Here is a 57,671-nt window from a genome sequence, read left to right as displayed (position 1 = left end):
AACACCCCTCAGTTCATTTAATCGTAAAGATTGAATTGAAGCGCATCATGGCGCCTTGCAAAAAGAACATTGACTTACGTGGTCGAGTTAAAGGGATATGCCATCAATACGAATTAAATGGTTACACTCATTGGCTAGATGATGTTGCCATAAATACCTACCATAAAACCATCGAGCGTTACGGTAGCTACACTGAAGGTGTATGGGCCGCACTAACCAATACAAGAAATAACTTTCGTGTTCTACATAAAAACAAAGAACTTATTGCTGCTGTTGATGAAAACAATGACACCAACCTATTTAAAGCAAGATTAGTTCGCTTTGGCCACTATTTAACTCGTAGCGAAAATCGTTTACGTATGTCCACTCAAGTCTCCGTTTTATTACCCAACGGTAACCATATTCATGGCACAAGTAGTGATCTATCCTCTTCTGGTGCTCGCATTAAAGTACCCACCGCGTTTGAGTATGGTTTAGGGCAAATTATCCAGGTAAGTTTCCCTTGCCTTGCTAAAGATACTGGCATAAAAGACCTTAATGGCGACTTCCCTTATCGTATTCTCGGCATTCACGACAGTAAAGAGAATGATAGCTATCGCTGGTTACGTTTAAAGATGGAAGCGAATCATGATGTCATCGCCGCAGCCATTGATGAAAAATTAAATAAAAACAAACGCAGAACTCAACATGATCAAAAAGATCAAATCGTAAGAGCTCGCACTCAAGGCTATGAACATTGCTTCTTAAAACATACCACAAATATCCCATTATTCTTTTCTGGTGAAAACCTAAAGTACGCTGTGATTACTGAGCACAATGAACCTCTTTGGAAGCATTGGCATGATGAGAAAAATCAACCCGTCATTAATCATCTTTTTAAAAAAGAACGGATGCAGTTTTTAACTAAACCAGGACTAAAAGTCAGTCGCACGCATTTTTATAGTTTTAAGCACGATCATGAAGATAGAGAGCTTTTCTATTCAATGATGTCATCAGAAGCCACTCAAAAAGAACGTCAGTTGTTTTGGCACATTGGTGCAAAAAGAAAAAGTTGGAAAGTGATCCGTCTTTCACTATTTGAATTAGAAAAAGCGGATAAAGAAAGATTGTTAACCGTGGCCCCTGAAATGGAAGAAGTATTGTCCACGTTGACACACATGGGAATTTTAACGGAAATCAATCTCCCAGAAACACAAAAAGATTACCTATTAACGGATAAGCCAAGCCTTGAGCCAAAAGCCCTAAACCCATATCGCCACCCTGTGACGCCACTTTGTCAGGCACATGCATTATATTTTGATTCAGCCCCGCGCCGAGCAGAGCCAAGATTCAATTATCAAACATTAATTACGTTATCTCACCCTAGCTTAGGGGAAATAACAGGAAGAACACTGGATATTTCAACTAATGGTTTATCTATTCGTTTAGATAAACCGGCACTATTAACTAAAAAATCAGACGTAAAAATAACGTTCAATGATTTACAAAATCTAGACAAGAACACCCCATTAAGTCGCATTGGTTATCACGTATTAAAAGTGGCATCAGATGGCCTTAATATCCAACTACATATTGAAGACAATTTACAAACACAAAAGAGTAAGGCGTTCTTAGGTCGTTTAATCCAACATAATATTGAGCGATTACCAATGGATTATGAGCAACTTCCATCAATGGATATGCTTAGAATAATGCATCAATTATTGTTAACTAAGCTGACTACAACCCCATTTTTTATCGAACGAGATAATCACAAAATTAAAACTCGATGTATTGGTGTTAATTTCCCGCTCAATAGATTGAATAAAATTTGGCAGCACTTAGGCGATGAACAAAGCTTAAATCTTGAACCTATTTTTAAATCAAGAGTGCAAAAATTACTGATTGATCCATTAAAAACACCTGCAAACCAACGATCTCACCACCATGAGATTTATCTTGCAGTCATAATTAAAGAAGGGGAAATAAAATCAGTATTCACACGCATGCTACAAGAGTTTTCATCTTATAATGACCGTTTAATCTTCATAAAAAAAGCGAAAGAACACGGTGAATTTTTAGCGATAAGGGTCACAACAACTGCAGTTAAAAATCCATTATCGACGACATCTGAAATAGAATTAAGTCAATTAGCTCAATATGCGATCCACTACGCTAGGGCCTTGGAAGATGAACTTTCAAGCATTGTGGGTTGTGGAGAAATAGCAGATATCACAGATGAAGTGCTTATACGCTTAGAGCTAGGGTAAGTAAACGTTGGTTCATTTTTAATAAAGTTAATTAGTATCTGTCCGATCAAACAAGGTGAATAATATTCAACCAAATTGCGTCCATTTAATGACGTAGCCTATGACATGAATGTACATTTTATTCAGACTCCATTCAGAATGAAATGTAATTAACAAATTTAAAAGGATATATAAAAAAGGGTTCACTAGCAGTGAACCCTTTTTCTTTTATATTAAGTCTTACTTTACCAACTCAGTTTCTTATTAAGTAGAAGAGACGCAGATAGAATACAGGCAACCCCTCCTAAATCAGCATGACGAATGGCTGCTTGAGCTTGTTGCTGAACCTTAGGCTTCGCATGATAGGCAATACCTAACCCTGCGGCCTCCATCATAACCAGATCATTAGCCCCATCACCAACGGCGACGGTATTACTAATTTCAATATCGTATTTATCGGCTAATTCAATCAATATATCAGCTTTGGTCTCTGCACTTACGATATCACCAATAACGTTACCGGTAAGCTTTCCATCAATAATTTCAAGTTGATTTGATTGAGAATGAATTAGGTTCAATTCATCTTTTAGATAATCTGAGAAATAAGTAAAACCACCTGAAGCGATCGCTGGTTTCCAACCATACTTATGCATGGTTGCAACTAACTCTTTAATTTCAGGCATAAAAGGAAGGTCTGACTTTACTTTAGCCAGTATAGATTCATCAGCTCCTGCTAATGTTCCTACCCGCTTGATTAAACTCTCTTTAAAATCAAGTTCACCTTGCATTGCTCGCTCTGTCACTTCTGAAACTTGTTTTCCCACACCTGCAAGTTTTGCGATTTCATCAATACATTCAATTTCTATTGCCGTAGAGTCCATATCAAATAAGATAACACCCGGTTTTGATAAATCAGGGATATCTTTTACTTCCGCATAATCAAGTTCTAAAGCATCTAGTATTGTTTTGTGCTCAGGCGTTATGGTGCCTGCTATGGCTGCGACTTCGTAATGACCCACTTTCCACGTAGCTATAATTTTTGAATTATCACCCACAAAGAAGTCGATATCTTGAAAATGTTCTGGGGATAAATGGTATCCATATACTATCCAACCTATCTGCTTAATATCAAGTTGGCTTATTTCTAGCGTCGATGAAAAACGCGTTAACAGAGGTATGTTTTTCTTAATTAAAAATGGGGCTATCTTATCCATGATTCGTATCCTTACTAATCCTTTATCAAAAATACCGATTGCTAAGCAGATGAGCAAGAGTCAAACGACATAAACTGCTATTTTTCTTTAATTTGGGTATAATTCCGACATTCTAATTTCTCTGGTGCTAATAATGCTGTCTCAAAATTTTGTCTTTAAAGGTCTGATGCTGCTTTCTCTTATGGCCTTCAGTTACTTTATTTTAATCAACAGTACCGTGATCAGTGACAGCAACCAAGTCATTCAAAATAAACAACTACAAGACTTGAGCCGGACAATGACTCGCCAAGCCGCCCTTTTCTCTGTCGATAATATTAAACAAGATAATCATGAAGGACTGTTATTACTTACGAATAACTTAGCTAAAGAATCATTAGTTTTTGATGCGACTATTTATGATGCTGAAGGTGGGATTTTAGCCAAAAGTGATAATGCACTTACGGCATCTCAAATTACAGGATTAAATACACCACTGTCAATTGATGGGATCGGAAGACAGCAGTTAATAGAACCCATTGTTAAAAATGGTCATTTATTAGGTTTTTTAAGAATTACGTTTGAGAAATCAACACTAACTGGATTTGCGAATCACCATTACCGTAAGAGTGATCGCTTAATGTTTAGTATGCTAGCCATAAGCCTTATTTCTGGTATGTTAATTATGGCTCTACTCCGAAAGCGAAAAAACTCTAGTGAACCTATCACTACCTTATTCGGTGGGAAATCATAAAAAAGAAAGGCGATGAAGTTACCCTCATCGCCTTTTTTATGTCTACACGTTTTCTTTAGCGGTATTATTTGTCGCCAAGCAATACTGAATCTAGTGCAATTAGCATCATTTCATCAAACGTCGTTGCACGCTCATCTGATGTTGTTTGCTCACCGGTCTTAATGTGATCCGATACTGTACAAATTGCTAATGCTTTTGCACCGTATTCAGCAGCCACACCGTACATGCCTGCGGCTTCCATCTCTACGCCTACAATGCCGTATTTATCCATTAGATCAAACATGCTTGGATCTGGTGTGTAGAACAACTCAGCAGAGAAAAGGTTACCTACTTTTACATCGATACCACGTGCTTGAGCTGCTAACTCTGCGTTACGAACCATTTCATAATCAGCAATCGCTGCAAAGTCATGATCTTTAAAACGGATGCGGTTCACTTTTGAATCAGTACATGCGCCCATACCGATAACAACATCACGCAGTTTTATCCCATCGTTTACGGCACCACAGCTGCCTACACGGATCACTTTTTTTACGCCAAAATCTTTAACTAATTCAGTCATGTAAATAGAGCACGATGGGATCCCCATACCATGCCCCATAACCGAAATCTTACGACCTTTATAGGTTCCAGTGTAGCCAAACATATTACGAACGTCACACACTTGAACTACATCATCAAGAAAAGTCTCTGCAATGTATTTCGCACGGATTGGGTCTCCTGGCATTAGAACAACGTCAGCAAAATCACCCATTTCAGCATTAATATGTGGAGTAGCCATAATTTGTATTCCTTTCTTTAACTTTTAAATAGAAAAAAAGCAGTAGAGCTAACTCTACTGCTTATTATTTTTTACAGAAATGATTTTCCATATTCCATATCAGAGGTTTCAAAATACTCTGCTAAAGTTTGACCAATATCGGCAAACGTATCACGGCGTCCTAATGAACCCGCAGGAACCTTGTGACCATAAACAATAACAGGGATATGTTCACGTGTATGATCAGAACCAGGCCATGTTGGATCACAACCGTGATCTGCCGTTAGAATAAGAATGTCATCTTCTTTTAGCATGTTCATGATCTCTGGAAGACGACCATCAAAATATTCAAGCGCAGCAGCATAACCAGCAACGTCACGACGATGGCCATACGCTGAATCGAAATCGACAAAGTTAGTAAATACGATGGTGTTATCACCCGCCGTTTCGATAGCGTCTTTCGTCGCATCAAATAGCGCAGGAATGCCTGTTGCTTTGGTTTTTTTAGTAATACCACAGCCAGCATAAATATCAGAGATCTTGCCAATTGAATGAACTTGACCGTTTTTCTCTTCAACTAATTTTTGCAGAACCGTTATTGCTGGTGGCTCTAGTGATAAATCACGACGATTACCTGTACGCTCAAATTTACCTTTGCCTTCACCAACAAATGGACGCGCAATGACACGGCCAATGTTGTAATCAGCAAGTTCTTCACGAGCAATCTGACAAAGCGTTAGCAAATTATCTAAACCAAATGTCTCTTCATGACAGGCAATTTGGAATACTGAATCAGCAGAGGTATAAAAAATAGGCATGCCTGTTTTCATGTGCTCTTCACCCAAATCATCAAGTACTTGAGTTCCTGATGCATGGCAGTTACCTAGGTAACCAGAAATATTTGCACGCGCAAGAATGCGATCAGTCAGCTCTTTAGGGAAGCTGTTTGTTTTATCAGAAAAGTAACCCCAATCAAACAACACTGGAACACCGGCGATTTCCCAGTGACCTGAAGGCGTATCTTTACCTGAAGACAATTCAGCCGCATGACCGTAAGCACCAATGATCTCTGCGTTCGCGTCTAAACCAGCGGCAAATTGACCTGTTGATTCTTTACCCGCCATCGCTAAACCAAGTTTAGAAAGGTTTGGAAGAGTTAAAGGTCCTTTTCGGTTGCTGTTGTCAGCTAGCCCTTTATCACACTGCTCAGCAATATGACCCATGGTGTCTGAACCGACATCGCCAAATTTTTCAGCGTCGCCTGCGGCACCGATACCAAATGAATCTAGTACTAAAATTATTGCACGTTTCATGTTTTCTTCCTTACACATCTTCAGGGCGAATTTTGCGATAAACTTCCGGAGTCATTTCTGGTTGTTCATCACTAATCACGATTGCTGCTTTTACAGCATCCGCGGCTTGCTGCCATTGTTCTTCATTACGCGCGTGGATCATCGCTAATGGTTGTTCTGTATCTGCAGTTTGACCAAGACGGATCATATCACTTAAACCAACCGCATAATCAATAGTATCGGTTGCAACACGACGGCCACCGCCCATACCAACCACTGCCATACCCAAATCACGAGTATCCATCGCATTAACAAAACCGGCTTTATCTGCAAATACAGGTTTAATAATTTGTGCACTTTCTAAGTGGTTGTCATAATTTTCAATAATGTCACTTGGACCGCCAAGACCAAAGACCATTTTACCAAAACATTCTGCTGCTTTACCATTATCTAATACAGTTTGTAGCTTAATTCGTGCTTCTTTTTCATCTTTTGCTAAATTAGCAATCACTAGCATTTCAGAACACAACGCCATTGTTACTTCGTATAAGCGAGGGTTGCGGTATTCACCTGTTAAGAAACGAATCGCTTCACGCACTTCTAATGCGTTACCTGCAGTTGATGCCAATACTTGGTTCATATCAGTAAGCAATGCGGTTGTCTTGGTACCTGCACCATTTGCAACTGCTACGATAGATTTTGCTAACTCTTCAGACGCTTCGTAAGTTGGCATGAATGCACCAGAACCCACTTTAACATCCATCACTAACGAATCTAAACCTGCCGCTAATTTCTTAGATAAGATAGAGGCCGTGATCAATGAAATATTATCAACCGTTGCTGTTACATCACGAGTCGCATACACACGTTTATCAGCCGGTGCTAAATCACCTGTTTGACCAATAATCGCCACACCGGCTTCTTTGGTTACTTTTCCAAAAATCTCATTGCTTGGCATAATGTTGTAACCAGCTATAGATTCTAGTTTATCCAGTGTACCGCCTGTATGGCCTAAACCACGACCAGAGATCATTGGAACATAACCACCACACGCTGCCACCATAGGACCAAGCATTAATGAAGTCACATCACCAACGCCACCTGTTGAATGTTTATCAACAATAGGTCCGTCAAAGTTCATGTGGCTCCAATCAATCACCATGCCTGAATCACGCATTGCACACGTTAATGCGATACGTTCTGGCATTGTCATTTCATTAAAATAAACCGCCATTGCAAAAGCTGCAATTTGACCTTCAGATACGGTATTCTTTGCAACTCCTTGAATAAAGAAGTTAATTTCTTCTGTTGTTAGTACTTTATTGTCACGCTTTCTGCGAATAATCTCTTGTGGTAGATACATTAGTGCCTCCCCAATCTTGGTTGGGTAATTTATATAAGTAGGGTTGAGGTAGGTGAGACGGTAATGCCTCACCTAAGTCGATTTATTTTTTAGCTATAAATCAAGTAACGAGAAACTAGTAAGCTGATGGGTCAGCTGTTTCTTCTGTTACTTCTAATGTATTTAAAAGATTAGTTAGTAAGCTTGATGCACCAAAGCGGTAGTGCATGTTATCAGCCCAATCGCCACCTAAAATATCATCAGCCATTGCTAGGTATGCTTGTGCATCTTCAGCAGTACGAACGCCGCCAGCAGGCTTAAAGCCAACTGTTTTAGCTACGCCCATATCACGAATTACTTCTAGCATCATGCGTGCGTATTCTGGTGTTGCGTTAACTGGCACTTTACCAGTAGAGGTTTTAATAAAGTCAGCGCCAGCTTCAATACAGATTTGAGACGCTTTCTTAATAAGAGCTTCTTCTTTTAACTCACCAGTTTCAATAATAACTTTAAGCAGAATGTCGCCACACGCTTCTTTACATTGCTTAACCAGTTCAAAACCTACGGTTTCGTCACCAGCAATCAATGCACGGTATGGGAATACCACATCAACTTCATCAGCGCCGTAAGCGACAGCTGCTTTAGTTTCTGCAACAGCGATAGCAATATCGTCGTTACCATGTGGGAAGTTAGTTACTGTTGCAATGCGTACTTCTGGTGTGCCTTGCTCGCGCAGCGTTTTCTTAGCGATAGGAACGAAACGTGGGTAAATACAAACTGCTGCTGTATTACCTACTGCTGTTTTCGCGTTCTTACATAACGCAATCACAACTTCATCTGTGTCGTTATCGTTAAGAGTCGTTAAATCCATTAATTTTAATGCACGTAGTGCCGCTGCTTTTAAATCGCTCATTGTTATCTCCAAAATAGAATAAATTCTTTGATAGTTTTGCTGTTCATGTATTAAGTTCAACAGCAAATGAGCGGACTTGATTCCCTGAAGACTTGAGTGAAATTACACCCAATCAATATCCATTTTGCCGCCAGTACTTACTTCATACGATGAAAAAGTACCGCTATTCTGTTTGCCTCATATTTCATTATGAGACACCGTTGAAACATGCTTTATTTTACCAACACTTCTTCTGAGGCACTAGTGAAACCATGTTTCCATATAAAGACACTGGGATTATGAAAAGAAACGTTCAATAATCCATTGATAACCCACGGCTCCAAGATAAACACCGACGATCCCCATAACACCAGATAATACTGGAGGTGCTGGAATTGGTAATTTAATTGCTGAAAAAACAACACCAACAATCAAACCAGCTAAGACTGATAACAAAACTTCATTCAACATAATTCACTCTCAAGTTACTTATCGTGTATACATTAAATGTAGTTTAATTTTCAAAACCTAGTTGCCTTTCTCTTTGCTATGATTCGTATTGTATCAAGATTAATTCATCTCACTGTTTCTATCTGGTAACGCAATCGGTTTGCATCTCACTCTTTTTACATAAAAAATGGAAATAATTATTTATTCATCAAAACGTTATCTTTCTATAGACATAAAAAAACCCGCAATAAATGCGGGTTTTTTTAGCGTCTAATTTACTCTATAACGATTATAGAGATAAGAATAGACCTGCGATTGTTGCTGACATTAAGTTAGATAATGTACCAGCAGCAACGGCTTTCATACCCATCTTAGCGATGTCATGACGACGTTCAGGAGCAAGGCTACCTAAACCACCAAGTAGTATTGCTACAGAAGAAAGGTTAGCAAAACCACATAGTGCGAATGAAATGATTGCTTTCGTTTTATCAGAAAGAACAACTTCAGCGCCTTCAGCTAGGTATGGTGCAAAGTTTAAGTAAGCAACGAATTCGTTAACTACTAATTTTTGACCCAAGAAAGAACCTGCAATTGTCGCTTCTTCCCACGGCACACCGATTAGGAAAGCAACTGGAGCGAATACGTAACCAAGAATAAGCTCTAGCGTAATTTCTGGCATACCGAACCAACCACCAACACCACCTAAGATACCGTTGATTAGTGCGATTAGACCGATGAAAGCAAGAAGCATTGCACCTACGTTTAACGCAAGTTGCATACCTGTTGCAGCACCTGCAGCAGCAGCATCGATTACGTTAGCTGGTTTGTCATCGCCTTTGTTATCAAGTGCGTCAAATTGGTCAACTGGAGTTTCTGTTTCTGGTTTAAGAATTTTAGCAAATAAAAGACCACCAGGAGCTGCCATGAATGAAGCTGCGATTAGGTATTCTAGAGGCACGCCCATAGACGCATAACCCGCAAGTACACCACCAGCAACAGAAGCTAGACCACCACACATAACAGCAAACAATTCTGATTGAGTCATTTTTGGAATGAATGGACGAACAACTAGAGGTGCTTCTGTTTGACCAACGAAAATATTCGCTGTAGCAGAAAGAGATTCCGCACGAGAAGTACCAAGTGCTTTTTGAAGAGCACCACCTAAGAAGTTAATCACAATTTGCATGATACCAAGGTAATAAAGTACCGCAGTTAATGATGCAAAGAATACGATTACAGGAAGTACGCGCAGTGCGAATACGAAACCGCCACCACCAAATACTTCAAACATTTTATTCGAGACTAAGCCACCGAATAAGAATTCGATACCAGTGTTACCATAGTTGATTACATTCGCAACCGCTTCAGATGCACCTAAAAGTACATCACGACCCACAGGTACGTATAGTATAAATGCACCTAGAATAAATTGAATGGCAAAAGCGCCACCGACAGTACGTAGATTGATTGCTTTGCGGTTATCAGATAGAAGTACTGCAAAAGCAAGCAGTGCTACAATCCCAACCAAGCTCATTAACAGGCTCATAGTTAAAAGTTTCCCTAAAATTGATTGTTGGCGTGTTTCAAATTAGCGGGGGCGATTATACTCACTGAACCACTAATAAAGTAATGCCGTTGTCACATATTCTGTCAACGTACATCATACATTCATTCATTAGTGTGATCTTTATCACTAAGGGGTATCTAAAGATTCATCAATTACATCTAAAGAAATGACTGGCAACTCAAATACCGAACAAATGATTAGTATTTCTATAAACAGCATTTGCAATCGTTTTCCTTGACTCTTTTCTCAACAAAATCAAACATTCTAGAATATGTCGTACTTTATCTGGCGAGTTAGGTACCCCCTGAAAACCAGATAATGGCATGTCAGGAGCGTCTGTTTCTAATAATAAACGATCTAAAGAAAGCTCAGAAATTGTGCGTTTTGTTTTAATCGCTCGCTCATAGCTAATCACACCACCGACACCAATATAGAAGCCCAAATTAATAAATTGATTCGCTTGTTGTAAGCTGCCACTAAACCCATGGATAACCCCGCCTTTCTCTGGTTTTATTTCTCGCAGTACTTTTAAAACATGATCGTGACTTTTTCGGCTGTGTACAATTAAGGGAAGTTGGTGGGTTTTGGCTAATAAGCATTGCTCTCGAAATACATGTATTTGGATATCGCGATTACATTCAGGATCCCAAAAATCTAACCCGCACTCTCCAATAGCAATACGAGCCTGAGCTTGAACTTTAAATTTGTCTTTCAGGCGTTCAATTTCATGTTCATAATCAGAAGATATAAATAACGGGTGAATACCCAGCGCATAATACACCCCTTCATTTCTCTCAGCGAGTTCGCTTACCTTGTCCCAATTTAATTGATTAACACTGGGCACAATAAACTTGGTTACACCACTCTCCTGGGCTTTATTAAGATAATACGTTTCACTTTCTGAAAAAGGAGAAAAATCTAAGTGACAATGGGTATCTATCAATTTAAATGACATCACTCTTCTTCTTTCTTATATGGCACACAACTGCGTTTATTTTCAGGTGTTAAACCAAGAGACAAGCACCATACATCATACTTTTTAATCCATTGTTTAATTATCTTCCACATTAAAGCTTCCCCTATCACGGATATATCGAATTTAATAATCAGAACAAGTATAAACAATAGATACAAAAACGGAGTCCGTTAAGACTCCGTTTAGATTTATTAGCAATAGAACAAATTAATGCTCTCGTGTTGCTCTGAATTGAACTTCAGGGAAACGCTCTACTGCTAAATTCAAATTAACCATAGTAGGCGCGATATACGTTAAGTTATTGCCCCCATCTAATGCTAGGTTAGCTTGGCTCTTACGCTGGAAGTCATCCATGATTTTACCATCAGTACATTCAACCCAACGAGCGGTTGCAACACTGATACCTTCATAAATAGCTTCTACGTTATATTCTGATTTCAGACGAGAAACAACCACATCAAACTGAAGAACACCAACCGCACCAACGATAAGATCGTTATTTTGTAACGGACGGAAAACCTGAACCGCACCTTCTTCAGAAAGTTGGACAAGACCTTTCAATAGTTGTTTTTGCTTCAACGGATCTTTTAGACGAATACGACGGAATAATTCAGGTGCAAAGTTTGGAATACCTGAGAACTTCAAGTTTTCACCTTGCGTGAAGGTATCACCTATTTGAATCGTGCCGTGGTTATGCAAACCAATGATGTCACCCGCATAGGCTGTTTCAGCACGAGAACGATCACCCGCCATAAAGGTTACCGCATCAGAAATACTGACGTTTTTACCTGTACGAACATGGTTCATTTTCATACTTTGGGTATAAGTACCCGATACAATACGCATGAAGGCAATACGGTCACGGTGCTTAGGATCCATGTTTGCTTGGATCTTAAATACAAATCCTGAGAATTTTTCTTCAGTAGCTTCAACTGCACGTTCTACTGCTTCACGCGTTTGTGGTGCAGGAGCCCATTCAGTCAAACCTTCAAGCATATGGTCAACACCAAAGTTACCTAGTGCCGTACCAAAGTAGACTGGTGTTAGCTCTCCTTTAAGAAATAACTCTAAATCAAACTCGTGCGCAGCGCCAATAACCAATTCAAGCTCTTCACGAACACTGCTCGCAAGTTCGTTACCGATAGCAACATCAAGCTCTGGGTTATCAAGACCTTTGATCGTGCGTACTTCTTGGATCTCATGGCCATGACCAGATTGATACAAGATCGTTTCATCACGGTGAATATGATAAACACCTTTAAACTCTTTACCACAACCGATAGGCCATGAAATAGGAGCACAAGCCATACCTAGCTCGCTTTCTACTTCGTCAAGCACTTCCATTGGGTCTCGTACTTCACGGTCCATTTTGTTCATGAAGGTTACGATTGGCGTATCACGTAAACGCGTTACTTCCATCAATTTACGAGTACGATCTTCGACACCTTTCGCGGCATCGATAACCATTAGACATGAATCTACCGCAGTTAAAGTACGGTAGGTATCTTCCGAGAAATCTTCGTGTCCAGGAGTATCAAGAAGGTTAACTAGGCAACCGTTAAATGGAAATTGCATTACTGACGTAGTTACCGAGATACCACGTTCTTTTTCCATTTCCATCCAGTCTGATTTTGCGTGCTGGTTTGAACCACGACCTTTTACCGTACCCGCTTTTTGAATCGCGTTTCCGAATAATAATACTTTTTCAGTAATGGTTGTTTTACCCGCATCCGGGTGAGAAATGATGGCAAACGTTCTACGTTTACCCACTTCTTGTAAAAAAGACATAAGCGTTGATAATCCTGTAAGATTTCAGAAAGGATGTAATTAGGCGAGATTATACTCAAAGACGTTGATTATCTAAAGCGCCGATTAAAAGAATATATAACTCATGATAATGGCGTCTTCTTTACCATTAGCTGTTGGGTAGTAATCGTGGCGTCGAGTAACTTCATTAAACCCTTCAGATTCATACAAAGAGATCGCTTTAACATTACTTTCACGCACCTCAAGCCAAGCAGAATCAGCACTTTGTTCCATACACATATCAATAAAAAACTCAGTCAATTTACGACCAAACCCTTTTCTTTGATACGCAGGATCAATAGCAACATTAAGTAACGTCACTTCACCGACAACATTCTGCGCATAAAAATAACCAACAACTTGATCATTTTCTAGCATTACTCGATGTTGTGCACAACGACTATTTAAGTCTCGGATCATCGATTCAGCCCAAGGGTGTGAATGTGCCGCTCTTTCTATTCGCCAAATATCATCAAGATGAGTTTCAGAAATAAGTTGGATATTAATGGTCATAAGAACAAATTTGTCGCCATAGATCGCGTCGTGATTGAGTATTGGTATGCATTTCAGATAAAAGAGGAGAGCTCAATGTTCGCACTCCTTCTAATTCAGTAATAAGAACACCAGAAAACCAACACCACTTTAAATGATGTTCAGCCAAATACTCTAACGACTCAGAAGGAAGAAATAACGCCTGCTCTGGCAATAGTTTCATGCTTGCAAGTACCTTCCCAAAAAGAAAAGCATCACGTTCAGTTGGAACAGCAGGAGCTACAAATAATAACTGACAAGTTTCAGGTAACGATAGTGTGTTTGCTTCTAACATAGAGAAGTATTCTGGTTGTCGAACTTGCCAAACCGAAATATTCATTTCATTTAAAAACTGTAACGCTTGCTTTGGCATCTCAATTCACCTGTCAATTTAAGGTTACGGATATTATCAATATTCTAGAAGGGATACCACTTGATGTACCTGAAATAACTAAGATTGAATATAACGTAAACATTCAACCTTTAGATAGTACGTATAGACATATATAAGAAATGAACACCCACTAATATCATGGGTGTTTTATTGAATGGTTATAATAAGTCAAACTCTGGACAATATTCGATTAAGCCCGATTTACCGTCAATAAATTCAGGAGAGCATGCTTTAATCATAAATGCCTCCTCAGGGACTTCCCATTTGCACTTCATATCGTATTTATTTGCAGGCTCAAAACCAAAGCGATGGTAATAAGCAGGATCACCAAGAACAACAACGGCTGGGTAACCAAATTCAGCCAAGGTTTCTAACCCTTCAGTAACTAAAGAGTGAGCAATACCTTGTTTTTCAAATTCTTTTTTTACACACAAAGGCGCAAGCCCTTGCCAGTTTAAATCATCGCCATCAAGTGTTACTGGACTAAAAAGACAATGGCCTATCACTTCACCTTCATCAGTACATGCTACTAATGATAATGTTAGATGACTGTTTTCACGTAGAGACATCACTAACTTAGCCTCAGCTTCAGTCTCAAATGTCTCGTGAACTAATCGATCAATCGTTAAAATATCCGCTGGAGCTTCAGTTCTAATAAGCATTTATCGTCTCTTTCACTTCAGGTTTTTGCAAACCTTGTTGGACAAAATTAGCCAACGTCATTAATGCTTGATTTAAATGTTTTGGTAATGAATCAAAATCAACACTGTCCATTAAGTTTTTCACTTCTAGACCAAGTTCTGTATCACCTTCAATTTTCAAGCGACGTTGGAAAAATAGAGTGTCAGGATCTTCTTTACGGCCAGCAATTAAAATTAAATCATTCAACGGACCGCTAAAGCTAACATCTTCGTTCTCTGCTTTGTCCGAGACTATCAGTTTTTCATCTTTATAGCTGATAAACCAGTGCAATTCGAGATCAATAATTGAAACTTTTAACCACTTACCTTCCAAAAACTCAAAATCACCATCTTCAAGTGCTTCATGAAATACTTGCTTTAAACCTTCGAGCAATATCTTTTTTTGCATTGAAATAGGGACAAATTTTGCAGGCACTTTGAGAACTGATGCCGCATTTTCTACTAATTTTGAACGAATTTGATTAATCACACTTAATTTCCACTACATTTGGTCGATAACTTTAATTAAGTATAAATTGATTGAGCGATATCTAACCTGTTTCTTATCAAAAAAAACACTTATTACAATTTAAGGTAGATATAAGGGTTTCATTCAATGTATATTTTGCTGTTGAAATTATAAATATCAATAATTCTGGACGTTATTTGTCTTCTTTACTAACAAGCGGTAGCACTATGTCACTTAACCAAATACAACATTGGCTTCCTTTACTAACAGATAACAGTCCATTTCTGTTTGCTATTTTAGACACAGATCATAACTACGTCACCGTCAATAACCGCTATTGTGAAATTAGTGGATTAAGCCGTGAAGCGTTGTTTGGTCGCTCAGACGCTGAAATTTTAGGTACTCATTTTTACACCTCTCTTAAGCCCTATTATTCTAGAGCATTAAATGGCGAAAAAATTGAAGCTGAAATAACCCTCGACGACCATCGCTTTGATACCAGTTTTCATTTCAGTTTATTTCCAATTGAGCAGGACAATAACACCTACATTGTCTTTCATGCTGTAGATACATCTGAACGACAGCAATTACTCAGTTCATTAAAAGAAAGCGAATCTAAATACGAAAAACTCACCGAACTTCTTAATGATTCAGTCTTTTTAGTTGAAGGCGATATCATCGTCTCAGCAAACACCGCTTCCGCAAAAATGCTCGGTTTTAATAAACCAACCGAGTTTATTGGTGAAAGCATTGAACAATTATTAATCGCCAGCAACAAAACCCACTCCCTATCTGACATCATTGCTAACTTAATCTCAGGACAGCAATTAACGGTTAAAACGACGGTCAATTGCGGTATTCTTTCTGAGTTAATTCTAACCGTCGAAAAAACGTTTATTTTAGGAAGCCCAGCCCATCTTGTTATTTTAAAAGAAAATAAAAAACAACTTGCAACGAGTAGCCAAATTGCCATATCTCAAGTTGATTTACTGACTGGAATATACAACCGCCATGGGTTTACTCACGTTATTGATAAAATGATTAAAGAAAATATTCCTTTTTTCATGCTCTATCTAGATATCGATAATTTCAAAAATATTAATGATTCTTTAGGGCACCATATTGGTGACCGAGTACTGAAAGAAATTTCAACTCGGTTACAAAAGTTATTACCAAAACACGCCATTGTTGGGCATTTGGGGGGGGATGAGTTTGGTATATTATTTCCTAAACCAGAACATAACCAAATTCTTGACCAACTCGCAGATAAAATCATACAGCTAATCAACCAACCTTTTGACTTAGTCCACTTCTCTAAACGATTAGCCTGTTCTATTGGTAGTGTCCAATACCCTACCGATGGGACTGATGCCCGCAGTTTATTGCAAAATGCCGATACAGCAATGTATGAAGCGAAAGATCGTGGTCGAAACCGTTTGGTTAAATTTCATGATCAAATGAACAAAGAAGCAAGAATGCGATTATGGTTAGAAATTGAACTTCAAAAAGCATTGCAAAACAATGGGTTAGAGGTTTGGTACCAACCAAAGGTGAGCGCTCGTGATTTTAGAATTAATGGTGCAGAAGCACTTGTTCGGTGGAAACACCCTGTAGAGGGTTATATTAGCCCTGCTCGCTTCATTCCTGTTGCTGAGCGTTCAGGGTTAATTGAAATGCTAGGTAAAGTGGTTATGCGTGAGGTATTCCAAACCGTAAAAGAATGGAAAAACCAAGGGATCTTACCTGGTCGTATCGCAATTAATTTATCTCCTATACAATTTGGTAATCCACAACTCATTGACTATATGGAACGATTACTCAAAACAACTCAAGTTGATCCTAATTGTATCACCTTGGAGCTAACTGAAAGCGCAGTTATGAGTGATGGAGAACATGCAATTCAAATGCTTGAGGCGATAAAGAAATTAGGATTTACCCTTTCTATTGATGATTTCGGTACTGGTTATTCATCGCTAGCTTACCTTGCTCGTTTTCCACTTGATGAACTGAAAATTGATCGTGGTTTCATTAGCGAAATAGATACTCTACCTAAACAAATTACCATCATAGAAAATGTCATTAATTTAGGTAAAAATCTAAATATGGATATCGTGGCTGAAGGTGTTGAAACCAGACAACAAGCAATGCTTCTTTCTAGTTTAAATTGTGATTCTATTCAAGGTTTTCACTTCTACAAACCTCAGCCAAAACATGAGATTGAAGCGTTATTAGTACAAAACAAACGCTCAAGATAATCAAATAACAAAGAGGTTAACCCCTAGAAATAACCCACCACTTTCTAGGTATTACAGCCTCTTAAACACAAATAAACACTAAAAAATCGCCTTTCTCGTTATTTAATACCAAACCTTTATTTAGGTAACAAAACAACTAAAAACCTGCCTTAAATCAAGTTTCAAAATTATCTTATCATTATCATAGAGCATCAGATTTTTTGTAACTAGGTATTCTTATGGAACTCCTCTGCCCAGCCGGTAACTTGCCTGCTCTAAAAACCGCTATTGATTGCGGTGCCGATGCCGTTTATATCGGTTTTAAAGACGATACGAATGCACGCCACTTTGCAGGCTTAAACTTCACAGGTAAAAAACTTGAGAAGGCTGTGCAATACGTTCATGACAACAATAAGCATATTCATGTTGCTTTAAATACCTTTGCTCACCCTGATGGATTCAGTCGCTGGACAAAAGCGGTTGATAATGCAGCAGCAATGGGAATTGATGCTCTGATTATTTCGGATATAGGCGTTTTAGAATACGCAGCAAACACATACCCAGATTTAGAACTGCACTTATCCGTTCAAGCCTCTGCAACTAATGTAGCGGCAATTGATTTCTATAAGAAAAACTTCAACATCAAACGTGTTGTATTGCCTCGTGTATTATCAATTCACCAAGTAAAACAATTGTCACGTAATTTAACTTCTGATGTAGATTTAGAAGTATTCGCCTTTGGTAGCTTATGCATTATGTCTGAAGGTCGTTGTTATTTATCTTCTTATATGACTGGTGAGTCTCCAAATACCGTTGGCGCTTGCTCTCCGGCGAAGTACGTTCGCTGGCAAGAAACTGAAAATGGTCTAGAATCTCGTTTAAATAACATTTTAATTGATCGTTATGGCGACGGAGAAAATGCAGGTTACCCAACACTTTGCAAAGGTCGCTTTGATGTTCAAGGTAAAACGTTTCATGCACTAGAAGAACCTACCAGTCTGAATACCTTATCTCTGGTTCCTGAATTATTTGCAGCGAATGTCGCCTCGGTAAAAATTGAAGGCCGTCAACGCAGTCCTGCTTATGTTGAACAAGTGACTCGTACTTGGCGCGCAGCGATTGATCACTATAAAGCAAACCCTGAAGGTTACTCAGTTGAACCAAAATGGGACGCCGCATTAGCAAACGTTTCTGAGGGAACTCAAACTACCCTTGGCGCTTATCATAAGAAGTGGCAATAGGAGAACATCATGAAGTATGCATTAGGTCCACTTTTATACTTTTGGTCTAAAGAGAATGTTGAATCTTTTTATCAAAAAGCGATAAGCAGCGAAACTGATATCATTTACTTGGGGGAGAGTGTTTGCTCAAAACGCCGAGAAATGAAACCGAAAGATTGGTTTTCGATTGCTAAAGAAATATCGGATTCAGGTAAACAAGTTGTACTGTCAACGATGGCGCTATTAGAAGCACCAAGTGAAGTCAATGCGATGAAAAAATACATTGATAATGGCGACTTCATTATTGAAGCAAACGATGTATCTGCCATTCAACTGGCTTCAGAAAGCAACGTTCCTTTTGTTGTTGGCCCCGCAGTTAACTGCTATAACGCTCAAACTCTTAATCTATTTTTAAAACAAGGCATGACTCGTTGGTGTATGCCTGTTGAATTGTCACGTGAATGGTTACAGAACGTTCTGCTTCAATGCGATGACCTTGGTATTCGTAATAAGTTTGAAACCGAAGTATTTAGCTACGGTTATCTACCTTTGGCTTACTCTGCACGCTGCTTTACCGCGAGAGCAGAAAATAAACCAAAAGATGAATGTGAGACCTGTTGCATAAAGTACCCAAATGGCATCACGGTAAATAGCCAAGAAGGGCAAGAAGTATTTACTCTAAATGGCATTCAAACTCAATCGGGTTATTGCTATAATTTAATCAATGACTTAGCAAGTATGAATGACTTGGTTGACGTAGTTCGCCTAAGTCCATTAAGCGTTGAAACATTTGATGAAGTCTCTAAATTTAAAGCAAATGAAATGGGATTAGAGAAGTTTTCGTTAAAAGATGCACGCCAATGCAATGGCTATTGGCACAATATTGCAGGGCTAGATGTTCAAATCTAATTCATATTAAGTGTTCAATAAAAAAGCCCTTACTTATTTCTAAGTAAGGGCTTTTTCATGGGTAAGGCATTTACATTTACTCAGCTAGCGCTTCTTCTTTTAACGCTTCTTTTTCCGAATTATCAGAAACTGGGGTTTCCTTCATTTCTAAAGTTTGCTGCTCTTTTATTTTTTGCTCTTGTAGCTCTCGTAACGATAAGTAAATCTTACCTAGCTCAACAAACGAATAGCGATGCTCAACAAATTCATAAACGTTACCAGCCATTGCTAATTTATATAAAGCAATGGCACTTGGATAATCACCTTCATATTGATAGCCTTTCGCTAAATAAAAGTAACCTTCTGTTAATTTTTGCGCTAGCGCTGCATTATTGCGAGTGGTAGTTAGTATTTTTTTAAAGAACTCATCTTCTGTTGTTTCTTTTAAAATAACACCAGCGAGATCCCATCCAAAATCATCATCTGTACGTTTCTGATATTGAACTTTAAATTCTTCAGTTGCCACTAATGGATCAACTTCAAGACCAATCCAATATAGCCAAATCGCACGATAAGGATCTGTTGGTGCATCGTTATAATGCTTTTTTGCTATTTCGTACGCTTGGTCATAACGCTCACCATAATAAAGAGCAATCGCTAAATTTCGTTCTGCAAATTGATTATTAGGGTCTAATTCTAGTGCGGAATCCAGTGCTTCATAGGCGCCATCAAAATCTGTATTTTGTGTGTAATAAACACCTAAAATATTAAATACATCACTTTGATCTGGCTTTAAATTAAGAGACTGAGTGAAATCTACACGAGCTAAATCACGTAGCCCCAAGCTGTCATTAATTAACCCACGCTCATAAAACATTTTTGCGCGAGTTGCATTATCAACATCTGGACGTAATAACAATTGATTCAAACGAGATAACTGTATCTCTTGCTGAATACTTGATTGTAAAGGTACAGCCATTGGAGGGGAGGCCCATCCTGAAGTGTTATTTGTTGATGCACAACCTGATAACACCATAACTGCGCCGACTAAGACTATTCGAATCCAATTCACTCATTTTCTCCTATGATAAGCTGACTTCTTCTAACTACAGTTAAAAGAAAAGGGAGCATTTCTGCTCCCTTTATAACATGCTTTATATTAAAAGACTGTAATCAATAAGATTATTCTGCGTCTTTTACTTCAGCAGAAGCTGTTGGGTTTAGCTCAGCAGTTGCTTCTTTAATACTTAGACGGATACGACCTTGACGGTCTATCTCTAGTACTTTAGTTTGCACTTCTTGACCAACTTGTAGGTGATCTGCAACTTTCTCAATACGCTCTTCAGCGATTTGAGAAATATGAACTAGACCTTCTTTAGGACCTAGAACCGTTACGAATGCACCGAAATCAACGATACGCATAACTTTACCTGGGTAGATTTTACCAACTTCAACTTCAGCAGTAATTTCTTCGATACGACGGATAGCTTCTTTAGCAGCAGCACCTTCAGTCGCAGCGATTTTAATTGTACCGTCATCTTCGATTTCGATAGTTGTACCCGTTTCTTCACAAAGAGCACGAATAACTGCGCCGCCTTTACCGATAACATCTTTGATCTTATCAGAGCTGATTTTCATTGTGTGAATACGTGGAGCGTATTGTGAGATATCTTCACGAGCGCCAGAGATTGCTTCATCCATAACAGTAAGGATGTGCTTACGCGCACCTTGTGCTTGGTTTAGAGCGATCTGCATGATCTCTTTAGTGATACCTTCAATTTTGATGTCCATTTGAAGCGCAGTAATACCTTCATTAGTACCCGCTACTTTAAAGTCCATGTCGCCTAGGTGATCTTCGTCGCCAAGGATGTCAGAAAGAACAACGAAATCGTCGCCTTCTTTAACAAGACCCATTGCGATACCAGCAACAGACGCTTTAATTGGAACACCAGCATCCATAAGTGCTAGAGATGTACCACATACAGAAGCCATTGAAGATGAACCGTTAGATTCAGTGATTTCCGATACTACACGAACTGTGTATGGGAATTCTTCAACAGAAGGCATTACTGCAGCAATACCGCGCTTAGCTAGTTTACCGTGACCGATTTCACGACGCTTAGGAGAACCAACAAAACCAGTTTCACCTACACAGTATGGAGGGAAGTTGTAGTGTAGAAGGAAGTGATCTTTCTTCTCACCCATTAGGCTGTCGATGATTTGAGCGTCACGTTGTGTACCAAGCGTTGCAGTAACAAGTGCTTGAGTTTCACCACGAGTGAATAGAGCTGAACCATGAGTACGAGGAAGAACACCTGTACGTACATCTAGCGCACGAACCATGTCTTTTTCACGACCATCGATACGTGGGTGACCAGCAATAATGCGGCTACGTACTACTTTTTTCTCTAGAGAACCAAGCATGCCACGGATTTCGCGTTCATCTAGTGCTTCATTTTGAGCTAAAAGAACGGCAACAACTTCGTTTTTGATTGAGCCAACTTGCTCGTAACGCGCCATTTTTTCAGTAATTTGGTACGCTTCAGAAAGACGAGTTTCTGCAAGTTCAGCGACTTGAGCTTTAAGCTCTGCGTTTACTACAGGTGCTTCCCAGTTCCAAGACGGAGTTGCAACTTCAGCAGCGAATTCGTTGATCGCTTTGATTACTACTTGTTGTTGGTCGTGACCAAATACAACAGCAGAAAGCATTTCTTCTTCAGATAGGTTATCTGCTTCTGATTCAACCATTAATACTGCGCCTTCTGTACCAGACACAACTAGGTCTAGTTTAGAGTTTTCAAGCTCAGTGTTTGATGGGTTAAGAACTAGCTCACCATTGATGTGACCAACACGTGCAGCACCGATAGGGCCATTGAATGGTACACCAGCGATAGAAAGTGCTGCAGACGTTGCGATCATAGTGATCATGTCTGGGTTTACGTCAGGATTGATAGAAACAACCGTAGCGATAATTTGAACTTCGTTTTTAAACGCACTTGGGAAAAGTGGACGAATAGGACGGTCAATTAGACGAGCCGTTAGTGTTTCGCCTTCAGAAGGACGACCTTCACGCTTAAAGAAACCACCTGGGATTTTACCAGCAGCATATGTACGCTCTTGGTAGTTAACTGTTAGTGGGAAGAAATCTTGACCTGCTACTGCTTCTTTTTTAGCAACAACAGAAACGAATACAGATGTATCGTCCATGCTTGCCATTACTGCTGCAGTTGCTTGACGAGCCATTACGCCTGTTTCTAGTGTTACAGTATGGTTACCATACTGAAATGATTTTACGACTGGTTTCTCGAACATTTTTTTTCCTTTGGTCTCAATATACAAGATATGTCTATCTGAAATTAAAACACTTTACATAGATGGTTCAACATATTACCAGTCGCGACTAGTACAAGTTTACTCAGTGTAAGATAACTTGTAATAGTCGCGACCTAGTGGCCGACTTCGGTGACTGTAATACGGTGAATAAGATTATATTATCAAAAGCGCACACTGCGATTTCAACGGCCATAGTATACCCCAATTAGGACAAGATGCGAGGTTCAGAAATGAAAAAGGAGAGTAATACGAGGCTACATATATGACGGGCATAAAAAAAGGAGCGATAATCGCTCCTTTTTGTCAAACTGTCTTTACAGACATCGCAAATTAGCGACGTAGGCCTAGACGTTTGATTAGATCTTGGTAACGCTCGCTGTTTTTACCTTTAAGGTAATCAAGAAGCTTACGACGGCTTGAAACCATACGTAATAGACCACGACGGCTGTGGTGATCGTGCTTGTGATCAGCAAAGTGACCTTGAAGGTGGTTGATAGAAGCAGTAAGTAGTGCTACTTGTACTTCTGGTGAACCAGTATCGTTTTCACATTGTGCGTATTCAGCAACGATTGCTGCTTTAGTTTCTGCATTCAGAGACATAAATCTCTCCTGAGTAAGAGTGTTTAATATTTGCAGCAGCCAATCTCTGATTCAGCCACTACGCGAAGAGCGAATTATACGGATGAACAATAATAAAGCAATAAAAAAGAGTAAAAACACCAAGGCCTTTACTCTTTCTTAATTATATTGCTTCAATGCGACTTATTTGTCTTCTTCGATTTCATCTCTAAATACAACTAAACGCTTTGGTGCAACACGACCGTCATTATCAATATGTCCAATACCAATAAATAAACGCTCTTCACCCGAAGTCATTCGCACGATACCCTCTTGAGGAGCACCAAATACTTGAACCGGTTGTCCATGTAAAACATGATCTGCCAATTCTGGGATCATATTTACTTCAGGTAAATCTTGAACGGCAGAATCCATAGGCATTAGTAACGGATCAAGTAACTCACGAGGTGCAATTTCTTCACGATGCGCTTTTTCTAGTAGTGCTTCAAGGTGTTCAATCGTTACCATATTTTCATATGGGTAATTTGATACACCAGTACGACGTAAATACGTAACGTGAGCACCACAACCTAGCATTTCACCAAGATCATCAGTAATTGTACGAATGTAAGTGCCTTTAGAGCAGTGCACTTCCATTTCAACCTCATGGCCTTCAAAACGAATTAATTCAATTGAATAAACCGTGATTTTACGAGACTTACGAGGAACTTCAATGCCTTCTCGTGCGTATTCATACAAAGGGCGACCTTCGTGCTTTAACGCTGAAAACATTGATGGAATTTGATCTGTTGTGCCACGAAATTTAGCAATACAACGCTCAAGCTGACCACGGTCAACCTTCACTTCACGAGTTTGAACCACTTCACCATCAGAATCTGACGTGTTAGTACGTTCACCAAGCTTCGCAACCACACGATAGCGTTTATCAGAATCTAATAAGAACTGAGAAAACTTCGTCGCTTCACCAAAACAAAGAGGCAACATACCTGTAGCAAGAGGATCAAGCGCACCAGTATGGCCTGCTTTCTCTGCAAAGTAGATGCGTTTTACTTTTTGCAATGTATCGTTCGACGTAATTCCTGCCGGTTTATCAATTAAGATAACACCATCAATAGGACGACCCTTACGACGACGAGCCATTACTCTTCCCCTTCGTCAGATTCAGTACGGCCAGATTCTGCCATTTTACGTTTATCGGTATTCATCACGTCTGTTACTAGGTTAGACATACGCATACCTTCAACTAATGTGTTGTCGTAAGTAAAACGTACTTCTGGAGTCAAACGGTGACGGATACGCTTACCAAGAAGCATACGAACAGGAACTTCATGTTCTTTCAATGCCGCTAGACATGTTTCAGGCGTTTGCTCACCGATACAGAAGAAAGTAACGAATACCTTTGCGTAGGCAAGGTCACGCGATACTTCAACATCTGAAATAGTAACCATACCAATACGTGAATCACGAACTTCACGCTGTAGGATTACTGCTAATTCTTTTTGCAGTTGTTGCGACACACGTTGTGCGCGGCTAAATTCTTTTGACATATCATTTCTCACTTAGAAAGATGGGGGGCGTGGTAATAACCAGCCCCCCATGGTGTATTTAACAACCGATTACCCTATTACCGTATTGAATAATAGGAGTAATTATAGTCAATTAATCAAGAGTACGTTGAATCTCAATGATTTCGAATACTTCGATTTGGTCACCAACGCGAACATCATTGTAATTCTTAACGCCGATACCACATTCGTAGCCATTCTTAACTTCTGGCATATCATCTTTAAAGCGACGTAGTGACTCTAACTCACCTTCGTAAATAACTACGTTGTCACGTAGAACACGAATTGGGTTATTACGCTTGATAGTACCTTCAGTTACCATACAACCAGCGATAGCGCCAAGTTTAGGTGACTTAAATACTTCACGTACTTGTGCAAGACCAATGATTTCTTGACGGAACTCAGGTGCAAGCATACCGCCCATCGCTTGTTTAACTTCGTCAATCAACTGGTAGATGATCGAGTAGTAACGAAGGTCTAGGTTTTCATTTTCGATGGTACGACGAGCAGTCGTATCAGCACGAACGTTGAAGCCAAGAAGGATTGCATTAGACGCCGCTGCAAGTGTTGCATCAGTTTCAGTAATACCACCAACACCAGAACCGATGATGTTAACTTTAACTTCATCAGTAGACAGTTTAAGGAGTGAATCAGCGATTGCTTCAACAGAACCTTGAACGTCAGCTTTAAGTACTACGTTACATTCAGCGACAACACCAGCTTCCATGTTTGCAAACATGTTTTCTAGTTTCGCTTTTTGTTGACGAGCTAGTTTAACATCACGGAATTTACCTTGACGGTAGTTAGCAACTTCACGAGCTTTACGCTCATCACGCACAACTGTCGCTTCGTCACCTGACGCAGGAACGCCAGAAAGACCTAGAATTTCTACAGGAATAGATGGACCCGCAGATTCGATGTCTTTACCGTTTTCATCGCGCATTGCACGAACACGGCCATACTCTTGACCACAAAGAACGATATCGCCTTTATTTAGAGTACCTGATTGAACAAGAACAGTAGCTACTGGGCCACGGCCTTTATCTAGACGAGATTCAACAACAACACCTGATGCCATACCTTCTTTAACCGCAGTTAATTCAAGTACTTCAGATTGAAGAAGGATAGCTTCTAGAAGACCTTCGATGTTCGTACCTTGCTTAGCAGAGATATGAACGAAGATGTTCTCGCCGCCCCACTCCTCAGGAATAACGTCATATTGAGCAAGCTCATTTTTAACGTTATCTGGGTTAGCGCCTTCTTTATCGATTTTGTTTACTGCAACAATCAGAGGTACACCAGCCGCTTTTGCGTGTTGGATAGCTTCGATTGTTTGTGGCATAACGCCATCATCTGCAGCAACAACAAGTACAACGATATCTGTCGCTTGAGCACCACGAGCACGCATAGCGGTAAACGCTGCGTGTCCAGGAGTATCAAGGAAAGTGATCATACCGTTGTCAGTTTCAACGTGGTATGCACCGATGTGTTGTGTAATACCACCAGCTTCCGCATCAGCAACGTGTGCACGACGGATGTAATCCAGTGTAGAAGTTTTACCGTGGTCAACGTGACCCATGATAGTAACAACAGGTGCGCGAGCTTCAACATCAGCGCTGTTATCACGATCAGACAGTACTGCTTCTTCTAATTCGTTTTCTTTACGAAGAACCACTTTATGACCCATTTCTTCAGCAACTAGTGCTGCTGTTTCTTGGTCGATAACTTGGTTGATAGTCGCCATAGCGCCCATCTTCATCATAACTTTAATTACTTCAGTTGCTTTTACTGACATTTTGCTTGCCAGTTCAGAAACAACAATTGTCTCACCAATCGCAACATCTTGTTTAGCAACAGTTGCTGACTTATCAAAGCCGTGCTGCATAGACGTTGGTTTGTTTACTTGAGGCTTCTTGTTGCGACCGCCACGTTGGTTACGACCACCGCGAGGTGCTGCTTCTGCAGGTTTTGCTTTCTTCTTACGACGACGAGGCTGTTGCTCATCTTTACGGTCAGCTGCATCTTCTGCTTCACGAGCGTGAGATGAAGTTGTCACGTGGTAATCTGCAGTTTTTTCAGCTGCTGATTTTTTCTGCTCTTCTTCTTTCCAACGAGCTTCATTTTCTTCAGCTAGTTTACGAGCATCTTCAACTAGTTTTGCAGCTTCTGCTTCTGCTTTACGAGTCGCTTCTTGTTCTTGACGAAGTTTTAGTTCATCAGCTTCTTTTTTTGCTTGATCGTTTTTAGTAGTCATTTGTTTTTTAGCCTTTTCAGTCTCAGTACGTTTCGCTTTTTGTTCTGCGTCACGCTTTACTTTGACTTCTGCTTCAGCATCACGCTTAGCTTTTTCTTCCGCTTCACGTTGTGCTTTCTGTTCAATTTCGCGAATTGCAGCATCCTCTGCATCACGTTTGGCCTTGTCTTCAGCCTCTACTTTCATTTGCTCAGTTTTTTTCTCTTCTTCAAGTGTGCTTGCTTTTACATAAGTACGTTTTTTACGCACTTCTACTTGCACATCTTTACTTTTACCGCCTGAACCAGCAACACTTAACGTGCTGCGAGTTTTGCGTTGAAGAGTGAGACGGGTTGGTGACGCACCTTCATCAGCACTACCATGCTCTTTCTTTAGGTGAACTAGCAATGATTGCTTTTCACCTTCAGAAACAGAATCGCCATCTTTTTTATTAATACCAGCATCCGAAAATTGCTGAAGTAAGCGGTCAACTGGAGTTCCAATTTCATCACTAAGTGCTTTTACCGTAAGCTTTGTCATACCGCTTCTCCTTGCTGAAATAATTATGCTTCGTCGCTGAACCAACAAATATTACGCGCTGCCATGATTAACTCACCAGCACGAGCTTCTGTTAGGTCTTCAATATCAGTCAACTCATCAACACCTTGATCCGCAAGGTCTTCAAGAGTAACAACACCTTTAGCTGCAAGTTTAAACGCTAGTTCGCGCTCTAAACCGTCAAGTGCAAGTAGGTCTTCTGCTGGCTCAATACCATCAAGAGATTCTTCTTGTGCTAGTGCTAATGTTGTTAATGCTTCTTTAGCGCGAGTACGCAGAAGATCAACTGTTTCTTCGTCCAAAGCTTCTACTTCTAGTAGTTCGTTTACAGGAACGTAAGCGATTTCTTCAAGCGTAGTAAAGCCTTCTTCAACTAATAGTTGAGCAAAATCTTCATCGATTTCTAAATGCTTAACAAATGCATCAATAGAACCTTGAGCTTCTTCTTGGTGCTTCTTGTTAAGATCTGCAACTGTCATTACATTTAGTTCCCAACCAGTCAGTTGAGATGCTAAACGTACGTTTTGACCACTACGGCCAATTGCTTGTGCTAGATTATCAGCTTCAACAGCAATATCCATAGTATTGTTGTCTTCATCTACAATAATAGAAGCGACTTCTGCTGGAGCCATAGAATTGATAACAAACTGTGCAGGATTATCATCCCAAAGCACGATATCAATGCGTTCGCCACCAAGATCATTTGATACAGCTTGAACACGAGCGCCACGCATACCAACACACGCACCAACAGGGTCAATACGTTTATCGTTTGTTTTCACAGCGATTTTAGCACGAGAACCTGGATCGCGAGCAGCCGCTTTAATTTCAATCAGTTCTTCACCAATTTCAGGCACTTCAACGCGGAACAATTCAGTTAACATTACGCCTTTTGAGCGAGTCATGAATAACTGGAAACCGCGAGCTTCTGGTTTAACTGCATATAGCAGACCACGAACACGGTCACCTGGACGGAAATTTTCACGTGGAAGTTGATCTTCACGTAAAATAACCGCTTCAGCATTGCTACCTAAATCAACGATAATTGCATCGCGGTTTACTTTTTTAACGATACCAGTGATTAGCTCACCTTCGTTATCAATAAACTGCTCAACGATCATCGCACGTTCAGCTTCACGTACTTTTTGTACGATAACTTGCTTCGCTGTTTGCGTCGTAATACGGTCAAACGTTACTGATTCGATATCATCTTCAATAAAACCACCGATTTCGATTGTTTCATCTTCAAATTGTGCCGCTTCAATAGAAATTTCTAATGTAGGTTGCTCAACTTGAGCAACCGCAACCCAACGACGGAAAGTTTCAACTGCACCTGTTTTGCGATCAATCGCTACACGTACTTCAATTTCCAGCGTAGATTTTTTCTTTGTTGCCGTTGCTAGCGCGATTTCTAATGCTTCAAAAATTCGCTCACGAGGAACAGCTTTTTCATTTGATACTGCTTCTACAACAGCTAAGATTTCTTTGTTCATTTTAGCCTCTATCAGCCTTAAAATTTAGGAACTAAGTTCGCCTTTGAAATGTTGCTTAACGCAAATTCTTCATTGTTACCATCAACTGTAACCGTAACAATCTCACCGTTAATGTCTAGGATATCTCCTTTCCATTTGCGACGGTTATTCATCGGCATCTTTAATACAAGGCTGACTTCATGACCAACAAATTGTTGATAATGTGCTGCTTTAAACAGTGGACGTTCAAGACCTGGAGACGAAACCTCTAGGTTATATGCTACTGTAATTGGATCTTCTACATCCATTACTGCACTGATTTGACGACTGGCTTCCGCACAGTCCTCCACAAAGATGCCATTTTCATGATCGATAAATACACGTAACGTTGAATGTTCACCCGCACGAATAAACTCTAAACCGACCAATTCATAACCTAAAGCACCAACAGGAGCCTCAAGCATTTCTGTTAGTTGTCTTTCTAATCCTGTCATTGATATCCCCTGAAAACAAAAAAAGGGCACTAAAAGGCCCAATTCTTAAAAAACAGTCTGTTTCAGATAGCAAAAAACCCCGATAATTGCGGGGTTTAGTACTGCTGGACCCTGAATGCCACTTGCGTGACTTATCTAATAAGAGCAATTACTTTTATTAGATAATTGGTTGCGGGAGCCGGATTTGAACCGACGACCTTCGGGTTATGAGCCCGACGAGCTACCAAACTGCTCCATCCCGCGTCCGAAAAGAACAAAGAAAGTATAGTTTCTTTATCCTTTTATTACAAGAATCAGATTCTTGTCTGAATATGGTGCCGAGAGAGGGACTTGAACCCTCATACCCTAAGGCACTAGCACCTCATGCTAGCGTGTCTACCAATTTCACCATCTCGGCTAAAGTCGTTTAAAGAGGTACGTCGCTGTTTTCAGTAGCAGGAACGTCACTCGTATTATCAGCTGTTTGCTCTGTCGCTTGTTGATCTAATTTAAGATCAAAACCTTCAGTTTTATGCGTAGACATATTGCCTAACGCTAGGCTGATAATAAAAAATACTGTTGCACAAAGTGCGGTCATTCGAGTTAAAAAGTTTCCAGAGCCACCAGAGCCAAATACTGTATTTGATGCTCCAGCCCCAAATGAGGCTCCCATATCTGCGCCTTTACCGTGTTGTACCAATACTAGGCCAATTACACCGACTGCGGCAATCAGATAAATCACAAGTAGAATCGTATGCATTCTGTCACCCATGTATCTAATTAATGTACCGGTAGCCTATTGGCAACACCAGCGCCCTCTCAATTAAGAGGCCGAGGGATATTAACCAAACTAGGCTACTATGACAAGTTAAAATTAACAAAAAACGTTCAATTTCATTTAATTGCTCAAATTAACAGCTTTCTTTTACAGCATCTGCGATTTGAAGCGCATATTGCTGAACAAGCTCTGCATTCTCACCTTCAACCATAACTCGAATTAATGGCTCAGTTCCTGATTTACGTAATAAAACTCGACCGTTATCACCTAATTTTGATTCAACATCAGCTTGAGCTGCCTTCACTGCATCAGAGTCAAGAGGATTGCTATCACCAATAAAGCGAATATTTTCTAATACTTGAGGGTACATGCTCATGCCATTACATAATTCTTGTAATGTCATTTTGCTACCCACAATAGAAGCTATCACTTGCAATGCAGCAACAATCGCATCACCTGTTGTTACTTTGTCTAGAAGGATGACATGACCTGAATTTTCAGCACCGATCAACCAATTGTTTTCTAATAATTTTTCCATAACATAGCGGTCACCTACATTAGAACGAACAAATGGAATACCTAAGTTACGTAACGCAACTTCCATGCCCATATTAGTCATTAATGTACCAACAACACCGCCTTTTAACTCGCCACGACGCAATGCATCACGGGCGATAATATAAGCAATTTGGTCACCATCTACTTTATTTCCAAGCTCATCGACCATAATAATACGGTCACCATCGCCATCAAAAGCGACACCAAAATCCGCTTTTTCTTCTAGTACTTTAGCTTGTAAAGCGCGAACATCTGTCGCCCCTACTTCATGGTTAATATTGGTGCCATTTGGCTCACAACCGATAGTAACGATCTCTGCGCCAAGTTCTTTAAAAACATTAGGGGCTATATGATACGTTGCTCCATGAGCACAATCGATCACCATTTTAACGCCAGTTAGGCTCAGTTCTTTAGGGAAGGTACTTTTGCAAAATTCAATATAGCGACCAGCGGCATCGTTTAAACGAGATGCTTTACCTAGCAGAGCTGATTCAACACACGTCATTGGTTTATCTAATTCAGCTTCAATTGCCATTTCAATATCATCAGGAAGCTTTGTGCCTTCTGAAGAGAAAAATTTAATACCATTATCATAATAAGGATTATGAGAGGCTGAAATAACGATTCCGGCTTCAGCACGGAAAGTTTGAGTTAAATAGGCAACGGCAGGTGTTGGCATTGGACCGGTGAATTTTGCTTGCAAACCAGCAGCAGCTAAACCAGCTTCTAGTGCAGACTCCAGCATATAACCAGAAATACGCGTATCCTTACCTATAATAACTTTTTTTGTACCTTGTTTAGCCAATACTTGCCCAGCAGCCCAACCTAATTTCATAACAAAATCAGGGGTAATAGGCGCTTGACCTACCAAGCCTCGAACCCCATCGGTTCCAAAATATTTACGCTCAGCCATGTTCTACTCCATGTTTTATTTTTAATAATTTATTTTTTAAATGAACACACTTTCTACTAAAAAGTTTGATTCAATGTTGCTTGGCAAACTTTCACTATATCCATCGTTTGCTCAAAATCATGTACTCGGATAATTTGTGCACCTTTCATAACAGCAATAGTCGCACACGCTAAGCTACCAGAAGTAGCTAATTGAGGCTCTACATCAAGTAATTTAAAAATCATTGATTTACGAGACATTCCAGCAAGTATCGGTAAGCCTAATTGATGAAAATGTTCTAGTTTTGCAAGTAACTGATAATTATGCGCTAAGGTTTTACCAAATCCAAACCCTGGATCAAGAATTAACTTATCTTTTGAGATACCAACCGATTGGCATGCTGAGATTCTTTCTTCTAAAAAACCGGTTACGTCTGCAAACAGTTCATTATAAGTAGGATCCGATTGCATTGTGCGTGGCTGCCCTTGCATGTGCATTAAACAAATAGGTACATCAGCTTTAGCCGCAACTTCAAGCGCATTTGGCTCTTGTAGAGCGCGAACATCGTTAATTAAATCTGCGCCAACCTTTACGGCTTCATCCATTACTGTCGCTTTACTTGTATCAATAGAGATCCAGGTATCAAATCGTTGATGTATCGCTTCTATAATTGGAATAACACGGTCTAATTCTTGCTGAAGAGCAACTTCAGGGGCGCCAGGCCTTGTTGATTCACCACCAACATCAATAATACTAACTCCGGCATTTACCATTTTTTCAACTTGCTTTAAGGCAACGTCTAAATTTGTAAATTTACCACCATCAGAAAAAGAATCTGGCGTAACATTAAGAATAGCCATCACATGAGATCGATCTAATATCAATGTCTTATTTTTACTTCTCAATTTCATGACTAGTCCCTTAAAATACAAAAACCCCGAGCAGAGCTCGGGGTTTATTTTTACTCAACTCATCTTATTTTTCTGATGAATCTGAATCTTTTTTCGTATCTTCAGCAACTTGAGGTTTTTCTTCCTCAGTACTTTCTTCTACTTTAGATTCTTCAGTTTTATTCTCAACGTCTGCTTCAGCTGATTTTTCGCTTTTCTCTTCAGGTTTGGTTTGATTATCATCTCCCCACCCTTGAGGTTCACGAATTTCAGTTTTACGCTCCATCAAGTCATCAATTTGACCCGCATCAATGGTTTCAAACGTCATCAATGCATCTTTCATTGAATGCAACACATCCATATTATCTTCAAGGATCTGTCTAGCTCGAGCGTAGTTGCGATCAATGATAGTACGGATTTCTGCGTCAATCAGTTTCAACGTTTCAGGTGATACGTGTTTCGATTGGTGAGAACCGCCGTGACCTGAGAATGGGTCACCTTGATCTTCTGCGTATAATAATGGCCCAAGCGCTTCAGAGAAGCCCCATTGAGTTACCATCTTACGTGCAATATCAGTGGCTCTTTCAATGTCGTTTGAAGCACCCGTAGATACTTTATCAACACCGTAAATTAGCTCTTCAGCCAATCGACCACCATACAAACTTGAAATCATAGATTCTAAGTGCTGACGATTCATGCTTACGCGATCTTGTTCTGGTAAATACATTGTTACACCTAGCGCACGGCCACGTGGAATAATCGATACCTTATAAACAGGATCATGTTCAGGCACTAAACGACCAACAATGGCGTGACCAGCTTCATGGTAAGCCGTTGAGGTTTTAGTCTCTTCCGTCATTACCATTGATTTGCGCTCTGCACCCATCATTATTTTGTCTTTAGCAAGCTCAAACTCAACCATTGACACAACACGCTTATTAGTACGAGCAGCAAATAATGCAGCTTCGTTAACTAAGTTAGCAAGGTCTGCACCAGAGAAGCCTGGTGTACCACGTGCAATTAATGATGGTTCAACACCACCAGCCAATGGCACTTTACGCATGTGTACTTGAAGAATTTGCTCACGCCCACGGATGTCAGGTAAACCAACAACAACTTGGCGGTCAAAACGACCCGGACGTAATAATGCAGCATCAAGTACATCTGGACGGTTAGTTGCAGCAACAACGATGACGCCTTCGTTACCTTCAAAACCATCCATTTCAACCAGCATTTGGTTCAATGTTTGCTCACGTTCATCATTACCACCACCAACACCTGCGCCACGTTGACGACCTACAGCATCGATTTCATCGATAAAGATGATACAAGGTGATGATTTTTTTGCTTGCTCAAACATATCTCGTACACGAGAAGCACCAACACCGACAAACATTTCAACGAAATCAGAACCTGAAATTGAGAAGAATGGTACCTTTGCTTCACCTGCAATTGCTTTTGCAATTAACGTTTTACCAGTACCAGGAGGACCAACTAATAAAACACCTGTTGGGATTTTACCACCTAATTTCTGGAAACGACTCGGCTCACGTAAGTAATCAACTAACTCTTTAACGTCTTCTTTTGCTTCATCACAACCAGCAACATCGTCAAATGTTGTGTTGATCTGTTCTTCCGTCATCATCTTAGCTTTGCTCTTGCCAAAGGACATAGCCCCTTTGCCGCCGCCGCCTTGCATTTGACGCATAAAGAAGATCCAAACACCAATAAGAAGAATCATTGGGAACCACGAAATAAAGATAGACTCAAGTAAGCTCTGTTCTTCAGGTGGTGTACCTTTAACGATTACATTTTGGTTAATAAGATCATCAAGCAATTTAGGATCTTGGAATACAGGCATGTACGTCACATAACGGCTACCGTCACGCTTTGTTACCTTTATTTCACGATTATTAAACGTTGCTTCTTGAACTTGACTATTACCAACTTCTTTAACAAAAGTAGTGTAGTCAATTGAACGACCAGAGCTATCACTCGGTCCAAAGCTTTGAAATACCGACATTAGAACAACTGCGATAACAAGCCATAATATTAGATTTTTTGCCATGTCACTCAAGGTGTTAACCCCGCGTTAACTAAATAGATGAAAGATAGAGTACTACAGTTTATAACCTGTAGCTACTACGTACGACTTAACCTTTGTAACCAGTGGCTACAATATACACTTCACGAGAACGTGCACGTGATGAATCTGGTTTTCTAATCTTAACGACTTTAAAAATTTTACGAACTTCTTGCAAGTATTGATCAAAACTTTCGCCTTGGAATACTTTAACTGTAAAACTACCGTTTGGAGCCAATACTTGGCGGCACATATCCAACGCGAGCTCAACAAGATACATCGCTCTTGGTTGATCAACTGCTGGGTTACCGCTCATGTTTGGTGCCATATCAGACATTACTACATCTACCATATCTGGTTGTATGCGTTCAAGCAATGCATCTAGTACTGCTTCTTCCCTAAAGTCCCCCTGCAAAAAGCTTACACCAGCGATTGAATCCATTGCTAAAATATCACAAGCAATAACTTGCCCTGAATCACCGACTTGCTCAACCGCGTATTGTGACCACCCACCAGGAGCAGCACCAAGGTCGACCACTGTCATTCCTGGCTTTAATAGCTTGTCTTTCTTTTGAATTTCTTCAATCTTAAAAATAGCACGAGAGCGATAGCCTCTTTTCTGCGCTTCAAGAACGTATTTATCATCAAAGTGTTCTTTTAACCAGCGGCCAGAGCTTGCTGAAAGTTTATTCTTACTCATGCATTACCTAAAAATACTTAATTTAAATTAGAAGACTGAAACAAAAAATAGTCTTCAGGGATAGATGGCGTTAGAATAGGCTGTTTTCAACCCTTAATATAGAAATAATCGGGTATATATGAACCTAAGCACAAAACAGAAGCAACACCTTAAAGGCCTTGCTCACAATTTAAAACCCGTTGTTATGATGGGCTCAAATGGTCTTACTGAAGCTGTAGTAGCTGAAATTGAGATTGCGCTTAATCACCACGAGCTAATCAAAGTTAAAATTGCTTCTGAAGATCGTGATACTAAGCAATTGATTGTTGACGCAATCATTCGCGAAACTAAAGCTGAAAAAGTACAAGTTATCGGGAAAACACTGGTATTATACCGCGCTAGCGAAGCTCGTAAAATTGAGATCCCTAGAAAATAATTTCTGCATCTATTTTGTAAGAAACTAAAAAGGCCGTCTTAGTTCTCTTTTTAAAGATAACTACGCGGCCTTTATATTTTATACCGTAGTTACAATTAAATGTACTCTACTTTTTCAATCTCAAACTCTTTGACACCGCCTGGAGTTTGAATATTCACTTCATCCCCAGCCATTTTACCAATTAAACCACGAGCAATAGGTGACGTAACTGAAATTCGACCTTCTTTGATACTGGCTTCATCATCAGCAACGATTTGGTATTTAACTTCATGATCAGTATTAGAATCGATCAACGTTACTGTTGTACCAAAAATAATCTTACCAGTATTAGTCATTTTGGTTACATCAATAACTTGCGCCACTGATAGTTTATATTCGATGTCACGGATCTGTGCTTCACAAATACCTTGCTCTTCACGAGCTGCATGATATTCCGCATTTTCTTTCAAATCGCCAAGCTCACGCGCTTCGCCAATTGCTTTTGAAATCACAGGACGACGCTTTAGTAATACGTCTAGCTCATCACGCAGTAGTTTCTCACCACGTACCGTCATTGGTACCTTATCCATATTTTCTACCTCTAAAGCTGAAATTACAAATTCAGCAAATAAAAATCCCACCTAGAGTACCTATAAAGCAAACCTTGCTAAATAAAAACGCCCTAAGTGTATCTGTTTAAATTTAATTTGCTCTAGTGTAAACAAAGAAGTGCCTTTTATCACCTATCTATTGTTTGTTTCTCGCATTTGTTTTTAAGTAATGACTTCAATATAAGTCAGAAGTTCGTCTCAAAAATAAAATCAAGTCTATAAAACAACATAGAAGAAAATATAAAGTGGGATAGCCATCACATTATATTTATAGTTAAAACTAAAAAAAACATAAAACAAGCTTAAATGCAAAAATTAAACAAACTTTAGTCATATTTTATAAACATCTGTTTTTTAATGATAAGGTTCACAAAAAAATAATTAAAAACAGCGTTCAATTGCAGTTTTTAGATTGTTTTACTAACCTTTTACCCGCAATAACCCTGAAAATAACCTTATTGAAACAGTGATAGGCGACGGTAATCATTCTGACCACATAAGATGTTACCCTTAATATTATTCACAAAAAATATAGATAATCTCTTCCACCCTTATAGGAATTAGAATAATGATGAACAAAAAAGTATTAGCTTTAGCAGTAGCAGCCATTACTTCAGCTGGCGCAGTAAACGCAGCAGAAATCTACAAAGGCGCAGACCAAACTCTAGAAATGGGTGGCCGTGCTGAAGCTCGTCTATCTGTTAAAGATGGTGACGCAGCAGATAAAACTCGTATCCGCCTAAACTTTAAAGGTACTACTCAAATTTCTGACGGTCTATACGGTGTTGGTTTCTGGGAAGGCGAATTCACAAATAACGATGACGGCCTTGTAACTGATTCAGGTTCAGACGGCCTTGAAAACCGTTATGCATACGCTGGAATCGGCGGTAACTTCGGTGAAGTATCTTACGGTAAAAATGATGGTGCTCTAGGCGTTATCACTGATTTTACCGATATCATGGCATACGCTGGTAACTCAGCTGCTGATAAAATCTCTGTAGCAGACCGTACAAATAACAACCTTGGCTACAAAGCTACATTTGGTGATTTCTCGGCTAAAGTGAACTACCGTTTTGACGATGCTGGAACTAACGAAATTTCTAACGATGGATACGCACTGTCTGGTATTTACGCGTTTGGTGATTCTGGCTTCAAACTGGGTGGCGGTTACGCAGACCAAGCAGATTCAAATGAAATGATGGTTGCTGGTTCTTATACGATGGGTGACCTATACTTCGCTGGTACTTTCACTAACGGTGATAAACAAAAATCAACTACTGTAGCTGATGTTACAACATTCCATAACGGCTCTGTTGATTACACTGGTTATGAAGCTGCTGTAGCTTATACTATGGGTAAAACAGTATTTACTTCTACGTATAACAACGCTGAAACAAATGACGAAACGTCTACTGACAACTTTGCAGTTGATGCAACGTACTTCTTCAATGCTAACTTCCGTACGTACATCTCTTACAACTTCAACTTGATCAGCGAAGGCGACAAGATGGGGTCAACATCTGGTCTTAATAGCAAGGCATCAAGTGCTGATGCTGAAGACGAGCTAGCTCTTGGTATGCGTTACGACTTCTAATCAGTCTTAACTCTTACTTAAATAAAGCGCTCACCTCGGTGGGCGTTTTTTATTTGTGACATCCCATTAATTTTTTCCTATTCATTACACATCATTCGCTGCAAGCGCTAAGATACTCTCAATTATCTTTATATGAGTGCATCATGTCTTTTTCTCGTTTTACTCTGTTGGGCCTTGCCCTATTCTCATGCTCAAGCTTTGCTAGCATTCAACATTCGCTTAATGTGCTCCCTGCTGGAAGTAGAACCGCCATCGTGGTTGAAGATATATCTTCCCAGGGTATTGAATACCAACAAAAGCAAGATGAACTTCTGCCCCCTGCGAGTACCTTAAAAATTGCTACCGCATTAGCAGCTCGACTCGCGCTTGGTAAAGAGTTCACCTTTACAACCTCTCTATATAAAGCCGATAACGATGTCGTGCTGACTTTCACTGGTGATCCGTCTCTATCACGTAAGCAGCTCTCTTCTCTGTTCGATGAAAGTGATATCAAAGCTATTCAAGGCGATTTATGGATAGATGGCACTATTTTCACAGGTTATGAGCGAGCGGTTGGTTGGCCATGGGATATTCTAGGCGTGTGCTACAGCGCACCATCAAGTGCCTTAAGTATTGATGAAAACTGCGTGCAAGCATCGATCACAACCCATGATGACGGCACAACACGTGTCTTTGTTCCTATTCATCAGCCCATTTCTTTTTCTAGCTACGCTAAGAGTGTCAGTAGAGAAGAACAAGAATCGACCTTCTGCGATCTAGAGCTAACCACTCAAGGCAACCACTATGAACTGAACGGCTGTTTGGTTAAGCGTAATAAACCGCTTCCTTTAAAGTTTGCAGTACAAGACACACAAGATTTCACCGAGCAAACGGTGCTTAAGATTTTAAATGAACACAATATTAAACTTAATGGCGAAGTACGCTTTGGAAAACCAGATACCCCTCTTCTTGCTGATAATAAATTAGCAATACACAGCTCAAAGCAATTAATGGAATTGTTGGACCATATGCTTAAAAAGTCCGATAACCATTACGCTGATAACTTGACCAAGATGCTAGGTCATTTGAATTACCAACAAGCAGGCAGCTTCACTAATGGCACTGCGGCAATTAAAGATATCTTATTAAAACAAGCTAATATTGATTTGAGCAATGCGATACTGGTTGATGGCTCCGGTTTGTCACGTAATAACCGCATGACCGCAAATCAAATGAAATCAATTCTGCAATATATCTATAAATACGATAAAGAATTAGGGCTGATCGAACTATTACCGACATCAGGTATTGATGGCACATTAAAATATCGTAACAGCATGCGTAAAGAGCCAGTTAAAGGCGGTATGAAATCTAAAAGTGGTTCACTGTTTGGTAGTTATAATATGGCGGGGTTTGTCGGTTTAGAAAACAAGGAGCCTCTGCTGTTTGTTCAATTTGTTGCAGATTATCACCCTATCGCAGCAAAGAAAGGAGCTACGCCGATTGAACGCCCTATTGATACCTTTGAGAAAAGCTTCTACCAAAAGTTAATTGAACTCTCAAAAGATTAGGATTTTATACCAATCTACATAAGTATTTGATCATTCTTGCTTGTTAACTAAAAAAGATAAATGAAAAAATCCCGAAGAACTCTCATTCTTCGGGATTTTTATTATTACTTAACTAATGTTGTTACTTAGCTAACTTCGCAATTAAGCGTATTTAGCGGTCACTTTAGCGTGTAGCTCTTGAACAGAGTTAACCGTGTTACGGTCATCTGCTTCATGCGCTAGACAGCTAGCAAATGCTGCATTTAGCGTTGTTGTATAGTTCACTTTCGCGGCAAGTGCACCACGACGAAGAAGTTTAGAATCTTCAATCGCTTGGCGACCAGATGCTGTATTTACGATGTAGGTGTATTCGCCATTCTTAATACGGTCAAGAATATGAGGACGACCTTCATGTACCTTGTTTACTAGACGAGGGTTAATACCCGCTTCGCCAAGAATAACCGCAGTACCGTGCGTAGCATCAAGTTGGTAACCGATTTTAATAAGGTGTTTTGCTAAATCAACAACACGCTTCTTATCGCCTTCACGAACAGAAAGCAATGCACGACCGCCTTCTGGGTATTCTTTGCTGCATCCTAATTCTGCCTTAGCGAATGCTTCAGCAAATGTTGCACCAACCCCCATCACTTCACCTGTTGAGCGCATTTCAGGGCCTAACAGTGGGTCAACACCAGGGAATTTATTAAATGGTAATACCACTTCTTTAACAGAGAAATAAGGTGGGATTATCTCTTTAGTAAAGCCTTGAGATTCTAATGATTGACCCGCCATTACACGCGCTGCAATCTTAGCGATTGGCGCACCTGTCGCTTTAGATACGAATGGAATCGTACGTGCGGCACGAGGGTTCACTTCAATTAGATACACTTTGTTATCTTTAACAGCAAATTGTGTATTCATTAAACCACGTACACCTAGCTCGAATGCTAGTTTACGTACTTGGTCACGCATTACATCTTGGATTTCTTCGCTTAAAGTATAAGCAGGAAGAGAACATGCCGAGTCACCAGAGTGAACACCTGCTTGCTCGATGTGCTCCATGATACCCGCGATAACCACTTGCTCACCGTCGCAGATAGCATCTACATCGACTTCGATTGCATCATCAAGGAAGCTATCAAGAAGTACTGGAGATTCATTTGAAACGCTTACCGCTTCGTTGAAGTAACGACGTAAGTCTTGCTCGTCATATACGATTTCCATCGCACGGCCACCAAGAACATAAGAAGGACGAACAACTAATGGAAAACCAATTTCTCTTGATTTCTCAATCGCTTGTTCCATTGCCGTTACGGTTGCATTTTCTGGTTGTAAAAGGCCTAAACGGTCTACTGCAACTTGGAAACGTTCACGGTCTTCTGCACGGTCGATAGCATCTGGGCTTGTACCAATAATTGGAACTCCAGCCGCTTCAAGCGCACGAGCCAGTTTAAGTGGTGTTTGACCACCGTACTGAACGATAACGCCTTTTGGTTTTTCAATACGAACGATTGCTAGTACATCTTCCAAAGTTACTGGTTCAAAGTACAGGCGGTCAGACGTATCGTAATCAGTAGAAACGGTCTCAGGGTTACAGTTAACCATGATAGTTTCGTAGCCATCCTCACGAAGTGCTAATGAGGCATGTACACAACAGTAATCAAATTCAATACCTTGGCCAATACGGTTTGGACCGCCACCTAAGATCATGATCTTATCATTATCGGTTGGATTCGCTTCACATTCTTCATCGTAAGATGAGTACATATAAGCCGTATCTGAAGAGAACTCAGCCGCACATGTATCTACACGCTTATAGACAGGATGAATATCATATTGGTCACGAAGACGACGGATCTCGCTTTCTGCCACACCTAATAATTTAGATAAACGCGCATCAGCAAAACCTTTACGCTTAAGTTGGCGAAGGCTATCCGCTGTTAAGCTAGCGAACCCGCCCGCTTTAACTTCTGCTTCCATCTTAACTAAATCTTCGATTTGAACTAAGAACCAACGGTCAACATTTGTTAGGTTAAATACACCATCAACAGACATACCAGCACGGAACGCATCGGCGATATACCAAATACGCTCAGCACCTGCGTCTTTTAATTCATGACGGATCTTAGTTAATGCATCAGGTGCATCAAGATCAACCATTTCATCAAAACCATCCGCGCCAACTTCTAAGCCACGAAGTGCTTTTTGCAGTGATTCTTGTTGGTTACGGCCAATCGCCATTACTTCACCAACTGATTTCATCTGTGTTGTCAGACGATCGTTAGCACCTGCGAATTTTTCGAAATTGAAACGAGGGATCTTAGTAACAACATAATCAATTGTTGGTTCAAATGATGCTGGTGTTGCGCCACCTGTAATATCATTCATTAACTCATCAAGCGTATAACCAATCGCAAGTTTCGCTGCAATTTTAGCAATCGGGAAACCAGTCGCTTTAGACGCTAGAGCTGATGAACGTGATACACGTGGGTTCATTTCAATAACAACCATGCGGCCGTCTTTCGGGTTGATACCAAACTGTACGTTTGATCCGCCCGTTTCAACACCAATCTCACGCAGTACAGCTAGAGATGCGTTACGCATTAGTTGAAATTCTTTATCTGTTAGTGTCTGCGCTGGAGCCACGGTGATTGAATCACCCGTATGAATGCCCATCGCATCAAAGTTTTCAATTGTACATACGATGATGCAGTTGTCGTTTTTATCACGAACCACTTCCATCTCGTACTCTTTCCAACCAATTAATGACTCATCGATTAGAAGTTCGTTGGTTGGAGAAAGATCCAAACCGCCACGACAAATTTCTTCAAACTCTTCTTTGTTATACGCGATGCCACCACCGGTACCACCCATCGTAAATGATGGACGAATGATACAAGGGAAACCAACCATGTCTAAAACTTTGTAAGCTTCTTCCATTGTTTTTGCGGTATCAGCGTTTGGACATTCAAGGCCAATCGATTTCATTGCTTTATCAAAGCGTGAACGGTCTTCTGCTTTATCAATCGCATCCGCCGTTGCACCAATCATCTCAACACCGAATTCAGCAAGAACACCGTGTCTCTCTAAATCAAGCGCACAGTTCAATGCCGTTTGACCACCCATCGTAGGCAGTACTGCATCTGGACGTTCTTTTTCGATGATGTTACGAACCACTTCCCAATGGATTGGTTCAATGTAAGTTGCATCAGCCATGTCTGGGTCAGTCATGATTGTCGCAGGATTAGAGTTCACAAGAATAACGCGATAGCCTTCTTCACGAAGAGCTTTACACGCTTGTGCACCAGAGTAGTCAAATTCACATGCTTGGCCGATTACGATTGGGCCTGCACCTAGAATTAGAACGCTTTTAATGTCAGTACGTTTTGGCATCTTATTACTACTCCGAATTAAGCTTTATGCTGCTGAATCAATTCAATGAAATGGTCAAATAATGGCGCTGCATCATGTGGGCCAGGACTTGCTTCTGGGTGACCTTGGAAGCTGAATGCTGGTTTGTCTGTACGATGAATACCTTGTAGCGTGCCATCAAACAGTGATTTGTGTGTTGCTCGAAGATTTTCAGGTAGCGTCTCTTCATCGGCCGCAAAACCGTGGTTCTGTGCAGTAATCATTACCACATCACGATCCAAGTCTTTAACTGGGTGGTTTGCGCCATGATGACCAAACTTCATTTTTACTGTTTGTGCACCTGATGCTAGAGCAAGAATCTGGTGACCAAGACAGATACCAAAGATTGGTAACCCTTTTTCTAGGAACACTTTCGTTGCTTCGATTGCGTAAGTACATGGTGCCGGATCACCAGGGCCATTCGATAGGAATACGCCATCAGGGTTCATTGCCAGCACTTCTTCAGCTGAAGTTTGTGCAGGAACAACAGTTAAACGACAACCACGGTCTACTAACATACGTAGAATATTACGTTTGGCACCGAAATCGTAAGCGACAACGTGGAATGGTAATTCACTGTCCGCTTTTTCTTCTGGCAGACCGCCAGTCAGTGTCCAAGAACCTTGCTTCCATTGGTAAGCTTCAGACGTAGTAACTTCCTTCGCTAAATCCATCCCTTTCAGTCCTGGGAATGCTTTTGCTTGAGCAAGAGCAAATGCTTCATCTAAGTTGCTTTCTTTTTTAGAAGAGCAAGCAATGATACAACCGTTTTGAGCACCCTTCTCACGCAAAATACGAGTCAGCTTACGCGTATCGATATCAGCAATGCCGACAATATTTTGGGATTTAAGATATTCAGAAAGAGTTTGTTCACTGCGGAAGTTTGAAGCTAGGAGGGGAAGATCGCGAATCACAAGGCCTTGAGCGTGGATAGAAGAAGATTCTTCATCTTCGGAATTAATTCCGGTGTTGCCAATGTGAGGATAAGTAAGAGTAACGATTTGTTGAGAATAGGAAGGATCAGTGAGAATTTCTTGGTACCCCGTCATCGAGGTATTAAAAACGACTTCACCAACGGCCGAGCCATCTGCTCCAATCGATTGACCGCGGAACACTGTCCCATCTTCTAGGACTAACAGCGCTGATTTACTCAAGACAACCTCCAAACATAATAAATATTCAACTTTACAACATGATAATGCAAAATTGTTTTTTTTAAACCCAAAACTCGAATTTCAAGGTCGAATTTTGACAAATTGGCGAAATTTTAGAGATCTATGAGATACCTGTCAACAAAAAACACAACAATAAGTAACCTTTTTAGACGCTTCATACTTAAAACGCACTTTCAAAGTCAATAACAAAGACTAATAAGGCTTATATGATTAGAATTTGACCTTTGCGTAACTTATTTAATATTGAAACTTTTTAATTTAAAAAAAAATACATATTAAAATTAAGCAAACGTTAAAACGCAAAGAAAACACATGAAAATGAACAACTAAAACAAATACCAAGCCATAAGCCGGAAAAACAACACGATTCTAATATCTAAATCTCAATAAACATAACAAATATAATTTATAAAACCGTCTCAAAGTCATACTTACAGTACAATGTAAGTGAATAAAAAATGATTAATGACTTATTTCTTATAAAAAAAAGCCCAAATCAATAATGATTCGGGCTTAATTAAAAAATTAAAGCTTATCTAATTCTAAAACATCATTCATGGTATAAAATCCAGGGGACTTTTGATGTAGCCAATGAGAAGCCCTCACCGCTCCATTTGCAAACGTCATTCGATCGGTTGCTTTATGGGTGATTTCGACACGTTCACCAATATCAGCAAACATTGCAGTATGTTCACCAACAATGTCTCCAGCACGAATGGTTGCGAATCCAATCTCATCCTTAGTTCTTTCACCAGTAATGCCTTCTCGAGCATATACGGCAACATCATCTAATTTATTCCCCATAGCTCCTGCAATCGCTTCTCCCATCCCAATGGCAGTGCCTGAAGGCGCATCGACTTTATAACGATGGTGGGCTTCTATGATTTCAATATCACAATAATCACCCATCACTTTTGCCGCTTTCTCTAGTAATTTAAATACTACGTTTACGCCAACACTGTAATTTGGAGCCATCACGATAGGGATACATTTCGCAGCTTGATCAATTAACTCTTTGCCAGGCTCACTAAACCCAGTAGTACCAATAACAATCGCTTTCTTATGTTCTTGGCAAAGTTCAACATTTTTAAGCGTCGAAATAGGAAGAGTAAAATCGATAATGACATCAAAGTCATCAACGGCTTTAGCTAGGTCATCTACAATTAAGATACCAGACTTACCTAAACCAGCCATCTCGCCAACATCAACACCAATTAAGCTTGATTCAGGATGCTCACTTGCCGCGGCTAGTACCGCAAACTGAGAGCCATTTACCGCTTTAATTAAATTACGGCCCATTCTTCCTGCTGCGCCAGCAATTGCTACTCTTACCATATTAAATCACTCCTTTAAATGCGTATCCTTGCACTCTATCTTAATTTTTTTACTTCGGCTATGTGAAGATTTAAGACACTGTTTTAATTTGTAACTCTTTAGGAACTTCAAAGAACATGTTTTCTTCACGGCCAGACAATTCATCAACTGTCGTGCCACCAAAAGCTTTAACCTGCTCAATAATTTGATTTACCAACTCTTCTGGTGCAGAAGCACCAGCAGTGACACCTACTTTAGCTTGGTTTGATAACCACTCTTCTTTTAACTCTTCAGGGCAATCAATTAGGTAACTTGTTGTGCCTAATTTTTCTGATAATTCACGAAGTCTATTTGAGTTAGATGAATTTTTAGAACCAACCACTATCATCACATCAACTTGGCTTGCCATATCTCGCACCGCATCTTGACGATTTTGCGTCGCATAGCAAATATCATCTTTACGCGGCCCTTGGATCTCTGGGAATACTCGGCGCAATTCGTCAATAACATCTGCGGTTTCATCAACCGATAAGGTCGTTTGACTGACATAATGCAAATTGCTTGAATCACGAACCGCTAGTTTCTCAACATCAGCAGGGGTTTCAACTAAATACATCCCCCCAGCGTCACTTGCATATTGCCCCATTGTCCCTTCAACTTCTGGATGGCCTGCATGACCGATCAATACCACTTCGATATTTTTCTTACTTGCACGAGCAACTTCCATGTGAACTTTAGTAACTAATGGGCAAGTGGCATCAAATACGGTTAATGCGCGTTCTTTTGCCTCTAGACGTACTGCTTGAGATACTCCGTGAGCTGAGAATATCACGATATTATCGTCAGGAACTTCACTTAACTCTTCAACAAAAATAGCACCGCGCTGCTTTAAACCCTCAACAACAAAACGGTTATGCACCACTTCATGGCGAACATAAATAGGGGCTTCATACAATTCAAGAGCTCGTTCAACAATGCTAATGGCACGATCAACACCGGCACAAAATCCACGAGGGTTCGCTAATACTATTTTCATTTTTTATCTCTATTTAGTGTTGGTTTAACCAACCGCTACAATTTCTACGTCAAAGATAACATCTTGACCGGCTAATGGGTGATTAAAATCAACCGTCACTGAATCACCAGCGATCTCTGTAATAATACCTGGGATATCCATACCATCAGGTCCACTAAACGCCATGATAGTACCAATTTCAGCAACGGCATCACCCACGAAGCGATTACGATCCATATGATGAATATTATCAGGGTTTGGTAAACCAAATGCATCCACTGCATTCAACTCAATACTTTTTGATTGTTCAGACTCTAAACCCAATAAGCATTTTTCAAAGTTTTCACTAAGGCTACCATCACCCATAGTAAATTTTGCTGCTTTACCTGAAGTATGAGTGCTATCAGCCACCGAACCATCTTTTAACTTAATGGTAAAATGTAGGGTTACTTCACTGTTATTTTCGATTTTAGACATCTTCTTTCCTTAGATAATACTAATTTTTTTAATATCGAATTTAAAAAAAACGCCACCTCGAATTCACGGGCAGCGCTAATTTATTTTGCTTTTTGCTTACTGTTCTTTTTTATTAGAACGGAAACCATCCAAGATGATCAATCCCGCACCAATACAAATGGCAGCATCCGCTAAATTGAAAGCCGGCCAGTGATAATTACCCCAATAGAAATCAAGATAATCCACTACAAACCCATGAACTAAGCGATCAAACACATTACCGATTGCACCACCAATGATCAGTGCATAAGCCATGTTGTTTAGTTTGTCAGTTTGAGGCGCTTTACGCATCCAATATCCTAACAACCCACACACAGCGATAGCAATACCGGTAAAGAACCAACGTTGCCAACCTGCTTGATCACTTAAAAAACTAAATGCAGCGCCATAGTTGTGAACATAAAGAAAGTTAAAGAATGGCAATACCTCAATGCGGTTTGCCCAACCATAACTCATCTCTTTCATCACAAATAACTTGATGCTAATGTCTGCCATAAAGATGATCCCCGCTAGCCATAGCCAGCGAAGTCCAGATTCTTTAAGCAGCGGTAATGTCTTATTATCGCTAGTCATTATGCAAATTTACGCTCTTCGCCTTCGCCGCTCACGTTAGATACACAACGACCACATACTTCTTCGTGGCCTTCGATAGTACCTACATCAGCAACATGGTGCCAACAACGCTCACACTTCGCCGCTTCAGAAGCTGCAACATCAACAAACAGACCAGCAAGTTCTGTAGCTTTTGCTGATTCTGGTTTTTCGCTTAACGGTTTCACTGTTGCGCTTGATGTTAGAAGAACAAAACGTAATTCATCTTCAAGTTTATTAATTTGTGCAGCAAGTGCATCATCTGCGTATAACGTTACTTCAGCTTGAAGTGAACCACCGATAACTTTCTCACTACGTGCCATTTCTAGAAGTTTGTTTACTGATGCACGAACTGATTGGATTTCAGTCCAGAATTCATTATTGAACTCTTCACCTTCAGCAAGATCAAATAGACCTTGGTACCACTCACCTGTGAATACGAATTTCTCGCGCTCACCAGGCATTTCGTTCCAGATTTCATCTGCAGTGAACGACATGATTGGTGCCATCCAACGAACAAGAGCTTCTACAATGTAGTAAAGCGCAGTTTGACAGCTACGTTGAGCGTGACCACTTTGCTTCGCTGTGTATTGGCGATCTTTAATTACATCTAGGTAGAAAGAACCCATTTCAATTGAACAGAAGTGCATCAAACGCTGAGTAACTTCATGAATATTATATTCATCAAAAGACTTAATGATCTCTTCTTGTGCAGCAAATGCACGGCCAACAGCCCAGCGATCCAGCGCAACCATTTCTTCAGCAGGAACGATGTCCGTTTCTGGATTAAAACCGTTTAAGTTAGCTAAGAAGAAACGTGCTGTGTTACGAATACGACGGTATGCATCAGCTGAACGTTTTAGGATTTCATCAGAAACCGCAACTTCGTTAGTGTAATCCGTTGAAGCAACCCATAGACGAAGAATATCTGCGCCTAGCTTGTTCGTTACATCTTTTGGTGCAACTACGTTACCGATAGATTTAGACATCTTACGGCCATTACCATCTACCACGAAACCGTGTGTTAGTACTTGGCGGTAAGGAGCTTTACCTTTCATTGCAACAGAAGAGATCAGTGATGATTGGAACCAACCACGGTGTTGATCTGAACCTTCTAAGTAAAGGTCAGCACTGTGTGTTCTTTCTTCTTTTTCTTCTGGGAAGTCATACTCTTCACGTGAGTCAACAACAGAGAAGTGAGTAACACCTGAATCGAACCATACATCTAATGTATCTAATACTTTTTCGTATTTAGTCGCGTCTTCTTCGCCCATAAGATCAGCAGCATCAAGATCCCACCACGCTTGAATGCCTTTCTCTTCAACTAGCTTAGCTACTTTTTCAATTAGCTCTAGTGAATTAGGGTGCAGTTCAGACGTTTCTTTATGAACGAATAAAGCAATTGGCACACCCCAAGTACGTTGACGAGAGATACACCACTCTGGGCGTCCTTCGATCATACCTTCGATGCGGTTTTGACCCCACTCAGGCATCCACTCTACACTCTTCACTTCTTCTAATGCTTTTGCACGAAGACCCGCTTGATCCATTGAGATGAACCATTGCGGTGTTGCACGGAAGATGATTGGCGTTTTGTGTCTCCAACAATGTGGGTAGCTGTGCTCAAACGCGTGATGATGCAGTAATGCACCTTTTTCTTTCAATACGTCAAGTACTGAATCGTTCGCTTTAAATACGTGTTGACCAGCAAACAGTTCAGTATCAGGAAGGTATACACCATTTGAACCAACTGGGTTTGCGATTTCTAAATCGTATTTTTTACCAACAACGAAATCTTCTTGACCGTGGCCTGGTGCCGTATGAACGATACCCGTACCTGAATCAACCGTTACGTGTTCACCTAAAATAGCAGGAACCGTAAAACCATAGAATGGATGGTTAAATTGAAGAAGCTCTAAATCAGACCCTTTCGCAAAACCTAAGTTATGGAAATGTTCGATACCAGCGCGATCCATTACAGATTTTGCTAGTTCAGATGCAAGAATTAAACGTTCTGCTTTTTGCTCGCCATGTGCTTCAACTTGAACTAATACGTATTCAAGATCAGCATGCAATGCTACCGCACGGTTAGCAGGAAGAGTCCAAGGCGTCGTTGTCCAGATAACAACAGACACTTCACCTTCACCTTGATGGCCTTCAGGCGTACTGAATTTAGCTAATGTTGCAGTTTCGTCTGCTGCAATAAAACGCACATCAATAGATGGAGAGAATTTATCTTGGTATTCTACTTCTGCTTCAGCAAGTGCTGAACCACAATCCGTACACCAGTGAACCGGTTTAAAACCTTTAAGTAGGTGACCTTGGTCTGCAATTTTACCTAATGAACGGATAATGTTTGCTTCAGTACCAAAATCCATAGTGCGGTATGGTTTTTCCCACTCGCCCATGATGCCTAAACGCTTAAAGCTTTCTTTTTGGCCTTCAACTTGAACCGCCGCGTATTTACGACATTCTTCACGGAATTCAGCCGCAGAGATTTTTTGGCCAGGTTTGCCTTTTTTCTTTTCTACCATTAATTCAATTGGTAGACCGTGACAGTCCCAACCAGGAATGTACGGTGCATCAAAGCCAGAAAGTGTCTTTGACTTAATAATAATGTCTTTAAGAATCTTGTTTAATGCGTGACCAATATGGATGTCACCATTTGCATAAGGAGGACCGTCGTGTAATACGAACGATTTCTTACCTTTTTTTGCTTTACGGATTTCACCGTAAAGATCTTCATCATACCAACGCTTCAGCATTTCTGGCTCACGATTAGCCAAGTTACCACGCATTGGGAATCCTGTTTCAGGCAGGTTCAAGGTTTCTTTATAGTCACTCATCGATTCTTAATTCCGTTACTTGGGCGAAATGAAATGTTATTTGTTTTCAGACAGCCACACCCGCGCTGCCTGAGAATCTAATTCTATTTGTTGTTTTAATGCGTCAAATGACTCAAATTTGTGCTCGCTACGCAACTTACAAAGTAGCTCTACATCCAATTGTTGACCATATAAATTACCTTTATAGTCAAAGAAGTGAACTTCAAGTTGTTGACGAACGCCATCTACCGTTGGGCGATGACCAATATTGGCCACTCCACCTAATTGCTTACCATTGCTGTCTTTGGCTTGAACAACATAAACGCCAGACACCGGAGAAACACAACGCTTTAATGGGATATTAGCCGTAGGGAAACCAATTGTTCTCCCTAATTTTCGACCATGTGATACACGACCTGTAATACTGTAATTACGCCCCAACATTGTGGCGACATTTTTTAATCTGTTTTCAGCAAGCGCATTACGAATTGCAGTACTGCTGACTCTCTGTTTCTCAATACAAAAACTTTTTGTATTCACTACTTCAAAGCCGTATTTCTTACCTGCTTTTTGTAGCATATCGAAATTGCCTAAGCGATGTTTTCCAAAACAAAAATCATCACCAATAACCAGAAACTTAACACCCAATAGCTTAACCAACAAGTGTTCAACAAATTCATCTGCCGTTTGCTGTGCAAATTTATGATTAAAATTAATACAAAGCAGGCGATCTATGTCCAACTTATTAAGCTGAACAAATTTATCTCGTAAACGAGTCAGTCGAGCTGGCGCTTTTTCTTTAGCAAAAAATTCCATTGGCTGAGGATCAAATGTCATTACAACAGAAGGCAAACCTAATTGCTTAGCTTTAACCTTAACTTGTTGTAATACTTGTTGATGTCCTAAGTGAACACCATCAAAATTACCAATAGTCATTACGCAACCTTGATGGTTTGACGTAATATTATGAATGCCTCGGATTAATTCCATTATCTCAATATCAATTTATTTGCTCAAAAAAACTGACGAATTATATACTAATCTTACTAGCCAAACCACTCAACTCAGTGAATAACAAGATTATGCATTAACTCGTAATTGACGTGGGCGCAAACCCAATATCACAGCAGGAATTAAATAACTTATCGCACCTAGAGCAATAAAGCTTAATAACATGATCATTCTTTTTGCTAGATCCCACTCAAGCCATACGCTCATTGCTGGCATTAACCACAATAAAACACCAACCATAATGGCACCAGATAAAACCAGTTTCACAATAAATATAATGGTGTCTTTCGATAGTTTATAAACATTCGCTAAATGTAATCCGCGATATAATAATGCCATATTCACGAATGCAGACAATGCCGTTGCCATCGCTAGACCGACATACCCATAGAAATAGGCAAAAATAGCATTAAAAAACATATTCGTAACCATCGCTATAATGCCATAACGAACCGGAGTTTTCGTATCTTGTCTTGCGTAGTAACCAGGAGCTAATACCTTAATTAGCATAAAGTTTAATAAACCTGACGCATAAGCAAGTAAAGACAATGAGGCGTTATGGACATCATTTGGCGAAAATTCACCACGCATGAACAGTACCATTAGCATGGGTTTTGCTAATACCATTAAACCTAACATTGCAGGGATCCCAAGTAAAATAACCATTCTGACGCCCCAATCCATCGTATTAGAGAACCCAGCCCCTTTTGCATCAACATGCTGACGAGAGAGTGCCGGTAGGATCACAGTAGCAATCGCAATCCCAAATAACCCCAATGGAAACTCTAATAAACGATCCGAATAGTAAAGCCAACTAATAGATCCCGTAGCTAAGAAACTCGCGATAAAAGTATCAAATAATAAGTTAATTTGACTTACCGATACCCCAAATAATGCAGGGATCATTAAGGTTCTAATTTTCACAACACCAGGATCATGCCATCCCCACTGTGGACGAACTAACATTTTCGCTTTATAGAGAAATGGAAGCTGAAATAGAAATTGAATTAAACCACCAAGGAAAACACCTATCGCTAAGCCAATTTCAGGCTGTTCTAAATTTGGAGAAATAAAATAAGCACAGGCAATAATAGCGATATTTAAAAAAACAGGCGTAAAAGAGGAAACAGCAAATTTCCCTAACGTATTTAAAATTGCACCAGAGAGAGCAACAAAGGTAATAAACCAGAGATAGGGGAAGGTTATTTTTAATAAGAAACTAGCCAATTCAAATTTAGGCGCATTAGGCCCATCATTCAACCAATCCATAAACCAGCCGGCACCAAACAATGCCGTGACTACACCAGAGCCTAAAATTCCGAAAAAAGTCACAATGGTCACTAGGACACCAAGCGTTCCCGACGCTTTCGCTATTAATTCTCTTGTCTTATTATCGTCCCCACTCGCATGATATTCAGTCAATACAGGGACAAATGCTTGTGAAAAAGCCCCTTCAGCAAATAAACGTCGCAGGAAGTTGGGGATTTTATTAGCAAAGAAGAAAACATCGGCTGATGCGCCGGCTCCCATTAAATTTGCTACTACTACATCACGGACCAAACCAAGTACTCTGGACACTAAAGTCATGATACTGACGATTAAGCCAGAACGTAAAAGTCGTTTACTCACAAAAAAACCTCACAAAGATGCCAATGATGGCGATAAAGAGCTTACTAACTGGAAAAAATGCTGTTAGAATGCACGCCATCTTAACCGTGTTTTGCCATTCTCATCAAACTTTTGTTTGAGACAGCTTGGTTTTTACACAAATCATTTGACATTTAAGCTCAATGGGTGCATATTTCCCGACCTTAAATTGTCACCGAACTACGTTTTTGGGAGTTAGACCCTTGGCAAATAGTAAATCTGCTAAGAAGCGCGCAACTCAAGCTGAAAGACGTCGCCAGCACAACGCTAGCCGTCGTTCAATGATGCGCACTTACATGAAAAAAACTATCGCAGCTATTGAAGCTGGTGATAAAGAAGCTGCAGCTGCTGCACTAGCAATTGCAACTCCACTTCTAGACCGCATGGCGACTAAAGGCCTTATTCATAAGAATAAAGCTGCACGTCATAAAGCGCGTTTCACTGCAGCAATCAAAGCTCTTTAATAGAAATTTGATTCTCAGTTAGAAATAAGAAAAAACCGACTTAGGTCGGTTTTTTTATGCCTGTAATTTGAGAATACACAAAAAGAGAATATCCCCAGCCCTCATTGGCAATTTATTTCGAACAATATAAATTATGTAATAATTGGATAACTGATTTTACGTCATCGCTATTTAATGAATAAAACACCGTCTGAGATTCTTTTCTCGTTGAAACTAACTCATCTTTACGCAGCCACCCAAGATGCTGGGATAAAGCGGATTGACTCAGTTCTAGTTTTTGTGCGATCTGTCCTACAGATAACTCACCTTCAAGCAATAAACATAAAATAAATAAACGACGTTCATTCGCCATCGCTTTTAATAATGCCACCGCTTGAGGGGCGTTTTCTTCCATCATTTGTAAATTCATAACAAAACCTCTAATTTAGCCAGTGCTAATTTAGTTGATTCTACCTCACTATTGCAAATCAAAATCAAATAAATTTGAAAAGTCAGCAGCACAGATACTTTTTACCGCTGGGTGTTGGATCATCCGTTCTGCAAAAATAACGTAATATTCTTCTTTTAAATCTTTAACATCTGCAATCCTATGTAAAGAAAGATCTGAATCTATCTCATTCATATATATAGTCGGGGCCAAAAACACTGAATCATTTTCACGAGCAAAAGCCTTCATTAAAGCAACGTCATCAAACTCACCTAAAATATTAGGTGTAATACCTTGCTGATCACACCATTGAATTACTTTTCTACCCATTGATGTTCTACTGCCTGGAATGAGTACTTTTTTCTTCTCTAATATTTCAGGAAACTGAATATCTGTCATTTCTTTAGAATAGAAGAAGCTCATACCGCATTCACCTAACTTTCTACTGAAAAGACCAGAATTCTGACCAGAATCAACAGGGCAGTCTGATAAAATCATATCTAATTTATGTTGTGATAATTGTTCAAGTAGCAACTCATGCGTTGATTCAAAGCAGCGGAGATGAATTGAGGCATCTTCAGGGATCGTAGTCGAAAGAACCTTACTGACTAATCGCTTAGAAAGAGCATCTGCAACACCAACATCAAATAACACATTAGATTGCTGGCTATAATTTACGATATCCAACATCTCATAACTTAAACCAAACATACGATCGGCGTATTTATAAATTAGTTGACCTAATTCTGTTGGCTCTACATTTCGTCCATTACGTTTAGTCAACTTACCATTTACTCGTTCTTCTAATGCCTTTATTTGTCCTGTCACCGTTTGAGGCGTAAGGAATAATGCTTCTGCTCCCTTAGTAACAGAACCTTGTTTGCACACCATCCAAAAATAGTACAAATGGTTATAGTTTAAATGAGACATAACACTCCTTAGAATTCAGCTGTTTATTACATGAACAGTCATATGTTCAATATACAAAAAAGAAGATACGTCATTTATTACACTAATAACAAACATTTCGTAAAAACCTTGGAAAACTTGATTATATGTCGAATTTTCCGAATTAAAATTATTACTAATGTCATTAATCCGCAATATAGAACAAAAAAGTTTAAAAAAAGTTTTTATATTCCCCTTTCAAATAAAGAATAAAAAACATTATAAAACAATAAATTAGAATGCAACTTATTACATAAAAAAACGCAAAAAGTAAATATGACGAATTTATTACAGTTTTAACTCTCACTGTAATATTTCTGAAATATTCCTTATCTACTATCGCTTCAGATTAAATAAACCGACACATATTATCTCGGTACGGAGCTTTACTATGAATACCCAATCAATTTCTGCAGCAACAATGAGCAATACCTCGCGCATGCTGCGTTGGGCAAACTTAGCATTTATGCTTTACCTTCTTCTTTTAGCTGTAGCTATGGTTGGCACAGGCTTTAAATGGTCTGTTGGTGAAGAAGCTAAAGTTCTTTTTGAATTCGCTTCTCATCCAGTTGCAGGCTTAATGATCGGCCTAGTTGCAACAGCATTAATTCAATCATCTTCTACAGTAACCTCTATTATTGTTGGATTAGTGGCTGGTGGTTTACCGGTAGAAACCGCAATTCCTATGGTTATGGGTGCAAACATTGGTACTACAGTAACCAATACGCTTGTAAGTCTTGGTCACGCTCGTTGTAAGACTGAATTTAGACGAGCATTTGCTTGTGCAACCGTTCATGATTTCTTTAACCTTCTTGCGGTAGCTATCTTCCTACCATTAGAGATGATGTTTGGCATTTTCCAAAAACTATCAGCATGGTTAGTATCTCCATTAATGAATGCTGGTGACATGAGCATTAAAGGCTTTGATTTCATAAAACCAATAACCAAACCTGTTATCAGTGCAATCAAAGAGCCTCTATCTAACTTTGGCAGCATGACTGGTGGCCTAATGATGATTGCTTTAGGCATTGTTATTCTGGTCCTTGCTATTACATTAATGGGTAAGTTAATGAAGAGCTTAATGGTTGGCCGTGCTCGTGACATACTTAAAAGCGCAATTGGCCGCGGACCGCTACACGGTATTGCATCAGGTACAGTCGTAACCGTTCTTGTTCAATCATCTTCAACAACAACTAGCTTAATGGTTCCACTTGTAGGTACAGGGGTTCTTAAAGTTCGCGATGTATATCCTTTTACTCTTGGTGCAAACATTGGTACATGTGTTACAGCCTTACTTGCAGCAACAGCGGTATCTGGCGAATACGCTGTCTTTGCTCTACAAATTGCATTAGTTCACCTATGCTTTAATGTTATTGCTACCTTGGTTATTTACGGCACTCCTTTCTTACGTGAGATACCGCTAAAAGGCGCTGAATGGATAGCTGAGATGGCTAACCGTAACAAAGGTGTAGTGGCTGGATATTTAAGCTTTGTCTTTATCATACTCCCTGGTAGCGTGTTGGCATTAACTGTTTAATCGTAAAATAAGCACATACAAAAAAGCCCCAGAGAAAACATTACTCTGGGGCTTTTTTTGTACATCAATTTTAAATATTTATATTGAATTTCAAAAACAGAATAACCTTCATTCTGATGAGAAAACCAACGTTCCGACCCAACCTCTAACTCATCTTCCATATGTAACTAAATCAACAAATATATTCATCTTGCTGTGATGTTACAGCTAAAGTCCGATCCCTTATTTAATCCCAAAGCTCATTACAAGCTAATCTTTGTGGTTTAAAAATAAATCAACACCCTTTAATTCAATACTTTTAAGGATGTATACAACATAAATTTCTATAATTTAAGTATCACTTTAGAATCGTTGTAATTGATTGAGTATTCCTTTTCTTAAAGTAAGGAAAGTATATTAAGAAACTAAAGTTTGCTTAACTAAGCCTTCTAACACCTAAGGCGTACTTAGATTACCCTAGCAACATTAAGAGCGACACATCCCCCGGCAGGACGCTGCTAAGCTCTCCAATAAAAAGCCTAACCAACTGAACTACCACTCCGTAGTGTCTATTCAGCATCATTTTACTTTTAGACAGGCGTAAAAAAACCTAATCTTTCGATTAGGGCTTTTTAAAATAGTGGCTACGTTAACGGGACTTTCTATTAACCTTGAAAGCGACACGCCCCTGGAGTGACTGGCCGCTAAGCTCTCCAATAAAAAGCCTAACCAACTGAACTACCACTCCGCAGTGTCTATTTAGCATCATTTTACTTTTAGACAGACGTAAAAAAGCCCTAATCTTTCGATTAGGGCTTTTTAAAATAGTGGCTACGTTAACGGGACTTCTATTAACCTTGAAAGCGACACGTCCCCCGGCGTGACTGGCCGCTAAG

General features: G+C 39.9%; 47 protein-coding genes, 2 tRNA genes and 1 pseudogene (1 of these 50 running past the window's edge). 10 read left to right on the top strand and 40 right to left on the bottom strand.

The window, feature by feature from the left end; all coding sequences use genetic code 11:
- Positions 1 to 2,249 carry the 3' portion of a PilZ domain-containing protein gene (locus A6E03_RS15255; RefSeq protein ID WP_065601203.1) on the top strand. It extends 97 nt beyond the left edge of the window, so the window shows 2,249 of its 2,346 coding nt (coding positions 98-2,346); the start codon falls outside the window, past its left edge; it ends in the stop codon at positions 2,247 to 2,249.
- A 224-nt stretch (positions 2,250 to 2,473) separates the two neighbouring features.
- On the opposite strand, the gene serB is transcribed toward A6E03_RS15255, so the two are convergent.
- A complete protein-coding gene (gene serB / locus A6E03_RS15250; RefSeq protein WP_065601202.1) occupies positions 2,474 to 3,442 on the bottom strand; it encodes a phosphoserine phosphatase in 969 nt (322 codons plus the stop codon).
- Between the two features lie 133 nt (positions 3,443 to 3,575).
- Here serB and A6E03_RS15245 point away from each other — a divergent pair, with 133 nt between their 5' ends.
- Positions 3,576 to 4,172: a YtjB family periplasmic protein gene (locus tag A6E03_RS15245; RefSeq protein ID WP_065594306.1), complete on the top strand. Its 597-nt coding sequence runs from the start codon at positions 3,576 to 3,578 to the stop codon at positions 4,170 to 4,172.
- Positions 4,173 to 4,236: 64 nt separating this feature from the next.
- Here A6E03_RS15245 and deoD read toward each other — a convergent pair whose 3' ends face one another.
- The 12 genes from deoD to A6E03_RS15185 form a co-directional block, all read right to left on the bottom strand.
- Positions 4,237 to 4,953: a purine-nucleoside phosphorylase gene (gene deoD / locus A6E03_RS15240; protein WP_065594305.1), complete on the bottom strand. Its 717-nt coding sequence runs from the start codon at positions 4,951 to 4,953 to the stop codon at positions 4,237 to 4,239.
- 71 nt (positions 4,954 to 5,024) lie between these two features.
- Complete coding sequence (deoB, locus tag A6E03_RS15235) at positions 5,025 to 6,245, bottom strand: phosphopentomutase (protein ID WP_065601201.1); 1,221 nt, start codon at positions 6,243 to 6,245, stop codon at positions 5,025 to 5,027.
- Between the two features lie 10 nt (positions 6,246 to 6,255).
- On the bottom strand, positions 6,256 to 7,587 hold the full coding sequence (deoA, locus tag A6E03_RS15230) for a thymidine phosphorylase (RefSeq protein ID WP_065594303.1): 1,332 nt from the start codon (positions 7,585 to 7,587) through the stop codon (positions 6,256 to 6,258).
- Between the two features lie 115 nt (positions 7,588 to 7,702).
- On the bottom strand, positions 7,703 to 8,479 hold the full coding sequence (deoC, locus tag A6E03_RS15225; protein ID WP_065601200.1) for a deoxyribose-phosphate aldolase: 777 nt from the start codon (positions 8,477 to 8,479) through the stop codon (positions 7,703 to 7,705).
- Positions 8,480 to 8,755: 276 nt separating this feature from the next.
- Positions 8,756 to 8,926: a XapX domain-containing protein gene (locus A6E03_RS15220; protein WP_065594347.1), complete on the bottom strand. Its 171-nt coding sequence runs from the start codon at positions 8,924 to 8,926 to the stop codon at positions 8,756 to 8,758.
- 271 nt (positions 8,927 to 9,197) lie between these two features.
- Entirely contained in the window at positions 9,198 to 10,454 is a 1,257-nt protein-coding gene (locus A6E03_RS15215) for a NupC/NupG family nucleoside CNT transporter (RefSeq protein ID WP_065594301.1), read from the bottom strand.
- Positions 10,455 to 10,653: 199 nt separating this feature from the next.
- Positions 10,654 to 11,430 carry a TatD family hydrolase gene (locus A6E03_RS15210; RefSeq protein WP_065601199.1) on the bottom strand — a complete coding sequence of 259 codons (777 nt, stop codon included), beginning with the start codon at positions 11,428 to 11,430 and terminating at the stop codon, positions 10,654 to 10,656.
- Positions 11,431 to 11,658: 228 nt separating this feature from the next.
- Complete coding sequence (gene prfC / locus A6E03_RS15205; RefSeq protein ID WP_065594299.1) at positions 11,659 to 13,239, bottom strand: peptide chain release factor 3; 1,581 nt, start codon at positions 13,237 to 13,239, stop codon at positions 11,659 to 11,661.
- 84 nt (positions 13,240 to 13,323) lie between these two features.
- Positions 13,324 to 13,770: a ribosomal protein S18-alanine N-acetyltransferase gene (gene rimI / locus A6E03_RS15200; RefSeq protein WP_065594298.1), complete on the bottom strand. Its 447-nt coding sequence runs from the start codon at positions 13,768 to 13,770 to the stop codon at positions 13,324 to 13,326.
- Complete coding sequence (locus tag A6E03_RS15195) at positions 13,760 to 14,161, bottom strand: DNA polymerase III subunit psi (protein WP_065594297.1); 402 nt, start codon at positions 14,159 to 14,161, stop codon at positions 13,760 to 13,762. Before A6E03_RS15195 ends, rimI begins: the two co-directional genes overlap by 11 nt.
- 179 nt (positions 14,162 to 14,340) lie before the next feature.
- The gene (locus tag A6E03_RS15190) at positions 14,341 to 14,844 is read right to left on the bottom strand and encodes a GNAT family N-acetyltransferase (protein ID WP_065594296.1); all 504 of its coding nucleotides are present in this window, start codon (positions 14,842 to 14,844) and stop codon (positions 14,341 to 14,343) included.
- Entirely contained in the window at positions 14,834 to 15,352 is a 519-nt protein-coding gene (locus A6E03_RS15185; RefSeq protein ID WP_065594295.1) for an SCP2 domain-containing protein, read from the bottom strand. The genes A6E03_RS15190 and A6E03_RS15185 overlap by 11 nt, the downstream gene beginning before the upstream one ends.
- Positions 15,353 to 15,558: 206 nt before the next feature.
- Between A6E03_RS15185 and A6E03_RS15180 the strand changes: the two genes are divergently transcribed.
- From A6E03_RS15180 to A6E03_RS15170, 3 genes are all read left to right on the top strand, one after another.
- Positions 15,559 to 17,586 carry a GGDEF and EAL domain-containing protein gene (locus A6E03_RS15180; protein ID WP_065601198.1) on the top strand — a complete coding sequence of 676 codons (2,028 nt, stop codon included), beginning with the start codon at positions 15,559 to 15,561 and terminating at the stop codon, positions 17,584 to 17,586.
- A gap of 218 nt (positions 17,587 to 17,804) precedes the next feature.
- Positions 17,805 to 18,806 carry a peptidase U32 family protein gene (locus tag A6E03_RS15175; RefSeq protein WP_065594293.1) on the top strand — a complete coding sequence of 334 codons (1,002 nt, stop codon included), beginning with the start codon at positions 17,805 to 17,807 and terminating at the stop codon, positions 18,804 to 18,806.
- Between the two features lie 9 nt (positions 18,807 to 18,815).
- Positions 18,816 to 19,694 carry a U32 family peptidase gene (locus A6E03_RS15170; protein ID WP_065594292.1) on the top strand — a complete coding sequence of 293 codons (879 nt, stop codon included), beginning with the start codon at positions 18,816 to 18,818 and terminating at the stop codon, positions 19,692 to 19,694.
- A gap of 76 nt (positions 19,695 to 19,770) precedes the next feature.
- Here A6E03_RS15170 and nlpI read toward each other — a convergent pair whose 3' ends face one another.
- The 15 genes and pseudogenes from nlpI to rlmE form a co-directional block, all read right to left on the bottom strand.
- Entirely contained in the window at positions 19,771 to 20,745 is a 975-nt protein-coding gene (nlpI, locus tag A6E03_RS15165) for a lipoprotein NlpI (protein WP_065601197.1), read from the bottom strand.
- A gap of 110 nt (positions 20,746 to 20,855) precedes the next feature.
- Positions 20,856 to 22,985 carry a polyribonucleotide nucleotidyltransferase gene (gene pnp / locus A6E03_RS15160; RefSeq protein WP_065594290.1) on the bottom strand — a complete coding sequence of 710 codons (2,130 nt, stop codon included), beginning with the start codon at positions 22,983 to 22,985 and terminating at the stop codon, positions 20,856 to 20,858.
- A 351-nt stretch (positions 22,986 to 23,336) separates the two neighbouring features.
- Positions 23,337 to 23,606, bottom strand: coding sequence for a 30S ribosomal protein S15 (rpsO, locus tag A6E03_RS15155; protein ID WP_065594289.1), 270 nt, complete (start codon positions 23,604 to 23,606; stop codon positions 23,337 to 23,339).
- Positions 23,607 to 23,768: 162 nt separating this feature from the next.
- A complete protein-coding gene (truB, locus tag A6E03_RS15150) occupies positions 23,769 to 24,725 on the bottom strand; it encodes a tRNA pseudouridine(55) synthase TruB (RefSeq protein ID WP_065594288.1) in 957 nt (318 codons plus the stop codon).
- Positions 24,725 to 25,132: a 30S ribosome-binding factor RbfA gene (gene rbfA, locus A6E03_RS15145; RefSeq protein WP_065594287.1), complete on the bottom strand. Its 408-nt coding sequence runs from the start codon at positions 25,130 to 25,132 to the stop codon at positions 24,725 to 24,727. The genes truB and rbfA overlap by 1 nt, the downstream gene beginning before the upstream one ends.
- A gap of 112 nt (positions 25,133 to 25,244) precedes the next feature.
- The gene (gene infB, locus A6E03_RS15140; protein ID WP_065594286.1) at positions 25,245 to 27,923 is read right to left on the bottom strand and encodes a translation initiation factor IF-2; all 2,679 of its coding nucleotides are present in this window, start codon (positions 27,921 to 27,923) and stop codon (positions 25,245 to 25,247) included.
- A gap of 23 nt (positions 27,924 to 27,946) precedes the next feature.
- Positions 27,947 to 29,434: a transcription termination factor NusA gene (gene nusA / locus A6E03_RS15135; protein ID WP_065594285.1), complete on the bottom strand. Its 1,488-nt coding sequence runs from the start codon at positions 29,432 to 29,434 to the stop codon at positions 27,947 to 27,949.
- A gap of 17 nt (positions 29,435 to 29,451) precedes the next feature.
- Positions 29,452 to 29,907 (bottom strand): ribosome maturation factor RimP, encoded by a 456-nt coding sequence (gene rimP / locus A6E03_RS15130; protein ID WP_012549404.1) that lies wholly within the window; start codon positions 29,905 to 29,907, stop codon positions 29,452 to 29,454.
- Positions 29,908 to 30,073: 166 nt separating this feature from the next.
- A tRNA-Met gene (locus tag A6E03_RS15125) sits at positions 30,074 to 30,150 on the bottom strand.
- A 69-nt stretch (positions 30,151 to 30,219) separates the two neighbouring features.
- Positions 30,220 to 30,304: transfer RNA gene (locus A6E03_RS15120), tRNA-Leu, on the bottom strand.
- Between the two features lie 105 nt (positions 30,305 to 30,409).
- Positions 30,410 to 30,646: pseudogene (gene secG / locus A6E03_RS15115) on the bottom strand (preprotein translocase subunit SecG); the annotation flags it as partial.
- 151 nt (positions 30,647 to 30,797) lie between these two features.
- A complete protein-coding gene (gene glmM, locus A6E03_RS15110) occupies positions 30,798 to 32,135 on the bottom strand; it encodes a phosphoglucosamine mutase (RefSeq protein ID WP_065601195.1) in 1,338 nt (445 codons plus the stop codon).
- A 56-nt stretch (positions 32,136 to 32,191) separates the two neighbouring features.
- Positions 32,192 to 33,025, bottom strand: coding sequence for a dihydropteroate synthase (gene folP, locus A6E03_RS15105; RefSeq protein ID WP_065594282.1), 834 nt, complete (start codon positions 33,023 to 33,025; stop codon positions 32,192 to 32,194).
- Positions 33,026 to 33,089: 64 nt separating this feature from the next.
- Complete coding sequence (gene ftsH, locus A6E03_RS15100; protein ID WP_065594281.1) at positions 33,090 to 35,072, bottom strand: ATP-dependent zinc metalloprotease FtsH; 1,983 nt, start codon at positions 35,070 to 35,072, stop codon at positions 33,090 to 33,092.
- A gap of 85 nt (positions 35,073 to 35,157) precedes the next feature.
- Positions 35,158 to 35,787, bottom strand: a complete 630-nt coding sequence (rlmE, locus tag A6E03_RS15095) for a 23S rRNA (uridine(2552)-2'-O)-methyltransferase RlmE (RefSeq protein WP_065594280.1) — start codon at positions 35,785 to 35,787, stop codon at positions 35,158 to 35,160.
- Between the two features lie 118 nt (positions 35,788 to 35,905).
- Between rlmE and yhbY the strand changes: the two genes are divergently transcribed.
- Positions 35,906 to 36,202, top strand: a complete 297-nt coding sequence (gene yhbY, locus A6E03_RS15090) for a ribosome assembly RNA-binding protein YhbY (RefSeq protein ID WP_065594279.1) — start codon at positions 35,906 to 35,908, stop codon at positions 36,200 to 36,202.
- 95 nt (positions 36,203 to 36,297) lie between these two features.
- On the opposite strand, the gene greA is transcribed toward yhbY, so the two are convergent.
- Positions 36,298 to 36,771, bottom strand: coding sequence for a transcription elongation factor GreA (greA, locus tag A6E03_RS15085; RefSeq protein WP_065594346.1), 474 nt, complete (start codon positions 36,769 to 36,771; stop codon positions 36,298 to 36,300).
- 592 nt (positions 36,772 to 37,363) lie between these two features.
- Here greA and A6E03_RS15080 point away from each other — a divergent pair.
- Positions 37,364 to 38,386 carry a porin gene (locus A6E03_RS15080; RefSeq protein ID WP_176703494.1) on the top strand — a complete coding sequence of 341 codons (1,023 nt, stop codon included), beginning with the start codon at positions 37,364 to 37,366 and terminating at the stop codon, positions 38,384 to 38,386.
- Between the two features lie 143 nt (positions 38,387 to 38,529).
- Entirely contained in the window at positions 38,530 to 39,936 is a 1,407-nt protein-coding gene (gene dacB / locus A6E03_RS15075) for a serine-type D-Ala-D-Ala carboxypeptidase (RefSeq protein ID WP_065601193.1), read from the top strand.
- A 141-nt stretch (positions 39,937 to 40,077) separates the two neighbouring features.
- On the opposite strand, the gene carB is transcribed toward dacB, so the two are convergent.
- The 9 genes from carB to murJ form a co-directional block, all read right to left on the bottom strand.
- The gene (gene carB, locus A6E03_RS15070) at positions 40,078 to 43,308 is read right to left on the bottom strand and encodes a carbamoyl-phosphate synthase large subunit (RefSeq protein ID WP_065601192.1); all 3,231 of its coding nucleotides are present in this window, start codon (positions 43,306 to 43,308) and stop codon (positions 40,078 to 40,080) included.
- 17 nt (positions 43,309 to 43,325) lie between these two features.
- A complete protein-coding gene (gene carA / locus A6E03_RS15065) occupies positions 43,326 to 44,480 on the bottom strand; it encodes a glutamine-hydrolyzing carbamoyl-phosphate synthase small subunit (RefSeq protein WP_023604107.1) in 1,155 nt (384 codons plus the stop codon).
- A gap of 546 nt (positions 44,481 to 45,026) precedes the next feature.
- On the bottom strand, positions 45,027 to 45,836 hold the full coding sequence (gene dapB / locus A6E03_RS15060; protein WP_065601191.1) for a 4-hydroxy-tetrahydrodipicolinate reductase: 810 nt from the start codon (positions 45,834 to 45,836) through the stop codon (positions 45,027 to 45,029).
- Positions 45,837 to 45,906: 70 nt separating this feature from the next.
- Entirely contained in the window at positions 45,907 to 46,851 is a 945-nt protein-coding gene (gene ispH, locus A6E03_RS15055) for a 4-hydroxy-3-methylbut-2-enyl diphosphate reductase (protein WP_065594274.1), read from the bottom strand.
- Positions 46,852 to 46,875: 24 nt separating this feature from the next.
- The gene (gene fkpB / locus A6E03_RS15050; protein WP_065601190.1) at positions 46,876 to 47,307 is read right to left on the bottom strand and encodes an FKBP-type peptidyl-prolyl cis-trans isomerase; all 432 of its coding nucleotides are present in this window, start codon (positions 47,305 to 47,307) and stop codon (positions 46,876 to 46,878) included.
- A 96-nt stretch (positions 47,308 to 47,403) separates the two neighbouring features.
- Positions 47,404 to 47,919: a signal peptidase II gene (lspA, locus tag A6E03_RS15045; protein WP_065594272.1), complete on the bottom strand. Its 516-nt coding sequence runs from the start codon at positions 47,917 to 47,919 to the stop codon at positions 47,404 to 47,406.
- Positions 47,919 to 50,783 carry an isoleucine--tRNA ligase gene (ileS, locus tag A6E03_RS15040; RefSeq protein WP_065601189.1) on the bottom strand — a complete coding sequence of 955 codons (2,865 nt, stop codon included), beginning with the start codon at positions 50,781 to 50,783 and terminating at the stop codon, positions 47,919 to 47,921. The genes lspA and ileS overlap by 1 nt, the downstream gene beginning before the upstream one ends.
- Before the next feature lie 36 nt (positions 50,784 to 50,819).
- On the bottom strand, positions 50,820 to 51,752 hold the full coding sequence (ribF, locus tag A6E03_RS15035; RefSeq protein ID WP_065601188.1) for a bifunctional riboflavin kinase/FAD synthetase: 933 nt from the start codon (positions 51,750 to 51,752) through the stop codon (positions 50,820 to 50,822).
- A 90-nt stretch (positions 51,753 to 51,842) separates the two neighbouring features.
- A complete protein-coding gene (murJ, locus tag A6E03_RS15030) occupies positions 51,843 to 53,402 on the bottom strand; it encodes a murein biosynthesis integral membrane protein MurJ (protein WP_065601187.1) in 1,560 nt (519 codons plus the stop codon).
- A gap of 221 nt (positions 53,403 to 53,623) precedes the next feature.
- Between murJ and rpsT the strand changes: the two genes are divergently transcribed.
- A complete protein-coding gene (gene rpsT, locus A6E03_RS15025; protein ID WP_065594268.1) occupies positions 53,624 to 53,884 on the top strand; it encodes a 30S ribosomal protein S20 in 261 nt (86 codons plus the stop codon).
- A gap of 112 nt (positions 53,885 to 53,996) precedes the next feature.
- Here the strand turns inward: rpsT and A6E03_RS15020 are convergent, their stop codons facing one another.
- Positions 53,997 to 54,293, bottom strand: coding sequence for a helix-turn-helix transcriptional regulator (locus A6E03_RS15020; RefSeq protein ID WP_065594267.1), 297 nt, complete (start codon positions 54,291 to 54,293; stop codon positions 53,997 to 53,999).
- Positions 54,294 to 54,341: 48 nt separating this feature from the next.
- Positions 54,342 to 55,241 carry a transcriptional activator NhaR gene (nhaR, locus tag A6E03_RS15015; RefSeq protein WP_065594266.1) on the bottom strand — a complete coding sequence of 300 codons (900 nt, stop codon included), beginning with the start codon at positions 55,239 to 55,241 and terminating at the stop codon, positions 54,342 to 54,344.
- 409 nt (positions 55,242 to 55,650) lie between these two features.
- Between nhaR and A6E03_RS15010 the strand changes: the two genes are divergently transcribed.
- Entirely contained in the window at positions 55,651 to 56,796 is a 1,146-nt protein-coding gene (locus A6E03_RS15010; protein WP_065594265.1) for a Na/Pi symporter, read from the top strand.
- Positions 56,797 to 57,671 lie beyond the last annotated feature (875 nt).

Origin of the sequence: Aliivibrio sp. 1S128 (assembly GCF_001691065.1) — a bacterium.
In the GTDB taxonomy this organism is placed as follows: domain Bacteria; phylum Pseudomonadota; class Gammaproteobacteria; order Enterobacterales; family Vibrionaceae; genus Aliivibrio.
This window is presented reverse-complemented; position numbering and strand designations above follow the sequence as displayed.

Bases quoted from the DNA above. Each gene is read 5' to 3' on its own strand.
- glmM (WP_065601195.1), bottom strand. From the start codon at position 32,135: ATGGCTGAGCGTAAATATTTTGGAACCGATGGGGTTCGAGGCTTGGTA.
- deoC (WP_065601200.1), bottom strand. From the start codon at position 8,479: ATGAGCGATTTAAAAGCAGCGGCACTACGTGCATTAAAATTAATGGAT.
- nusA (WP_065594285.1), bottom strand. From the start codon at position 29,434: ATGAACAAAGAAATCTTAGCTGTTGTAGAAGCAGTATCAAATGAAAAA.
- A6E03_RS15080 (WP_176703494.1), top strand. From the start codon at position 37,364: ATGAACAAAAAAGTATTAGCTTTAGCAGTAGCAGCCATTACTTCAGCT.
- A6E03_RS15180 (WP_065601198.1), top strand. From the start codon at position 15,559: ATGTCACTTAACCAAATACAACATTGGCTTCCTTTACTAACAGATAAC.
- rpsO (WP_065594289.1), bottom strand. From the start codon at position 23,606: ATGTCTCTGAATGCAGAAACTAAAGCAGCAATCGTTGCTGAATACGCA.
- fkpB (WP_065601190.1), bottom strand. From the start codon at position 47,307: ATGTCTAAAATCGAAAATAACAGTGAAGTAACCCTACATTTTACCATT.
- deoA (WP_065594303.1), bottom strand. From the start codon at position 7,587: ATGTATCTACCACAAGAGATTATTCGCAGAAAGCGTGACAATAAAGTA.
- A6E03_RS15215 (WP_065594301.1), bottom strand. From the start codon at position 10,454: ATGAGCCTGTTAATGAGCTTGGTTGGGATTGTAGCACTGCTTGCTTTT.
- serB (WP_065601202.1), bottom strand. From the start codon at position 3,442: ATGGATAAGATAGCCCCATTTTTAATTAAGAAAAACATACCTCTGTTA.
- infB (WP_065594286.1), bottom strand. From the start codon at position 27,923: ATGACAAAGCTTACGGTAAAAGCACTTAGTGATGAAATTGGAACTCCA.
- carB (WP_065601192.1), bottom strand. From the start codon at position 43,308: ATGCCAAAACGTACTGACATTAAAAGCGTTCTAATTCTAGGTGCAGGC.
- A6E03_RS15170 (WP_065594292.1), top strand. From the start codon at position 18,816: ATGAAGTATGCATTAGGTCCACTTTTATACTTTTGGTCTAAAGAGAAT.
- dapB (WP_065601191.1), bottom strand. From the start codon at position 45,836: ATGGTAAGAGTAGCAATTGCTGGCGCAGCAGGAAGAATGGGCCGTAAT.
- A6E03_RS15195 (WP_065594297.1), bottom strand. From the start codon at position 14,161: ATGCCAAAGCAAGCGTTACAGTTTTTAAATGAAATGAATATTTCGGTT.
- prfC (WP_065594299.1), bottom strand. From the start codon at position 13,239: ATGTCTTTTTTACAAGAAGTGGGTAAACGTAGAACGTTTGCCATCATT.
- rimP (WP_012549404.1), bottom strand. From the start codon at position 29,907: ATGACAGGATTAGAAAGACAACTAACAGAAATGCTTGAGGCTCCTGTT.
- folP (WP_065594282.1), bottom strand. From the start codon at position 33,025: ATGAAATTGAGAAGTAAAAATAAGACATTGATATTAGATCGATCTCAT.
- A6E03_RS15175 (WP_065594293.1), top strand. From the start codon at position 17,805: ATGGAACTCCTCTGCCCAGCCGGTAACTTGCCTGCTCTAAAAACCGCT.
- deoB (WP_065601201.1), bottom strand. From the start codon at position 6,245: ATGAAACGTGCAATAATTTTAGTACTAGATTCATTTGGTATCGGTGCC.
- ileS (WP_065601189.1), bottom strand. From the start codon at position 50,783: ATGAGTGACTATAAAGAAACCTTGAACCTGCCTGAAACAGGATTCCCA.
- nhaR (WP_065594266.1), bottom strand. From the start codon at position 55,241: ATGTCTCATTTAAACTATAACCATTTGTACTATTTTTGGATGGTGTGC.
- A6E03_RS15210 (WP_065601199.1), bottom strand. From the start codon at position 11,430: ATGTCATTTAAATTGATAGATACCCATTGTCACTTAGATTTTTCTCCT.
- A6E03_RS15190 (WP_065594296.1), bottom strand. From the start codon at position 14,844: ATGCTTATTAGAACTGAAGCTCCAGCGGATATTTTAACGATTGATCGA.
- dacB (WP_065601193.1), top strand. From the start codon at position 38,530: ATGTCTTTTTCTCGTTTTACTCTGTTGGGCCTTGCCCTATTCTCATGC.
- rimI (WP_065594298.1), bottom strand. From the start codon at position 13,770: ATGACCATTAATATCCAACTTATTTCTGAAACTCATCTTGATGATATT.
- yhbY (WP_065594279.1), top strand. From the start codon at position 35,906: ATGAACCTAAGCACAAAACAGAAGCAACACCTTAAAGGCCTTGCTCAC.
- A6E03_RS15245 (WP_065594306.1), top strand. From the start codon at position 3,576: ATGCTGTCTCAAAATTTTGTCTTTAAAGGTCTGATGCTGCTTTCTCTT.
- truB (WP_065594288.1), bottom strand. From the start codon at position 24,725: ATGGCTCGTCGTCGTAAGGGTCGTCCTATTGATGGTGTTATCTTAATT.
- pnp (WP_065594290.1), bottom strand. From the start codon at position 22,985: ATGTTCGAGAAACCAGTCGTAAAATCATTTCAGTATGGTAACCATACT.
- greA (WP_065594346.1), bottom strand. From the start codon at position 36,771: ATGGATAAGGTACCAATGACGGTACGTGGTGAGAAACTACTGCGTGAT.
- A6E03_RS15010 (WP_065594265.1), top strand. From the start codon at position 55,651: ATGAATACCCAATCAATTTCTGCAGCAACAATGAGCAATACCTCGCGC.
- ispH (WP_065594274.1), bottom strand. From the start codon at position 46,851: ATGAAAATAGTATTAGCGAACCCTCGTGGATTTTGTGCCGGTGTTGAT.
- rlmE (WP_065594280.1), bottom strand. From the start codon at position 35,787: ATGAGTAAGAATAAACTTTCAGCAAGCTCTGGCCGCTGGTTAAAAGAA.
- deoD (WP_065594305.1), bottom strand. From the start codon at position 4,953: ATGGCTACTCCACATATTAATGCTGAAATGGGTGATTTTGCTGACGTT.
- ftsH (WP_065594281.1), bottom strand. From the start codon at position 35,072: ATGGCAAAAAATCTAATATTATGGCTTGTTATCGCAGTTGTTCTAATG.
- rbfA (WP_065594287.1), bottom strand. From the start codon at position 25,132: ATGTCAAAAGAATTTAGCCGCGCACAACGTGTGTCGCAACAACTGCAA.
- ribF (WP_065601188.1), bottom strand. From the start codon at position 51,752: ATGGAATTAATCCGAGGCATTCATAATATTACGTCAAACCATCAAGGT.
- A6E03_RS15020 (WP_065594267.1), bottom strand. From the start codon at position 54,293: ATGAATTTACAAATGATGGAAGAAAACGCCCCTCAAGCGGTGGCATTA.
- lspA (WP_065594272.1), bottom strand. From the start codon at position 47,919: ATGACTAGCGATAATAAGACATTACCGCTGCTTAAAGAATCTGGACTT.